The sequence below is a fragment of the Arthrobacter sp. NPDC057013 genome, assembly GCF_042674585.1.
Taxonomy (GTDB): domain Bacteria; phylum Actinomycetota; class Actinomycetes; order Actinomycetales; family Micrococcaceae; genus Arthrobacter.
The window spans coordinates 1-57,671 of record NZ_JBHUSE010000024.1 but is presented as its reverse complement, the minus strand read 5'-3'; the positions used below and the strand labels follow the sequence as shown (position 1 = coordinate 57,671).

Annotated in this window: 45 protein-coding genes and 1 pseudogene (1 of these 46 running past the window's edge); 27 read left to right on the top strand and 19 right to left on the bottom strand. The window is 58.7% G+C overall.

Annotated features, from left to right (window positions below; genetic code table 11):
- From ACFTSA_RS21675 to ACFTSA_RS21640, 8 genes are all read right to left on the bottom strand, one after another.
- Window positions 1-788: the 5' portion of an SDR family NAD(P)-dependent oxidoreductase gene (locus ACFTSA_RS21675; RefSeq protein ID WP_377953955.1), read on the bottom strand. 4 nt of this gene lie to the left of the window's left edge; the window shows 788 of its 792 coding nt (coding positions 1-788); it begins with the start codon at window positions 786-788; its stop codon lies off the left edge, out of view.
- 588 nt (window positions 789-1,376) lie between these two features.
- Complete coding sequence (locus tag ACFTSA_RS21670; RefSeq protein ID WP_377953954.1) at window positions 1,377-2,243, bottom strand: substrate-binding periplasmic protein; 867 nt, start codon at window positions 2,241-2,243, stop codon at window positions 1,377-1,379.
- Between the two features lie 31 nt (window positions 2,244-2,274).
- On the bottom strand, window positions 2,275-2,919 hold the full coding sequence (locus ACFTSA_RS21665) for an amino acid ABC transporter permease (protein ID WP_377953948.1): 645 nt from the start codon (window positions 2,917-2,919) through the stop codon (window positions 2,275-2,277).
- 1 nt (window position 2,920) lies between these two features.
- The gene (locus ACFTSA_RS21660; RefSeq protein WP_377953946.1) at window positions 2,921-3,574 is read right to left on the bottom strand and encodes an amino acid ABC transporter permease; all 654 of its coding nucleotides are present in this window, start codon (window positions 3,572-3,574) and stop codon (window positions 2,921-2,923) included.
- On the bottom strand, window positions 3,571-4,326 hold the full coding sequence (locus tag ACFTSA_RS21655) for an amino acid ABC transporter ATP-binding protein (protein ID WP_377953976.1): 756 nt from the start codon (window positions 4,324-4,326) through the stop codon (window positions 3,571-3,573). The genes ACFTSA_RS21660 and ACFTSA_RS21655 overlap by 4 nt, the downstream gene beginning before the upstream one ends.
- A 674-nt stretch (window positions 4,327-5,000) precedes the next feature.
- The gene (locus tag ACFTSA_RS21650; RefSeq protein WP_377953945.1) at window positions 5,001-6,242 is read right to left on the bottom strand and encodes a glycine betaine/L-proline ABC transporter ATP-binding protein; all 1,242 of its coding nucleotides are present in this window, start codon (window positions 6,240-6,242) and stop codon (window positions 5,001-5,003) included.
- A complete protein-coding gene (locus tag ACFTSA_RS21645) occupies window positions 6,199-8,067 on the bottom strand; it encodes an ABC transporter permease (protein ID WP_377953943.1) in 1,869 nt (622 codons plus the stop codon). The genes ACFTSA_RS21650 and ACFTSA_RS21645 overlap by 44 nt, the downstream gene beginning before the upstream one ends.
- 267 nt (window positions 8,068-8,334) lie before the next feature.
- Window positions 8,335-9,357, bottom strand: coding sequence for a glycine betaine ABC transporter substrate-binding protein (locus ACFTSA_RS21640; RefSeq protein ID WP_377953942.1), 1,023 nt, complete (start codon window positions 9,355-9,357; stop codon window positions 8,335-8,337).
- 565 nt (window positions 9,358-9,922) lie between these two features.
- On the opposite strand from ACFTSA_RS21640, the gene ACFTSA_RS21635 reads away from it, so the two are divergent.
- On the top strand, window positions 9,923-11,590 hold the full coding sequence (locus ACFTSA_RS21635) for a choline dehydrogenase (RefSeq protein ID WP_377953940.1): 1,668 nt from the start codon (window positions 9,923-9,925) through the stop codon (window positions 11,588-11,590).
- A 541-nt stretch (window positions 11,591-12,131) separates the two neighbouring features.
- The gene (locus ACFTSA_RS21630) at window positions 12,132-13,583 is read left to right on the top strand and encodes an aldehyde dehydrogenase family protein (protein ID WP_314191867.1); all 1,452 of its coding nucleotides are present in this window, start codon (window positions 12,132-12,134) and stop codon (window positions 13,581-13,583) included.
- A 587-nt stretch (window positions 13,584-14,170) separates the two neighbouring features.
- On the opposite strand, the gene ACFTSA_RS21625 is transcribed toward ACFTSA_RS21630, so the two are convergent.
- A complete protein-coding gene (locus tag ACFTSA_RS21625; protein ID WP_377953975.1) occupies window positions 14,171-15,193 on the bottom strand; it encodes an IS30 family transposase in 1,023 nt (340 codons plus the stop codon).
- A gap of 1,095 nt (window positions 15,194-16,288) precedes the next feature.
- Here ACFTSA_RS21625 and ACFTSA_RS21620 point away from each other — a divergent pair.
- The 4 genes from ACFTSA_RS21620 to ACFTSA_RS21605 all read left to right on the top strand — a co-directional run bounded on the left by ACFTSA_RS21620 (window position 16,289) and on the right by ACFTSA_RS21605 (window position 20,501).
- Window positions 16,289-16,780: a MaoC/PaaZ C-terminal domain-containing protein gene (locus ACFTSA_RS21620; RefSeq protein WP_377953939.1), complete on the top strand. Its 492-nt coding sequence runs from the start codon at window positions 16,289-16,291 to the stop codon at window positions 16,778-16,780.
- Window positions 16,781-16,878: 98 nt separating this feature from the next.
- A complete protein-coding gene (locus ACFTSA_RS21615) occupies window positions 16,879-17,586 on the top strand; it encodes an NUDIX domain-containing protein (protein ID WP_377953937.1) in 708 nt (235 codons plus the stop codon).
- A gap of 592 nt (window positions 17,587-18,178) precedes the next feature.
- Window positions 18,179-19,069: a citryl-CoA lyase gene (locus ACFTSA_RS21610; RefSeq protein WP_377953936.1), complete on the top strand. Its 891-nt coding sequence runs from the start codon at window positions 18,179-18,181 to the stop codon at window positions 19,067-19,069.
- Window positions 19,070-19,289: 220 nt separating this feature from the next.
- Window positions 19,290-20,501, top strand: a complete 1,212-nt coding sequence (locus tag ACFTSA_RS21605) for an NAD(P)/FAD-dependent oxidoreductase (RefSeq protein ID WP_377953934.1) — start codon at window positions 19,290-19,292, stop codon at window positions 20,499-20,501.
- A 205-nt stretch (window positions 20,502-20,706) separates the two neighbouring features.
- On the opposite strand, the gene ACFTSA_RS21600 is transcribed toward ACFTSA_RS21605, so the two are convergent.
- The gene (locus ACFTSA_RS21600) at window positions 20,707-22,875 is read right to left on the bottom strand and encodes a glycogen debranching N-terminal domain-containing protein (RefSeq protein ID WP_377953932.1); all 2,169 of its coding nucleotides are present in this window, start codon (window positions 22,873-22,875) and stop codon (window positions 20,707-20,709) included.
- A gap of 502 nt (window positions 22,876-23,377) precedes the next feature.
- Here ACFTSA_RS21600 and ACFTSA_RS21595 point away from each other — a divergent pair.
- Window positions 23,378-23,491 (top strand): annotated as a pseudogene (locus ACFTSA_RS21595) (transposase); the annotation flags it as partial.
- A 244-nt stretch (window positions 23,492-23,735) separates the two neighbouring features.
- Here ACFTSA_RS21595 and ACFTSA_RS21590 read toward each other — a convergent pair.
- Window positions 23,736-24,614: a zinc-binding dehydrogenase gene (locus ACFTSA_RS21590; protein ID WP_377953973.1), complete on the bottom strand. Its 879-nt coding sequence runs from the start codon at window positions 24,612-24,614 to the stop codon at window positions 23,736-23,738.
- A 541-nt stretch (window positions 24,615-25,155) separates the two neighbouring features.
- A complete protein-coding gene (locus ACFTSA_RS21585) occupies window positions 25,156-28,047 on the bottom strand; it encodes an FAD-binding and (Fe-S)-binding domain-containing protein (RefSeq protein ID WP_377953930.1) in 2,892 nt (963 codons plus the stop codon).
- A gap of 381 nt (window positions 28,048-28,428) precedes the next feature.
- Here ACFTSA_RS21585 and ACFTSA_RS21580 point away from each other — a divergent pair, with 381 nt between their 5' ends.
- The 10 genes from ACFTSA_RS21580 (at window position 28,429) to ACFTSA_RS21535 (ending at window position 36,963) form a co-directional block, all read left to right on the top strand.
- Complete coding sequence (locus ACFTSA_RS21580; protein ID WP_377953929.1) at window positions 28,429-29,208, top strand: SDR family NAD(P)-dependent oxidoreductase; 780 nt, start codon at window positions 28,429-28,431, stop codon at window positions 29,206-29,208.
- A 116-nt stretch (window positions 29,209-29,324) separates the two neighbouring features.
- Window positions 29,325-30,371, top strand: coding sequence for an NAD(P)H-dependent flavin oxidoreductase (locus tag ACFTSA_RS21575; RefSeq protein ID WP_377953927.1), 1,047 nt, complete (start codon window positions 29,325-29,327; stop codon window positions 30,369-30,371).
- A gap of 109 nt (window positions 30,372-30,480) precedes the next feature.
- Window positions 30,481-32,022 (top strand): class I adenylate-forming enzyme family protein, encoded by a 1,542-nt coding sequence (locus ACFTSA_RS21570; protein WP_377953925.1) that lies wholly within the window; start codon window positions 30,481-30,483, stop codon window positions 32,020-32,022.
- Window positions 32,023-32,104: 82 nt separating this feature from the next.
- Window positions 32,105-33,331, top strand: a complete 1,227-nt coding sequence (locus ACFTSA_RS21565) for an NAD(P)/FAD-dependent oxidoreductase (protein ID WP_377953924.1) — start codon at window positions 32,105-32,107, stop codon at window positions 33,329-33,331.
- A 14-nt stretch (window positions 33,332-33,345) separates the two neighbouring features.
- On the top strand, window positions 33,346-33,873 hold the full coding sequence (locus ACFTSA_RS21560) for a MaoC/PaaZ C-terminal domain-containing protein (RefSeq protein ID WP_377953922.1): 528 nt from the start codon (window positions 33,346-33,348) through the stop codon (window positions 33,871-33,873).
- 61 nt (window positions 33,874-33,934) lie between these two features.
- On the top strand, window positions 33,935-34,861 hold the full coding sequence (locus tag ACFTSA_RS21555) for a polysaccharide deacetylase (protein ID WP_377953920.1): 927 nt from the start codon (window positions 33,935-33,937) through the stop codon (window positions 34,859-34,861).
- Window positions 34,858-35,448: an adenylate kinase gene (locus ACFTSA_RS21550; RefSeq protein ID WP_377953918.1), complete on the top strand. Its 591-nt coding sequence runs from the start codon at window positions 34,858-34,860 to the stop codon at window positions 35,446-35,448. Before ACFTSA_RS21555 ends, ACFTSA_RS21550 begins: the two co-directional genes overlap by 4 nt.
- 385 nt (window positions 35,449-35,833) lie before the next feature.
- Window positions 35,834-35,971 (top strand): hypothetical protein, encoded by a 138-nt coding sequence (locus ACFTSA_RS21545; protein ID WP_377953917.1) that lies wholly within the window; start codon window positions 35,834-35,836, stop codon window positions 35,969-35,971.
- Window positions 35,972-36,013: 42 nt separating this feature from the next.
- Window positions 36,014-36,784, top strand: a complete 771-nt coding sequence (locus ACFTSA_RS21540; protein ID WP_377953972.1) for an IS3 family transposase — start codon at window positions 36,014-36,016, stop codon at window positions 36,782-36,784.
- Window positions 36,784-36,963, top strand: a complete 180-nt coding sequence (locus ACFTSA_RS21535) for an IS3 family transposase (protein WP_377953915.1) — start codon at window positions 36,784-36,786, stop codon at window positions 36,961-36,963. Before ACFTSA_RS21540 ends, ACFTSA_RS21535 begins: the two co-directional genes overlap by 1 nt.
- 39 nt (window positions 36,964-37,002) lie before the next feature.
- On the opposite strand, the gene ACFTSA_RS21530 is transcribed toward ACFTSA_RS21535, so the two are convergent.
- Window positions 37,003-38,676, bottom strand: coding sequence for a PucR family transcriptional regulator (locus tag ACFTSA_RS21530; protein WP_377953913.1), 1,674 nt, complete (start codon window positions 38,674-38,676; stop codon window positions 37,003-37,005).
- A 351-nt stretch (window positions 38,677-39,027) separates the two neighbouring features.
- Here ACFTSA_RS21530 and ACFTSA_RS21525 point away from each other — a divergent pair, with 351 nt between their 5' ends.
- The 5 genes from ACFTSA_RS21525 (at window position 39,028) to ACFTSA_RS21505 (ending at window position 42,692) form a co-directional block, all read left to right on the top strand.
- On the top strand, window positions 39,028-40,230 hold the full coding sequence (locus ACFTSA_RS21525; protein ID WP_377953912.1) for an NAD(P)/FAD-dependent oxidoreductase: 1,203 nt from the start codon (window positions 39,028-39,030) through the stop codon (window positions 40,228-40,230).
- 413 nt (window positions 40,231-40,643) lie between these two features.
- On the top strand, window positions 40,644-41,549 hold the full coding sequence (locus ACFTSA_RS21520) for a nitrilase-related carbon-nitrogen hydrolase (protein ID WP_377953910.1): 906 nt from the start codon (window positions 40,644-40,646) through the stop codon (window positions 41,547-41,549).
- Window positions 41,549-41,998, top strand: a complete 450-nt coding sequence (locus tag ACFTSA_RS21515; protein ID WP_377953909.1) for an acyl-CoA thioesterase — start codon at window positions 41,549-41,551, stop codon at window positions 41,996-41,998. Before ACFTSA_RS21520 ends, ACFTSA_RS21515 begins: the two co-directional genes overlap by 1 nt.
- 65 nt (window positions 41,999-42,063) lie before the next feature.
- Window positions 42,064-42,426, top strand: a complete 363-nt coding sequence (locus ACFTSA_RS21510; RefSeq protein ID WP_377953907.1) for a hypothetical protein — start codon at window positions 42,064-42,066, stop codon at window positions 42,424-42,426.
- Window positions 42,427-42,440: 14 nt separating this feature from the next.
- Window positions 42,441-42,692: a hypothetical protein gene (locus ACFTSA_RS21505; protein ID WP_377922913.1), complete on the top strand. Its 252-nt coding sequence runs from the start codon at window positions 42,441-42,443 to the stop codon at window positions 42,690-42,692.
- Window positions 42,693-42,944: 252 nt separating this feature from the next.
- Here the strand turns inward: ACFTSA_RS21505 and ACFTSA_RS21500 are convergent, their stop codons facing one another.
- The 3 genes from ACFTSA_RS21500 to ACFTSA_RS21490 all read right to left on the bottom strand — a co-directional run bounded on the left by ACFTSA_RS21500 (window position 42,945) and on the right by ACFTSA_RS21490 (window position 46,246).
- On the bottom strand, window positions 42,945-43,220 hold the full coding sequence (locus ACFTSA_RS21500; RefSeq protein ID WP_377953906.1) for an MmcQ/YjbR family DNA-binding protein: 276 nt from the start codon (window positions 43,218-43,220) through the stop codon (window positions 42,945-42,947).
- Between the two features lie 781 nt (window positions 43,221-44,001).
- Complete coding sequence (locus ACFTSA_RS21495) at window positions 44,002-45,498, bottom strand: GMC family oxidoreductase (protein WP_377953904.1); 1,497 nt, start codon at window positions 45,496-45,498, stop codon at window positions 44,002-44,004.
- A 226-nt stretch (window positions 45,499-45,724) separates the two neighbouring features.
- The gene (locus tag ACFTSA_RS21490; RefSeq protein ID WP_377953902.1) at window positions 45,725-46,246 is read right to left on the bottom strand and encodes a hypothetical protein; all 522 of its coding nucleotides are present in this window, start codon (window positions 46,244-46,246) and stop codon (window positions 45,725-45,727) included.
- Window positions 46,247-46,827: 581 nt separating this feature from the next.
- Here ACFTSA_RS21490 and ACFTSA_RS21485 point away from each other — a divergent pair.
- The 4 genes from ACFTSA_RS21485 to pntB all read left to right on the top strand — a co-directional run bounded on the left by ACFTSA_RS21485 (window position 46,828) and on the right by pntB (window position 54,507).
- The gene (locus ACFTSA_RS21485; protein WP_377953901.1) at window positions 46,828-49,119 is read left to right on the top strand and encodes a molybdopterin-dependent oxidoreductase; all 2,292 of its coding nucleotides are present in this window, start codon (window positions 46,828-46,830) and stop codon (window positions 49,117-49,119) included.
- A gap of 304 nt (window positions 49,120-49,423) precedes the next feature.
- Window positions 49,424-50,938, top strand: a complete 1,515-nt coding sequence (locus ACFTSA_RS21480; RefSeq protein WP_377953899.1) for an MFS transporter — start codon at window positions 49,424-49,426, stop codon at window positions 50,936-50,938.
- 531 nt (window positions 50,939-51,469) lie between these two features.
- On the top strand, window positions 51,470-53,032 hold the full coding sequence (locus ACFTSA_RS21475) for a Re/Si-specific NAD(P)(+) transhydrogenase subunit alpha (RefSeq protein ID WP_377953897.1): 1,563 nt from the start codon (window positions 51,470-51,472) through the stop codon (window positions 53,030-53,032).
- Window positions 53,029-54,507, top strand: coding sequence for a Re/Si-specific NAD(P)(+) transhydrogenase subunit beta (gene pntB / locus ACFTSA_RS21470; RefSeq protein ID WP_377953895.1), 1,479 nt, complete (start codon window positions 53,029-53,031; stop codon window positions 54,505-54,507). Before ACFTSA_RS21475 ends, pntB begins: the two co-directional genes overlap by 4 nt.
- Window positions 54,508-54,678: 171 nt before the next feature.
- Here pntB and ACFTSA_RS21465 read toward each other — a convergent pair whose 3' ends face one another.
- The 3 genes from ACFTSA_RS21465 to ACFTSA_RS21455 are packed head-to-tail and all read right to left on the bottom strand — an operon-like array spanning window position 54,679 to window position 56,401.
- Window positions 54,679-54,996, bottom strand: coding sequence for a DMT family transporter (locus tag ACFTSA_RS21465; RefSeq protein ID WP_377953893.1), 318 nt, complete (start codon window positions 54,994-54,996; stop codon window positions 54,679-54,681).
- On the bottom strand, window positions 54,996-55,352 hold the full coding sequence (locus tag ACFTSA_RS21460) for a DMT family transporter (RefSeq protein WP_377953892.1): 357 nt from the start codon (window positions 55,350-55,352) through the stop codon (window positions 54,996-54,998). Before ACFTSA_RS21460 ends, ACFTSA_RS21465 begins: the two co-directional genes overlap by 1 nt.
- Window positions 55,353-55,387: 35 nt before the next feature.
- On the bottom strand, window positions 55,388-56,401 hold the full coding sequence (locus ACFTSA_RS21455) for a LacI family DNA-binding transcriptional regulator (protein ID WP_377953890.1): 1,014 nt from the start codon (window positions 56,399-56,401) through the stop codon (window positions 55,388-55,390).
- Window positions 56,402-56,518: 117 nt separating this feature from the next.
- Here ACFTSA_RS21455 and ACFTSA_RS21450 point away from each other — a divergent pair.
- The coding region (locus ACFTSA_RS21450) for an MFS transporter (protein ID WP_377953888.1) at window positions 56,519-57,671 on the top strand (1,153 nt) is incomplete at its 3' end.

The following is a 57,671-nucleotide window of genomic DNA, read 5'->3' as shown; positions in this document are numbered from 1 at the left end:
AGTTCCCCCAGTGCGCGGCGATTCACGGTTTGCAGGGCGGCCATTTGACCACCGTCAACCGTGACGACAGAGCCAGTCGTGAAGCCGGCGCCGGGGCTAGCCAACCAGACCACCGTGCTGCCGATATGCTGAGGCTTGCCGATGACCTTGAGAGGGTTCAATGGGAATGGCTCCTCACCCGAAACCAAAGACTCAGGCGCGATCGTTGAAGTCGATGTGGAATGGATCCACCCAGGAGCAATAGCGTTGACGGTAATGCCATGGTCAGCAAGGTCTACCGCCATTGCCTTTGCCAGGGCCGAGACGCCGCCTTTACTTACGGTGTACGGGGCGCTGCTCGGCTCAGCGGCAGACGCGCAGATCGATGAGATCAGAATGATGCTGCCGCCGTTACCCGCCGCGGCCATACGCTGCGCCGCCGCCTGACCACTGAAGTAGACGCCCTTAAGATTGACCCCAAGCACTCGGTCCCAATCTTCTTCGGTCATCTCCAGGAAGGGGCTGTAGCTGGAGGTTCCAGCATTGGCGACAAGAATGTCGAGACTACCGAAAGTCGAAACGGCATGGTCACACAAAGCCTGGACTTCTTCGCGCTGTGACACGTCGCAGGCATATGCCGAGACAGAGCCCAGTGCACTTAGTTCCTTCTCGACCTCCCGAAGTGCGCTTTCCGCCCGTTGGGCGATGACTACCTTCGCTCCAGCCTTCAAAAGCTCCTCGGCGATGCCACGCCCAATTCCGCGTCCGGCACCAGTTACCACCGCTACTTTGCCCTCAAGCTGGCTCATTAATTCTGTTCCTTTCGTTCATTTTTCGGCCGTAGTTCAGCTGATCGAGAGAGCTGACATCTTCTACGGAGTTGCCTACACACCAAGGTGATGAGTAGATGGGTCGAGTCGAGTGAACTCAACAAGTTGCAGTAAGTGCAGAGTCCAGCGGTGGCCAGTGACTTCCCTTGTTGCCAAGAAGGAAAATCTTTGTCATGTTGCCTCCTAGACTTTCAATGAAGAAGGCGATCCGGGAAGTCACCTTTCTCACCACTAGTGAATAGCCATGATGTGCGTCCCGAACACTGGGAAAATTCCAGCGAACCGGCGACTCTTTGTGGGAGTCACAAAAGTTAGCCGGTGCCTGACTGCGAGCACCTGGTCCGCGAGGTTCCTGCAGGGGGATGCCCTCGCGGAGGCCGCCAAGCCAACGGGACACCTCCTAAGATGAGATTGATGCCCCATGGAGGACCCGCCTGCTCCTAAGTTCCGGATCTGGCTTCCGGCGCAGAGGACATCAGTGAGAAGTTGGACGCCTGCTCGAGGCAGATGAATTCTCATAGGGAGCAGCCGATTCACCGAGGCGATGAGCCCATGGGTCGAGTCGATTTACTCGACAAGTTGCAGTTGGTCGATGTCAGCAGCGGAAGGCTCAATACCGGCGTCAATGACCATTTTTTTGAGCGTGCCGTCCTTGCGGAGAGTTTCAACGTTCTCCTGAAGTGCGTCCCGGAGCGTTTTGTTCTCAAGGCCGGCGATGAAGCAAACCTGAGCCGGTTGAACACTGACAGGAACGCGCTGGTCGGGTTCGACGACCGCGATTTTCCACTGGCCGCCGTTCTGCTTATTGGTGTACGCCGCTGAACCGTATCCATCGATGAGGGCATCAACGCGGCCAGCCTTGTAGTCCTGGAACATGGCAGTGGAGCTTGGATACAACTTCAGCTGAGATCCGTAGATGCTCTTTAAAGCCTCGTCCCAGTGGAACCCGTCGACGGAGCCGACAGTCCTGCCCTTGAGCGCTTCAAGTGAGCTGGTTCCGTCAGGCGACACAATCGCCATCTGGTTCTTGTAGACGTGGACGAGGCCCACGATCTTGGACCGCTGAACAGTGCAGTCCCAATTCCCAAGCGAGATGTCGGCGCGCCCGTTCTGTACTGAAGGAATGGCAGAGGCGAAGTCGAGCGGCATCGGCTCGAGCTGCAGACATTCCATCTTGGCCGCCGCTGTGAGCACCTCCCCGTCCAGACCTTTGATTTCTTGTCCTTGAAGGATGACGAAGGGAGGGTAGTTGCTTGCCGCAACCTTCAACGCTCCAGGCGCCATCGTTTCGATCCCCGGGTGACGGGGGGTGCACCCATCAGCCCCAACGGCGTGTTCATCGGCAGCGCTACAGCCAGAGAGAGCGAAACCGCTCACTATCGCAGTCGCAGCTGCACAGGCCTGAAGTGCGCGGTTCTTGAGATTTATCGACATTGAAATTTTCCTTTGCTTTCGAGGTGCGAGCTTAGACGTGCTTAGCCAAACGGCGTTCAAGACGTTCAACGGCGAGAGAGGCACTAATAGTGATGACTCCATACATCAGGCCTGCGATGACGAACATGTTGAAGAACTGGAATGTCTGGCTGGAGATCGAGCGTGTTATGGCCATGAGTTCAGGAACAGCGATTGTGAACGCCAGGGTTGTGGCTTGGAACATGAGGACGCAGAAGCTGACAAGCGCTGGGAGCGCGATGCGCATGCCCTGAGGGACGATCACGTCCCGCAGTGTTGTTGCGTACTTCATGCCCAGTGCTTGCGCGGCCTCAAGTTCCCCTTTCGGAACAGCCTGCAGCCCGCCCCGGATGATTTCACTCGTGTAGGCGGATGTTGTTAGGCCAAATGCGATTCCGGCGGCCAGGAATCCTCCGAGGTTGATAGGAAGACCGAAGTAGATGATCTGGAGAACGACTAGCGCGGGAACTCCACGACCAATCTCTACGAGAACCACGGCTGTTGTGCGAATCAGTTTTGACCGGGCCATAGTCGCGACGGCAAAAACCAGACCGCCCGGAATACCAATCACATAGGCGAGCAACGCCAATTGAATTGAGATACATAGGCCTTCTACGAGACGAGGCCAATACTCGAATAGATCATTTAGGATACCCATTTTAGGCTGCCACCTTGCTCCGAAGCCGTTGGTCCATTGTTCTGGCGAGCCAGGCCGAGGGCACGGTGATCATCAAGTAGTATATTCCAGCGACATAGAACGGCACCGGCGAGCTGAGCGTCCCGTAGAGATTTGTGGCGTAGTAGGTAATCTCGAACACCCCGATCGTCGAAATAAGCGACGAGTCTTTGACCAAGCCGATTGCATAATTGGCGGCAGAAGGGATCGCCACCCTTCCTACCTGCGGGCCGATGACGAATCGCAACTTGTCAAAAGTCCTCAGCCCCAGAGCGTCTGAGGCTTCCCATTGATTCTTGCTAATGGCGCGTACAGCGCCCCGGTACACCTCTGCCATGTAGACGCCTGAGACTACGCAGAGCACAATGACAGCTGAGTTAAAGGAGGTGAAAACCCGTCCCAAGGAGGGATCAAACTGAGTCGGTCCGTTGAACACGAGGAAGAGCCAGACGAGCATCGGAATCCCCCGTACGAGCTCGATGAATGCCCTGGTGCCCCAGCGAATCACGTGTATATTGCTCAAACGCATAAAGACAAGCGGAATACCAAGAATTGCACCACCAATGAATCCAATAGCGGTCATCTGCAGCGTTGTACTGATGCCAGCAGCTACTCCGATCCAGATATCTGCATTCACTGGCGTTCCAATACCGCTCGCAGGAACTGCCGGGTGCGTTCATTCTCGGGGCATGTGAAGATCTCGGCAGGATCGCCGGATTCGATGATTCCGCCATCGCCCATGACGAAGAGTTGGTCACTCACATCACGTGCGAACTGCATCTCATGAGTCACTATCGCCATCGTCATGCCCCCGTCTGCGAGTTCACGCATGACTTTCAGGACCTCCAGGCCGACCTCGGGGTCGAGTGCGGAAGTTGGTTCATCGAAGAGCATGACTTTGGGATCAAGGGCAAGAGCCCGAGCAATCGCCGCCCTCTGCTGCTGACCTCCAGAACATCTAGCGGGATACTGGCTGGCTTTGTCTGCGAGTCCCACACGCTTCAGCAGTTCATGGGCACGTTCCTCAGCCTCTTCCTTGCCTCGGCCCAACACGCGTTGCTGAGGAAGCGCTACGTTCTTGAGAATGGTCATATGCGGGAACAGATTGAACGACTGGAACACCATTCCAACGCGTGAACGCAGATCCGAAAGTTCTTTGCCCGTAATCTCCCGTTCTGCATCGATGGCTACGCCTTCGACGTTGATCAGTCCCGAGGTAGGTCTTTCAAGGAGATTGATGCACCTGAGTAACGTACTCTTACCGGCACCGCTTGGGCCGATCAGCGCAGCGACCTGGCCCTCCTGAACTTCCATGGAAACCTTCTTCAGGACAACCTGGTCGCCGAAGCGTTTCTCAACGTCTATTACTTGAATGGCCGGATCCACAATAATGCTCGCCTTCCTGTTTTCTGCCCTGCTTGGGCTAGCCCTCGGACGGTATCCTGGGAACAGTAATTTTGACCATTGGAAAGGTTCAGAAGTAGCGCTTTTGTATTTGATTTTTTCTGATGGACGATATGTCATTCTTATTGGCATCCAATAAAATATTTGCGGCACTCGCGAGGGTAATGAACCGCGCGGAACTGGAGCGCTCACGTGTGCCACGGGTCAATGAGTTGCAGTTACGGGTCGATTAAATGTTTCGGCGATTTAAGCAGTATCCAACGAAACTTCAACTCAAAGCTTTTACTATTTCGAGCAGTCAATGTACCTGCGCGTGTAACGGGGCCATTTGAAATACGGCCACCCCAACCCGACCGGGAGGACCGGGCTGGTATAGTCTGCGCGCCCGAGCCGTCGCAAGATGCCACTCATGGACGCCACAGCCCCTCCCTAGGGTCCATGGAACCGTGCCGTCATTGCCGGGGGTTACTCACTACCAGCCGGCAGGCAGTCTCATCAGCGGAGCTCGCGCCCTCGCCTGCCCAACGCTCGGCCCGTCCCGCCGTGTTGTCTGCACGGGCGGGACGGGCCGGGTCAAATATGGTGCGGGTATAACGAATCGCAGGTAAGGGCGATGCACTGAACCACGCGTATGCTCTCGCAATTACCTGCCAACGTGGCTAAGAGGAGCTTGGAACCGACAGGGCCCGCACAGCCATGGCATTATCTATGACTCCCGTGAACCCACCGGAAGAGGACTCGACCAGCACAGGGCGCCCACTGTCGATGAGCTTTTGCATCACAACTGCCAGAAGCTCGTCCCCGGTCACGGTGGAAGTCCGGAACTGCAAGGAACCCAGCGTTCGGCCTGACTCATCCAATTTGAGGAGGTCCTGCGCGGTAACGACGAAGGGGGCGCGCGCATCGGGACGGACCAGGGCTGGGCCTCCTCCATTCTGAGCAAGGGCCACAAGGGCAGCATCAGCTGCTAATTCCGCGGACATTTCAGGGAGAGCTTGTGCGATGGTCGCAGCACGAACCACCTTGGCGCGCGGAGCCTCCACCGCAAAGCGGCGGACGTAGTCATCAGCAGGATTCAACACAATTTCCTCCGGCGTCCCTACCTGGACTAAAACACCGTCACGCATGATAGCGATGCGATCACCTACTTTGAGCGCCTCAGTCAGATCATGCGTAATAAATACCGACGTCTGGCTGCCCCCACGAGCAAGCCGCAGCAGTTCGTCCTGCAGGTCGGCACGTATTAGCGGATCAAGTGCGCTGAATGGTTCGTCCAGCAGCAGAAGCCGGGGGTTTTGGACAAGGGCGCGGGCAAGGCCCACACGCTGACGCATACCGCCACTTAGCTCACTGGGGTACTTGTGTTCTGTCCCCGACAGGCCGACCAGCTCGACCATTCGCTGCGCCCGTTCTTCCCGCTCCCGGCGGGGAACCCCTGAGATTTCCAGCCCATAAGCGACGTTCTGGAGTACTCGGCGGTGAGGGAGCAACCCGAAATGCTGGAACACCATGGCCCAATCGCGCCTCCGCTGCTCCGACAGCTGGGAATTCGACAGCGTCAGTACATGACTGCCGTCGATGTCGACTCGGCCCGCCGTCGGCTCAATGAGCCTGGTGAGACAGCGAATAAGGGTGGATTTACCGCTGCCCGAGAGCCCCATCACAACGAATGTCTCACAAGGACGCACCTGAAATGAAACGCCGCGTACCGCCGACATGTGACCCGGGACGTACGTCGCGCCGTCGCGGTATTCCTGCAGCGCACGTTTGGGGTTGGGACCGTAGATCTTCCAAAGGTCCTCCACCTCAATCGCCGAACCGGTGTTGGAAGGATCGTTTTCAGGGTTGCCTGCCTGCTCAGTGCGAAGCTGCATTCGCGGGGACAGAAGTTGTTTCGTCATTTGACTTCCTAGCTACTTTGGTCATTGATGCGTGCTGAGCGGACGCGACGAATTGTGCGCCTCCGCTAAAAAGACGGTCCAGAACCACGCCCAGCAAGAACATTGCGCCACCCGCCTCCATCCCGGTGCCCAACAAGGCGCGGTTAACTGCCGTCAGGATGTTGGCGCCGAGACCAGGTGCCCCGATCATGGAACTTACGACGGCCATCGCGAGAGCCAGGAGCAAGGACTGGTTGAGACCCACCATCATCGTCTGAAGTCCCATGGGAATACGGATTTGGCGGAGAATTTGGCCGGGCCTCGCCCCAAAAATCTGCGCCGCCTCGATCACCTCATGGTCGGCTCCCCGGAGGCCCGCGTTGGTAAACCTAATCATCGGTGGTACTGCAGCGATGAAGGTAGCCAGTACCGCGGCGACCTCGCCTACTCCGAGGAGCATGACAGCAGGGATAACCAGCAGATATATCGGCAACGTCTGCATGACATCGAGCACGGGTCGTATGATGGCTGCCGCCCTGTCATTCATCGCCATGAGCACGCCCAGGGGGAAGCCAATCGCGATGACAAGTGCCAGTGCCACGGTCACAACGGACATCGTCAGGACCGTCGATTCCCACATGCCCAAGCAGCCGATGAGTACTACTCCAAGCCCCAGAAACAAGCCCTGCACCTTGCCTGTTATCAAGATGCCGATTGCCGCCGTGGCTGCGACAACCACTACCCAGGGGGTGGCAGCAAAGAGTCTGCCGATCAGATTCAAACCGTATATTTGAATGAAACTACTAAATGAATCCAGCAAGGGCCCCCACGTGGTTGTCGCCCATAGAATTGCTGCCTCCACGGGTTCTCGTAGCCGTACGGGGGTGCCCCAAGGAGGATCCGAGAAGTACTGCCACCGGCCGCGGAAAACCTGGGAGGCGACAACCACCAAGATGAAGAGGAAGAGGCAGATCTGGGCAGAACCGTAAGGGGCGCGGAAGAAACCGCGAAGTCGTTGCCGCCAGCTGGTAGAACTGAGATCCCGCTTGGCCGGGCGGGGAGAGCTCGCCCGATCGATGATCACCGCCAGCAGAACCAGAGCAATTCCTGCCTGCAACGCGTCTCCGAAGGCAAGCCGATTCAGCCCGCTCCAAACGGGTGCTCCTAGTCCGGCCGCGCCGACCATCGACGCCATGGTAGCCATCGCAATGGCGTACATGATCATCTGGTTGCTGCCCGCCCGGATACTGGGTTCGGCCATCGGTAGCTTCACTCCAAAAAGGAGTTGCACTCGGTTTGTTCCGAGGGAGGCTGCCGCCTCAAGGACTTCAGGTGAGACATCGCGGAGGCCGACGCTTGTCATTCTTGCAAGCGGGGGGAGAGCCCAGATTACCGTTACAACCAGTGCGGCAGCATTGCCCGTCCCGAAGAGTGCGATGACAGGCACCAAGTAGGCGAACGCCGGGAATGCCTGCATTGCATCAAGCAGCAGTCGCACAACCGCGCTTGTCCGAGGACCTAACGAACCTACCAATCCGACGAGAGTGCCCAAAACAAACGTTGCTGCGACAGCAACAAGCATGAACGCCATCGTTTCCACGGTGGAATCCCATAGCCCGGTCAGGACGACCCATGTGAACAGAAGCACCGTGAGTCCAGCAAGCTTGAGTCCCCGAAAGTAACCAACGGCAAGCACTATGGCCGCGACGAGAATGGCCGGCGATATGGAACTCAGGGTGTCGTGCAGGCTCTCAAACGACCGTTCCAGGAAGGTAGCGAATGGCTCATAAGCCCAAGGGGAACTATGGGCAAAAGCCTTGAACGCCTTCTCGAAAGTATCGCCCACGGGTATGCGGAGTGCCTCGGGAAAGCGCTGGGGCCCCCAAATCATAACGACAACTGCCACCAGTCCGATCAACGCGAGGAAAGCATAGGAGGTACGGCTGCCCCCCTTTTCGGAACTACTCCGGAGCGACATTACTGTCCCCCTGGTGGCTAACGGAATGTGGATGGGCATGGATAATGAGGGTTGAATCCAGATCCCGTTGGAGGGTATGGGGAGACATTAATCCATGCCGGCCGTGTCGGTCAGCAATGGTTCTGAGATCGTTATTCACGCCCATTTGGTCCAGACGTCGCGGTTTTGCTGCATCCAGTTTTTCACCGCTTCTTGAGGCGACTTTCCGTCGTTAATGACCTGTTCCTGCATTTGCTGCAATTGATCATTGTTCAAGTCGTAGTTCTTGAGGATCTTCATGAGTGTCGGGTGGTTCTTCTCGATTGAGGAGGAGGCCCACTTGTAGATGACAGTTTCTGGCCACTGACAAGCGTAGGTTTTCCCCCAGCATTCCTTCGTGTTGGGCGGGAATTCGACTCGAGTAAGGTCATACTTCTGGGTCATGTAGTTCGGTCGCCACATCAAGCCAAGCCAAGGCTTGCCCTGTTCGTAGGCTCTGGTGAGGTCTGCGTAAAGAGCCGCTTCGGATCCGGCGAATACGATCTCATAATTGAGCTTGAGATTTTCAATGCGCTGGGGGTCACCGTAAGCGAAGGCCCAGGACTCCGCGCCCGACATGAACTGGCCCTTGGATCCCGTCTTCGCCGTTGCGAAGGTTGCAACGCACTTGTTCAACGCTTCCCAGTTAGGCAGCTCGGGGCACGCTGGCTTGATGCCTCGCTTCTCGTCACCCTTGATCACATACGTAGGTACGTACCATCCCTCTTCTCCAGGGTACTTAGCCTTTCCTACTTCAACGATGGCCTTTTCATTGACGTACTTGTCCCACAGTTCAGGTTGTTGCCATTTCCAGAACGCCATTCCTGCTACTGGTTGTCCTTTTGCAGCTGCTGCCATGGTCTCGGTTGCGTTACCCTGGAGAACCTTCGCTTTGCCGCCCAGCTCGTTCACCACCGCGGCCATCAGATTGGCCTGTACGTCCTGTTCTAGATCCCCCAGTGTTGCGAACTGTACTTCGCCTTCTTCCTTCAGCGCGGATGCGACTGCGGAATCGACCGCTGCCGATCCGGGTCCAGCTGCTTCTTGTGGCGTGCAGCCGCTTACGAGTCCAATCGTGCAGAGCCCCGCAGCGACAGCCATCGGCCACCGCTTACTCGCCAAAAAAGAAATCTTGATCATGTTGCCTCCTAGACTTTCGATGGGGAAGGCGATCCTGGAAGTCACCTATCTCACCACCAGTGAAGAGCTTCGATGTGAGTCAAGACACTGGGAGAATTCCAGTGATTCGGTGTTCATTTGTCGGAGTCACGAAATCGTGGCCAGCACCGCACGTCGATTGTTCTGCTGCTCAACGCGATGGTTCCGCTGCGCAGTGAGCAGTTCGCAGCGGCGTTTTGCCTTACTGCGAGAAAGATCGGATACATTCGGGAACCGTGCACAAGGCAATCCTGTACTCATGCCCGACGATCCAGGGTGGCCGAGGGGCTAGGTACCGGAGTTGCACAAGTGGAGATCAGGCTCCCCCAAGCCAACGAAGCGACCAGCCTGTACGTCGCTGCTTGTGTCGTAGACGGAGCATGTGTTCTGTCTTATGCAGCCGCCAAGATCCTTACGAGACCTTCGTAAACCTTCCTAGTGCAGGATGGGGCCTGTCCGTAGGAAGTTTGATGCATGTTCAGAGCCACGCGGAATAAAATCCGCATAGGTGTGCTCGTGGTAGTGCTTCAGCGACAGGAGAAGAGCATTGAAGGATAGAACCTATGACTACATCATCGTCGGTGGAGGGTCTGCGGGATGTGTCTTAGCGAATCGATTGTCTGCTGACGATCGAACCCGCGTCCTCGTGCTTGAGGCAGGACGTCGCCACTCTCGGTTCGACTACCCCGTACGGGTGCCGGCAGCCTTTCTCTTCCTGATGGGCCATCCCCTCTATGACTGGCGTTTCAAGTCCGAGCCAGACCCCATGCTTGCTGGTCGGAGGATCGAACAGTACCGGGGAAAGATCATGGGCGGCTCCAGCTCGATCAATGGAATGTTCTTCCAGCGGGCCAACCCCCTCAGCTTTGAGAAATGGGCTGCCGAATCGGGCAGCGACGAATGGGACTACGCACACGTGCTGCCCTACTTCAAGCGACTTGAGAGGTTCACCGGTTCGGACCCCGATCAAAAGTATCGAGGCTACAACGGCCCCATACCCGTTCACCAGCACGATGTGAAGAACCCCCTCTTCAACGCCCTTTTCGGTGCTGCCAGGGAAGCCGGCTACGAGATCCTCGACAACGTCAACGGCTACCGGCAAGAAGGGTTCGCGCCCTTCGACTCCAACATTGAGAACGGCGAGCGTTACGACGCTGCGCGAACATACTATGCGCCGGTCCGGGACCGGAAAAATCTCGACGTCATCACTGGAGCCCAAGCCACCCGCATCATCTTCGAAGGCAATAGGGCGGTCGGTGTGGAATACGGTTCTCGGAGGGGCGGTCGCAACGAGGTCAGAGGAGCTGAGGTCATTCTCTGCGGCGGCGCCTTCAATTCTCCCCAACTGCTGCAGCTCTCCGGAGTAGGCAACGCAGATGAACTGACCAAGCTCGGCATCGACGTAGTGGAAAATCTCCCAGGCGTGGGTGAGAACCTGCAGGACCACCTTGAAGCATTTGTCATGTACTCATGCACCCAACCCGTATCAAACGCCGGGATCCTGCGGAAACGTACGTACCCCAGCACCGGGCTGAAATGGCTCACCGGACGCAGTGGCCCCGCATCAACAAATCACTTCGAAGCAGGCGGCTTCATACGTTCACAGCCAGATGACCCTATGCCCAACCTCATGCTCACGATGCTTTCCCTGGGGGTAAGGAACGATGGTACTCCCGCTCCCACGCCTCACGCTTATCAGATCAACCTGGGCCCCCAGCAGCCAGAATCACGGGGGCATGTCAAGCTTCGATCGAGCGATCCCTTCCAAGATCCTGTACTTACATTCAACTACCTCTCAACTGAACGGGATCGACAGGATTGGATTGATGGAGTTCGCCTTACGCGGGAGCTTATGAATCAGCCGTCCTTTGCTCCATTCAACGGCGGCGAACTCTCCCCAGGACCTGCCGTAAAGACGGACAAGGAGATTCTCGACTGGGTGGCCAAAGATGCCGAAACAACTTACCATCCCTGCGGGACCGCCAAGATGGGCACCGACGAGGAGTCAGTGGTAGATCCTACAACGCTGCGAGTGCACGGCACTGAGGGCCTCCGCGTTGTTGATGCATCCGTGATGCCATCAATTCCGAACGCCAACCTGTATGCCCCTGTGATGATGATCGCCGAGAAGGCGGCCGACCTTATCCTGGGAAAGGAAACGCTGGCTCCTGAGCAGGTTGACTTCTACCGAGCAGTCAAGGTCAAGGTCCCCTAGAGCGACGCGCCGCCGCCCAGGAAATCGAATATAGCCCCGTTCTACCGCCCGCGACAAGGTGAATGGATGCGCCTGAGTGAGGCAACCCTCTAGGAATAGCCGTCGCCGCATGCTCTCTGTAGCGGAGTGCAGGCCAGATATAAACTGAGAAACAACAGCAGGACCGTGAAGCCGGTGTCTTTTCCCTATGGGGACGAGGCACCGGCTTCAGTCTTGCCTGTCTTCCTGACGTTATTCGGCGACCTGCATATCACGAAGGTCCCCTAGCCAACGGCATGGCCGTGTTCCATCCCGGCGTTTACCACCGATGACGATGACACCGACATCGGTGGTGACAGGGAGACGCCCTAGGCATAGGCCGACAAGATGGAGGCGGCGTTGTAAGTTCATGAACAGAAGTCCGATCCTTTCGTTAGTTTCACAGTTCTTCTGCGGTGCAGGTTGCCAGAAGATGGTCTTGCCAATTAATCCGGGTGGGATGCTAGCTGTGGTCCTCGAGAGCGTTGCCGAGCCCGAACAAACATGATGTGAGGAGTCTTCCTTGACGACGACCGTAGTTCAAAAGAATCAAGGTGGTCTTGCTGCAACCCTTGCGGCGGGACCCGATGACCAGAACGTCTCCGAGGTGATCAATCCGGCGACAGGGCAGGTCTCTGCCCGTTACCGCCGCGCCACCCGTGAAGACGTTGATTCGGCCGTTAAGCGGGCTGAAGCTGCATTCAAGGTGTGGGGCGCCACTCCCCCGGTTGAACGCGCTGAGGCGCTGCTCAAAATTGCTGACGCCATCGAGGAAGAGGCCGAGGAGTTCGCGCGGCTTGAGAGCGAGGACGTGGGCAAACCCATCACCCATGCACGCGGCGACATGCCGTGGATGTGGGATGTAATGCGCTTCTTTGCCGGAGCTGCTCGAGTTTCTTCGGTGCCCGCGGCCGGTGAATACGCGAACGGAAGCACGTCCTGGGTTCGTCGCGAGCCGCTGGGAGTTGTCGGGCTGATCACTCCCTGGAACTATCCGCTCTTGATGGCGATTTGGAAGATAGCCCCGGCTCTTGCCGCTGGGAATACCGTACTGCTGAAGCCGGCCTCGTTGACGCCGGCGACGACGATCAAGTTGGTCGAGGTCGCCAACCGTTTCCTGCCCGAGGGGGTTCTCAACCTCATTATTGGGGACCGGGAGAGTGGGACGGCCATGGTGGAGCATCCAAGCATTCGGAAGATTTCGCTCACTGGAGCGACGTCTACCGGCAAGTTTGTTGCCGCGACTGCCTCAAAGACACTGAAACGGCTCGGTCTGGAGCTTGGTGGCAAGGCACCTGTACTGGTCTTCGCGGATAGCCCCGTCCGTCAGACTGCACGGGACCTTGTAGAGTTCGGGTTCTCGAACAGCGGCCAGTCGTGTACTGCACCGTGCCGAGTCATCGTGGAGGAATCGATCTACGATGAATTCGTCGAGGCCTATTGCGCCGAGGTGAAATCATTGGTCGTCGGTGATCCAGCGGACCCCGAAACAGGGATGGGGCCTTTGATTTCGGAGCACCACATGAATCAGGTGCTCGGTTTCATTGAACGTGCACGGGAGGCGGGCGCGAAGATTCCCGTCGGCGGAAACCGGATCGACCGGCCAGGGTGGTTCGTTGAGCCCACCGTCGTGACAGAGGTGAAGCAGACGGACGAAATTGTCCAGAACGAAGTCTTCGGACCCGTCGTGACCATCCAATCGGCTAAAGACGACGACGAGATGCTCCAGCTCGCGAACGATGTCAATTTTGGGTTGTCAGCGAGCGTATGGACCACAAATCTGAGTCGGACATTGCGCTTTTCACGGGAACTGCAGTTCGGCACCGTCTGGGTCAACCAACACGAATACAACGCCTCCGAGATGCCCTTCGGCGGCTTCGGAGAGTCCGGCATGGGCTACGAACTCACCGCTCACGGAATAGACGAGTACTCCCAGGTAAAGCACGTAATGGTCAAGCCTGACCTGAACGCATAAAAGGCGAAGAGGACTGTTGGGGGACCCACTTCCCTTGGTGGGTCCCCTTTGCCATGCTTGGAAGCCACAAATGCAGCTCGCCCGCTGACCCGAAGAGTTAGCAGCCCTGGATGTTTTGCCGAAATGGGCGGAGTGAAGTGCCAGGGTCTGCCATTCAGGGAGATTCACCATCGACCGTGTTTTCTCGCCTGTACCAAGGAGCGGTGGCTGCTGCCCGGGGCTTGGTTGTCCGCACCTTCAGCATCCACAAGTCGCGGTTAGAATTCGACACACGTTTAGCCCCGTGAGGAGGGCGCGTGGCGAGATTCAGTTGCCACATGCAGGTTCGAAAGATTTTGGATAGTCATTCCGATCAGGCGTCGAAGCACCTCGCTGAAATACTCGATCCTCGCAACGCTTCTCAAAGCGCCAGATAGGGCCGCCCAAAACGAAACTACCCGTTAATGCCTGGCAGCACCATACGTGTAGCCCTTAGACCCCGGGCCCTCCAGCTGCTCTCTGCGCTGGAGGGCCCGGCTTCAGCCGGCGAATGCCGGTCATCAGAATTACTGCAGCTTGAATTCCAGGGGTCGTTGCAACACCCGTGCTTAGCTGGCTATCAGTAAATCACGAAGACGCTCGGCTGGGGTGTGCCAGCCCAGTGTTTTGCGTGGTCGTCCGTTGAGTTCCTGGGCGACGTGTTCGAGGTCCTCGGGACTGTAAGCGTTCAGGTCGGTGCCTTTGGGGAAGTATTGGCGCAGCAGCCCATTGGTGTTCTCGTTGGATCCTCGTTGCCAAGGGCTGGCGGGGTCGCAGAAGTAGACGTCCATGTCGGTGGCGATGCTGAAGGCCTGGTGCTTGGCCATTTCAGCGCCCTGGTCCCAGGTGAGAGATCCGCGCAGGTGCGCCGGCAGGGTCGCCATGGTTTTGATCAGCCCGTCACGGACCGATTCGGCGGTGTGGTCCACCGGCAGATGCACCAGCATCACGTAGCGGGTGGTGCGTTCGACCAGCGTTGCGATTGCCGACTGGTTGTAGGCTCCGGTTATCAGGTCCCCCTCCCAATGGCCCGGGACGGCGCGGTCTTCGATCTCCGCGGGTCGTTCGGAAATGTTGATCATCGGGTCCCGGAAACGACTGATGCGTTCCTCTGGATTCCTGTGCTGTTTGCGGCGTGTTCGGCCGGTGCGCAGGGCCTCTTTGACCTCGCGTTTGAGTCCGCCGCGGGCTTGGAAGTAGAGGGCCTGGTAGATCGTTTCGGGGCTCACGCGCATCTGCTCGTCATCGGGGAATTCCTTGATCAGAAGCTTCGAAATCTGTTGCGGTGACCACCGTGTGAGCAGCTTGTTCTTGACGTAGTCGTGCAGTTCTCCGGGTTCTGCCAGCTTACTGGGCTTGGGCCGGGCCCGGGCAGCGGTGGCGGCCCGATGGGCGCCATAGGGCAGGTAACCGAGTATCGGGTGGCTGTTGCGTTTGATTTCCCGGCTGATGGTTCCCACGGACCGGCCCAGTTCTCTGCCGATCGCCTGCATTGACGTCCCGTTGGAGCGCAGGTCCGCGATCCTCTCCCGCTCCTGCAGGGACAGGTAGCGGGCGCTGACGGGCTGTTCCAGGGCTTCCAGCGCCACCAGAGCGGGTACTGGTTCTACCTTTGCCGGCCGTTCAGGTGCCGCTACCGGGGCTGAGGGTTCCGCAAGAGTAGTTGTCACTTCCTGTTTATACGGCGGATCCACGCCAGGGCCTTCGGCAGTGGCCGTGTCCCTTGGGGCCAGTTGTCGATCCCAAACGTAGGAGCTCTGTTTGCTGGCCCCAACGGTGAGAGCGGCGTCCCTCCGGCTGGCTCCTTCTTGACGCAAGCGCAGGTACTGGGTCTGTTTCTCTGATGGCCGTCGCAGGCAAGTAGAGGCGATGCCGGCACCGATAGCCCAGTTCGAGCAGGTGGAGCGGTTCAGGCCCAACTGCGCCGCTGCTGCACTCACGCTGCCGATTTCGCGGAGCACGCTGAGGAACTCTTCAACCATCGCCGGTGAGTAGCGCTGCGGCGGTCCGGTCTTTACTGACCGGGTGGTCCCTGGCTTCCTGGCCGCCGGTTTGATTCGGCCGGCCCAGGTGTGCGCGGTGCCGATATTCAGCCCCAATTCCTTGGCCGTGGCCACGATGCTGCCGGTCCGATCAAGGAGGGCATAGAACTGCTCCTTCTCGGCCTGGGTGTACTGGCGCTTGCGCCTAATCCCGGCAGCGTTGGCCCACTTCTGGCACGTGCTCCTGTTCAGTCCGAGTTCCTTGGCCGCCTCGGCGACGGTTCCCAGACGCGCCAGGGCGGAAAGAAAATCCTGTCGTTGAGCCCGGCTATGGGACTGCTGATGGCGCTTCACCACAGCCATAGCCAAAGGCGCGGATCGCTCCGTAGAACGAGACTTTTTCTTTAAGGACGAACCTTTTCTCGATGATGCTTCCATTGGTGTTGCAACTCCGGATTGTCGGAGGTGTTGCAACGATCGCTAGAACTCGCCCAGCGCGACTTGGAATCTATCCCCGTTAGGGGGGAAGTTTCGGTAATTATCCAATGTCGGCAAGTCAAAATCGATCCTACAGTTCGATGTCATCACGAACATGTCTCCGGAGCTGCATTGCCCGCACGGCTTGCCCCCACTCCGGTGCTGCTCGAGTCAGAGCCGGCTGGCACATCCCACCAGACAGGTACTCAACGGAAAAAGGAGCAAAAGATGACACCCCCAACGGACAGTCGCCTGACGTCGGCAAACCGATTCCTTGAGGACCTCGACCTCGGTGACTCATGGCTCTCGCAAGGACGCACTATAACCGAGACCGATGTGGTAACGTTCGGGACCTGGTCAGGTGACATGCACCCATTGCATTCCAATGAGGAGTATGCGCGGCGCACCCAATTCGGCGGACGAATCTTCCACGGCCCCGGAGCACTGGCGATCGCCTTCGGGCTGGAAATGGGAATCGGCTGGAAAGAACACTCCGCCATAGCATTCCTGGGCATCCAGGACTGGAAACTCATGGCGCCCGTGAGGATAGGGGACACAATTTCGGTACGGGAAGAGGTAGCGGAGGTCAGGCCCTCCGCAACCAAGACCGATCGCGGAATCGTGAAAACCAAAGTTGAGATACTCAACCAACACGGCGAAGTCTGTCAGGCGGGCCACTGGGTGGTTCTTTTGTACCGGTCCGCGGTGCATACCCCCTGAAGAACCACCCAAGCCCGCCTCGCAGCTACATGTCAGCAGCGCCTGAGCGGACTGAACTGATGCGATTAGCGCCATCACGCGTACAAAAGGAGGCGACGGTGGGGCATATAAGCACGCCAAAAGAGGATGCGTTCAAAAATCCTGAGCCGCGGCTGGCTGTCAGCGTCGTCCTGGTTCGGGACTCGCAAAACGGGCTTGAGGTGTTTGTTCAGCATCGTGCTTCGACAATGGACTTTGCCGCTGGTGTGGTCGCTTTCCCCGGAGGGCGAGTCGACGCTGTCGACTCCTCGTATGGGCAATTGAGCGTCGACCTGTTGGAAGCACATGCTGCAGCTTGGGAGCGTACCGAGGCCTCCTCTGAAGCCGCCGATGCCTGCCATAACGCTGGCCGTCTCATTGCTGCAGCCGTGCGCGAGGTGGCAGAAGAATGCGGCATCTCCGTGGAACCCCTTGCCCTGACGCCTTGGGCAAACTGGATAACCCCAAAGGGCATGCCGAAACGTTTTGATACATACTTCTTTGTGTGCGCGCTGGCGCCCGGCGTTGAGCCGCGGCATGTAACGACCGAGGCATCACACTCGCATTGGGTGTCCGTCCGCCAACTCCTGGAACAGGAAGCCGCCGGCCTGCATAGGCTCCTGCCCCCGACGCTGACGATCCTGGATGAGCTCCTTGAAACTGGTGGAGCAGAGCACATGCACCAAAAGCGTCGAACCATTGAAGCTGTGCAGCTTCGTCCTGACGAGATTGAAGAGTTCTACCGCTTGCGCAGGGCTTTTCGACCAGCGCCGGATCCTGAGGCCTAAGCCAGAAGAAATCTCTGCTGAGCCGCAACGTTGCAGCAGCATGGCAGAGTCTTTCAACGTCTCATATCTAAATTCATCGACAGTCGGGCATGAAAGACTCGTGCTGCCCTGGAGGGGCCCATAGACCTCAAAGCGTCGTCATGGGGATGCAACAACCGGGAGATGCCGTTGGTGCGTTACGGAGCCCCTTGTCGAAAGCCTGGACTGCCCCAAGCCGTCATACGAACGCAAACATGTTATCGCTCGTCCACGGGCGGATGCCGAAGAAGGGGAGTACCGCCAGCCAGCGTCCTGCTCGATGGGCTGCGGTATCCACCGGGCAACTTGACGACCGCGCCTTGGATGAGATACCCGTGCCCTGCTTTGCGTAAGCAGTCATATGGAACTACAGGCTGGTCCAGGTGAGTTCCAGTGCCACAAGGCCACCACGGCTTTAACCCTCTTTCGTCCGGCCTGTATGGCGGATGTAGAGTCCGGCGGCATATCAATGAAACAAGTTGTCTTCTGCGGCTTGTGGGTAATACGAAAAGATCGGCGTAAGGTGGATTTCCCACCAATTTTGCCGGTCAGGTAGGCGTCCTAGTCTTCCTACATGCACCATTTAAATTCAGCGGCTTTCTCAGAAGCCAATGCACCTAGCACTCTTTCCGCCGACCCTTCACAGCAGGTGGATGTGCCGAGATATTGGTCCACTTCGGTGAGCCGGGTAACGGATTCAAAGGTCTATATCCGTGGGTATGATCTTGAAGAGATGATCGGCAATGTCCCGTTCGCGGCCTCGACGTTCTTGTTGCTGCAGGGCCGACTTCCTACACCAGCTGAAGCGGATCTGCTTGACGCGGTTCTGTCGGCCATCATGGACTACTCACTGCAAAAGTCAGGAACTGTTGCAGCCCGCTACGTCGCCTCTGCCAATCCCAACATGGCAGCTGCACTGGCCACCGGAATCCTTGGCGTTGGGAAGAACACCATGGACCCAGCGGACACGGCGCGGTTCTGCATTGATATGTATTCGCGCCTGCAGACCAGCAACAAGACCTCCGACGCTCTGGCTGTTGAGATTGTCGAGGAACTACGGGCAAGGAAGCAGCGGATTCCAGGTCTGGGCCATCCCGTTTTCCGGTACGTTGACCCTCGGGCGCAGAAGCTGCGCCAACGCGCCGTTGACGCAGGCATCTGGGGACCCAGGGCCGAGTTCTTCGAGGAGATTTTCCGCGCATTCACCAGCCTTCCCGGCAAACAGTCGATTGTACTGAATGACATTGGGATGATGGCACTGGTGCTTGTCGAGATGGGGTTTTCGCCGGAAGAAACTACTGGTCTCGCGATCCTGTCTACACTTCCAGGCGTTATCGCCCATGTCTCCGAGGAATTGGGCCAAAAGCGGCCTATCCGCACGGTCCCTGAGGGTACGGCCGAATATGACCTAACAGCAAAGGACTTCAACAACGATTGGAGTAAGGCTGGATGGAAGAGAGAGTAGCAACCCCTGTGTGAGCTGGCCTATCAGCTGGCTTTCTGTTTCTCAGTCCAAGCTCTTCATCATCAGGCCAGAAGAGAGGCTCCTGGCCTTGAACCAAGCCTGGCCGGCAAAGGATCTGATGGTGCAGTCCGCGCGATACCAAAGCCTTGGGACGTGACTATGTCGAAACAAGTGACATTAGTTTCCCACTTTCGCCCCCTTGCTCCGAAAGGATTTAATCTTGACCAGTTCAGTTCTTATCATTGGCGGTGGCCTCATCGGTACATCCAGCGCATACTTTTCCGCACGACTAGGCTTGAACGTCACCTTGCTCGAACAGAAAACAATCGGTTTTGGCGCGTCCAGCCGCAACGCAGGATTCGTTTGGCTCCATTGCCGCAACCCTGGTTGGGCACTCGACATCTCGAAGAAGGGCCGTGCACTCTACGATGAACTCCGTAACGACCTGCCCATCCCCTTCGAATTCCGGGCTGAAGGCGGTCTGATCTATTTCCACGACGAACTCCAGGCGCCCATTTTCAAGGAGTTCGTTGCTGCACGACAGGCCGACGGCCTCGATATGTCGCTGCTGGAGAACAAAGAAGTTCGGGACCTGGTCGGGCCGATCCGTGAAGACGTTGTCGGCGCCAGCTATTGCGCCGAGGACGCCCAGATCAATACAGCCACAGTGGTGGCGGCCCTGGCCGCGGGAGCACGGGCCGAAGGGGCAGACCTCCGCGAAGGCGTAACCGTTTCCAAACTCATCTTCTCCGGAGGACGTGTCATCGGCGTGGAAACGAATGAAGGAAACTTTTTCGCAGACAAGGTAGTCGTTGCATCCGGAGCATGGACCGAAAAGCTGATGCGGGCGAGCAACCTGGAAGTCCCAATCGGGCGCGAACGCCTCCAGGTTATGGCTACCAAACCCCTGCCCATGCAGATCAAGCCGGTCGTCTACGGTCCCACCGCAGCAAAATCATACGGGCTCTTCCGCAACCTACCGAGCTGGGACGATGAGCTTTTCCGCAGCAGGATCGAAGAAGAGTCTGGCTATGAAATGCTCACCCTCGCCGCACAACGGGCGAATGGGGAAATCCTGATTGGTTGTCCGATGGACTACCCTTCGGAAGTAGATCTATTCCCGACACTTGACGGGCTGAAAGCAATCGCCGATGACATTATCGGAGATTTCCCAGGTCTAAGGAAGGTGGGCATAGACCGAGTATGGGCAGGTGTCCTGCCGTTTACATCAGATCTCGTCCCGGTGATTGATGAAATCACGCCCGGCCTCATCATGGCGGCCGGACATGTGTTCGGCAATTCCTCAGGGCCAATGACCGGAAAACTTATCAGCCAACTCCTCACGGGAAGTGAACCTGAGATTGACCTGACGGAGGTTCGCTGGAACCGCGAGCTTGATCCCGTAATTCCTGGGGCAACCGTCCACTGGTAACCTGAACGCCCGGCAGGAGTGGGCGGCACGCCACATGCCGCCACTCCGGTTGGAGTATTTCCCTGCCGCCACTCCGGTTGGAGTATTTCCCTGCAAGGGACGAAATGGGGGCCAGGTGTTGATTCCGTACACCGCTTGTCAACGGCAGTGGAAGGCGACCAGGCGACATATGCGGCGAGATGAACTGGCTGTTGGGTTGGCCTTCCTATGCCTTTCGGCGCATGTTTGCCTGTTCTACGAGTTCTGTCATCCATGGCCGGTGCCCGCGGTGGAACACCACGCCGTCGGGCAGTCCCTGGACGGACGGGACGGAATCGGCAATGTCGATGGTGATTCGGCCGTCGGCCAGGGGCGCGTTGGTGATGTGCAGGTCGCCGTATGACTTTGGAAGTACGGGATCCAGCCAGAACCCTCCGCGGGAAACGTGAGTGTCATACCGCATCAGGCTGGTCACCAACAGGATTGGGGTAGTCGCGGCCCAGGCCTGTGGTGAGCAGGCTGTGGGGTAGGGCACGGGTGCGGCGAGCTCGTCCCGGCTGAAACCGCAGAACAGCTCCGGCAGGCGGCCGTCCGAGTACTCGGCCGCCTCGAGCAGCGCGGTGGAGATTCGCTGGGCTTCTGCTATGAAACCGTAGCGAAGAAGCCCGGCTACTATCAGCGCGTTGTCGTGGGGCCAGACGGAGCCGTTGTGGTAGCTCACGGGGTTGTAGGCCCCCATATCGCTGGCCAGAGTCCTCACTCCCCAGCCGGTGAACATCTCCGGGGACATCAGACGTTCGGCTACCTGTGGGGCTTTATCGTCATCCACGATGCCGAGCCACAGACAGTGGCCCATATTGGAGGCGCATGAATCAACCTGCCGCTTCCCCCCATCGAGGGCGATGGCGTAGTAACCGCGTTCTGGAATCCAGAACTGCTCATTGAACTGTTCTTTCAGTTGCTTCGCCCGCCCGGCGAGCTCGTCACCGAGAGTGGCATCCCCGGCGTCGTAGGCCATCCAGGCGCGGGCTGAGTAAGCGGAGTAGACGTAAGCCTGCACCTCACAGAGTGCGATCGGCGGTTCGGCCAAGGTGCCGTCGGCGAAGTTGATGCCGTCCCACGAGTCCTTCCAGCCCTGGTTGATCAAGCCCGCGGGGTTGAGGCGTTGATATTCGACAAACCCGTCACCATCTTTGTCCCCATAATCCCGGATCCAGTCCAAAGCCCTGTCCGCATGGGGCAACAGGGCGTCGATGGTGTCCTTGGCGAATCCCCAGCGGCTGACCGATCCCAAGATCATGACGAACAGGGGAGTGGCGTCTACGCTGCCGTAGTAGTTGGACTTGCCTCCGAGAGACAAGCCGCTGGATACATCAAGCCTGACCTCGTGCAGGATCTTGCCCGGCTCCTCCTCGCTTATTGGGTCCACTACGGTTCCTTGCCGGTCTGCCAGCGTCTGAAGCGTCCCCAGGGCCAGGGACGGGTCCACGGGTAACGCCATTTCTGAGGCCCATAGCGAGTCGCGACCGAAGAGAGTCATGAACCACGGGGCCCCGGCGGCCACGACCACGCGCTCTGGATGGTTCGGGTCCTCGATGCGGAGGGCGCCCAGATCGTCATAACTGCGCCGCAGTGTGCGTTCGATGGAGCGGTTTCCCATCTGCAGCACCGGAATCTTCGCGACCCATTCCTGCCTGCGCCGGTCCCTTGGGGACATTCCGTCCCCCTCAGCATGGGCGAACGCCGCGAGAGCGGCCCCCTCGGTGCCGGCTCGCTCAGTGTCGGGTACGACAGTGAGAACCGTGCTCCACTGCCCGTGCGGCGGAACGGACACCTCGTACGTCAGAGCTTCGGGCGAGACGACGGCTCCGGGGGCCTGAATCACGACGCCCTTCCGGACCTCTTGCCAGGTTGCCCCGATGGTCAGCGTGTCACCGGCTGCCCGGCGTGTTTGGTGCCAGCGTCCCTGGATGCGTGCTTCTTTGACCTCGAAGAGGTCCGCGAAATCCGCCTCAATGCTCAGTGCCATTTCGCATTGGGCGGGCTTCAGGGAGTGGTTGCGAACGGTAATCTGCTCCTGGATGCCGACCCCCACCTCGCGCAGCCGCTGCACGATCAGCGGCGTGTCCGCATACCCCTCTGATTGCGGAACGCGGCCGACAAACAGTGCCCGGTACGGCTCCCTCGTCTCAGCAGCCAGTGACTCCAGCGGCTTGCCGTTAATCGTCAGGCTCCACCCGGACAGGACGCGGGTGTCGTGAACAAAGACGCCATGCGGAAGTTCGGCGTGTATGTCTCCATTCGGCGCTGAAATACAGAAGGACGATCCCTCCACCAGTGTGACCGTCCCGGCCCCCAATGCACCGGCCGCAGTGTCAACATTCCACCCAGCCATCCATGCCCCCTTTAGAAGCCAATGCCGGCCTGGTCTGGTTCGATAGGAACGCGCTGCGGCCGATCGCTGCCGACTACTCGACGGTACTCCTGCTTGTTTCAGGATGCCAGATGCATCATTGCTTAGAACGCCTTCCGCTGTGGGATCCGGGCGGGCCGGCCTACTCCGGTACGGTCACGGGACGTACGAATACGCAACGAAGCCGGGGACTCACTCCCTGCTTGACTGGGAAGGCCCTGCGCCAGCCAGCGCTGACACCCTCACCGTACGGGGCCTACCTACATCGCCCTCTGGGGCAGGCCTGCCTGACCGTGACACTGGGAATACCGGTGAATCCGTGGTTGGCCTGACAGGCCGGGCGTTGCCTGACGGGGAGGACTGCTCATGAGCGGAACCATGGATCCCATGGCGACTGATGTGGATCAGCAAGAGTTCCTGGCCCAGGCCAGGGAGCAGGGCATCGACCTCGTCGGTCCGGAAGGGCTGTTGAACCGGTTTCACGAAGAGCGTCCTGGAGACCGATCTGGAAGCGGAAATCGACGAACACCTCGGATACGAAAAGCACGACGTGTCCGGGCGTGGGAGCGGGAATTCCCGCAACGGCACCCACACGAAGACGGTGCTGACCGAAGTTCATGTGCGTGGAATCGATTTCGTCAACCCGCCCTCCTGGGAATGCAATGACGCCGGCAGCAAAATCCATGGTTGAGACCCTGTGCTGAACGAACACTTCAAGTCCTGCGGGTGCATCCCGGAGCAGAACGACGCTAACGGCAAGACGCGGGTCAACTAACGCTTCTGGCTGTGCCGCAGGTACCCGTGGCACTTGTCCCTCTTCTGGCAGATTGACGGCATGGATCTCATGGTCTCAGCACAACTCTGCCTTGCACGGCCCCGGACTCGAGGAGTTCATGGGCGACTGGAGCTGACTGAAGAGGCAAGATCTCCTGTATTTCGGCACGAACAAGATTGCGTTGTAGGAACTGCAGGCAATCTTCCAGCTCAGCACGGCTGCATGCTTTGGAACCCACAAGTCGTATCTCTCGTTGGATTAACGCTCCCGGCAAGATGGCGACTGTCTTGTTTTCTAAGTTCCCCACGACGGCGACGCTGCCACCACGTCGGACCGACCGGAGACTGCTGTCCAGGGTCGCGTATGCAGTCATGTCAAGGACGATGTCCGGTTGGAGGTTTCGTTGTCGGACTTCCTTGTCGAACACTCCTCCCTCAGCAACGACAACCTCGTCGGCATACAGCCGCAGCTTATCGACTTTTCGCGCACTGGAAGTAACCCCTACAACCTCGGCCCCCATGCTTCGGGCCAACTGGAGAGCATGTATTCCGATGCCCCCGCTGGCCCCTGTAACCAGCACGCGCTGGCCTGGCTTTACACCTGCGAGCATCAGCGCGTGATATCCCGTGCCAATGGCACACGCAGCAATGGCGGCAGCGTCGAAGGAAACTTCATCGGGAATATGCGCAAGGCTGAGTTCATCGATAACGCAGTATTCGGCGTAGCCTCCGTCCAGGCCTTCTCCGTAGAGGACCCCCTGCGTGCAGAGAACTTCCCGTCCACCCAGGCAGTGCCGGCAAGTGTGGCAGGACGTGCGCTGTGTGGAGGCAACCCGGTCTCCAAGCCGGAATTCCGACAAGCCCGGACCAGTGCCGGCAACAGTGCCGGCTATCTCATGTCCTATCACCGGCCCCAGGACCCGATCGACCTTGCCGCTTCTTCTCATGATGTCCTGGCCGCAAACACCGCAGGCTTCTACTTTCACGAGGACTTGGCCCCACCCTGGGACCGGGACATCTCGAGTACGTATTTGGAGTACGTCACTGGCACCAAATGCTTCGAGAGGGAAGGCAAGCATAGTCTGCGGGATCACTTGACTATCCACTGTTTAGCGTGGCCCTAGCTTGTGCCGCTGGATGCGTGCGCCAGTACTTCCGCGATTCCTCCTCATTTCCGCTTCCGATGGGAGTCTCCGAACTGATGAGTGTCTGAAAAGGCTGATGGGGTACCGAGTGCTTTAGGACTTGGGCCGGACATCCTGCCCATGACACTAGAACTGTAGGTCCGGATTGGCGTCGCCGGCATTGGAGATTCAACGAGATTCCGCTTCCCAGGTTGAAGATTCCTATAGGCATCTCCCCCGGGTCTCCGTGGGCCACTGAACACGGTGGTTCCGGGTCCTCCAACTTGAAATAGCAGCTGGAGGACCCGGGGTACTTGGGGCCGCAGATGATTGCGATTACTGGACGAGTTGGGAGCTGCGGGACCTATTGCTGTTCACGGGCAAGTCTCGGATCGATGATCTCAGCGAGATGGCGAGATGCCTGGTCCGTATGGTTTTCCAGAATTTGCCGGACCTGCATGTGGCAACTGAATCCGTCCGTCAGGATGGGCGTCCCGTCCAGCGTTTCCCGTAGTGCAGGCGCCAGCGACTGCTCAGCAACTGCCATACTGACGTCAAAGTGCTGGTGTTCGAAGCCGAAGTTCCCAGCAACACCGCAGCAGCCGGTGGCCTGAGTGATAGTGGTTACTCCTAAAGCAGCCAGCGCAGAGGTCTGTGACGCTGATCCAAAAGTGGCGTATTCGTGGCAATGAGTCTGGACGGTGACTGCCGAGGGCACGGTTTGGGGACGCCAGCCTGCGCTTGCTTGCTCCAAGACCGCGCCCGCGAAGTTCTGAATACGACTTGCGACGCGGCGCGCGGATTCGGTTGGCACGAGCTCGGGCAGGTCTTTTCTCAGTGCTGCTGCACAGCTGGGCTCGATGACGACAATTGGGCGGTCTGTCCCGTCATCGAGGGCGGCGGCAGTCTTTGCAAGGAGCTTCCGGGCTGTATCCAATTGTCCTGTTGAGATCCAGGTCAAACCGCAGCATTGGTCGGCGCTGCACTCAACAGATTTCTGGGCGTCTTCCAGGACCCGTTTCGCTGCACCCGCGACTGCCGGCCGGAATCCGCGAGTGAAACTGTCCACGAATAGCACAGTGTCGGCCTCAGCCGGCCTGCTGTCCCCCAGTTCTCTTTGTAGCTGTCTCCGCGACGCGAAGTCAGGCATCTTGCGTTTCGCTGTGATTCCTGCGGCACGGGCGATTACCCCAGCAAGAGGGCTGCGAAGGGTCATGTTGATCAATGGGGCTATGCGGCCGGTGACCTTCAGCCACGTTGGCAGCCAACCCAGACTGTAATGCGACAAAGGACGCAGGCGCCTCTGGTAGAAGTGGTGGAAGAACTCGGATTTATACGAAGCCATGTCGACTCCTGCAGGACAGTCACTTGAACATGCCTTGCAGGAAAGGCAAAGGTCCAAGGACTCTCGGACGTCTTTCGATTTCCACCCCTCCTCCGCCGTTCTGGACCCCATGACCATTTCCTGCAAGACGCGTGCACGGGCCCTGGTTGAGTCTTTTTCGTCCCGAGTGGCCCGGTAGCTTGGACACATAACTCCCGCTCCAGCCGTGGTACGGCATCGTCCAACACCGATGCAGGATTGAACGGCGTCCGGAAAGCCTTCTCTGCCTTTCGTCGTCGGCTCGAGGGCAAAGGAAGTCCGGAAACCGCGTGCAGGGGCGCCAGCGAGGGCGAGGTCTGCCATGACCGGGACTGGCTTGGTGATGATTCCGGGGTTTAGGAGCTCCTGAGGATCCCAGATGGCCTTGTAGTGAGCGAAGGCTGTGATGGCTGCAGGGCTATACATAATCGGAAGGAGTTCGGAACGGGCCCTGCCATCCCCATGCTCACCGGAAAGCGATCCGCCGTGGCGGCTAACGAGAGCAGCCGCCTCCTGGAGGAAGCGTTGCATGATCTCACGCCCCGACTCGCTTCGTGGGTCAAAGGTTACTCGTACATGAGTGCAGCCGGCCCCGAAGTGCCCGTACATCACGCCGCGAAGTTGATGTTTTTCCAGCAGGGCAATGAAGTCCGAAAGATAAGCCGCAAGATTCTCCGGAGAAACGGCTGCGTCCTCCCATCCGGCCCACGACTGCTCCCCGTCCGCCAGCCGGGATGAGAGACCCGCCCCGTCTTCCCTTACACGCCAGAGGTTCGCGCGTTCGACCGGGTCCGGTACGGCCAATCCTTCCAGGAGATTTCCGCGCTCAGCCAAGCTTTGCAGAAGATTGTCCGCCTGCAGACGAACATCTTCAGGGTTTTCACCATCCAGGTCGACATAAAGGTATGCATTGCCCTTTGGAAGAGCCCCGACTGCCGCGTCCCCCCGGCGATGGCGGACTGTCTGGACGATTGCATCATCGATACCTTCAACGGCTGCAGGATTAAACCGCAGGATCTCGGGCACATCCGACGCTGCGGCAACGACGTCGGGATAACCCAGACAAACCAGAAGCGCCGAAGGTGCAACCTTTGCCAACTTGACGGTGGCAGACACGATGACGGCGCAGGTACCTTCGCTGCCGGCCAGCGCCTTAGCCGTATCGAACCCGTTCTCAGGAAGGAGGTTCGCCAACTGGTATCCGGAAACCTGCCGTGCAAGTCGACCGAACTCAGTCCTGAAAACGGCCAGGTTGGAGTCAGCAAGATGCTTTAGTGCTTCCTGGATTCGTGCGGCCTCCGCCGTCGATTCCGCGTCCGAGGGATCGACTGCCCGGACTCCGCCTGCTTCAGCAGTCACCAAGTGTCCCGATGCCGTGACCAGGTCCACTGAAACGATATGGTCGGCGGTTCTGCCGTCCCTGACAGAGTGGTTGCCGCAGGCATCGTTGCCTATCGCCCCCGCCACAGTGACGCGCCCCATAGATGAAGGGTCAGGAGCGAAGGTATACGTACCACTTGTTGCTGCTTGAATTTCCTTTTGCAGGGTAGTCAGGATGATCCCCGGCTCGACCGTGACGGTCTGCGACTCCAGGTCCAGTTGCAGCAGGCGGTTCATGTAACGGGAAAAATCCAGCACGAGGCCGCTTCCGATGGCGTTGCCGGCCATGCTGGTCCCGCCACCCCGGCTCGTCACGGGGCATCCGTGGCGCCGGCAAATTTGAATAATCGACCTGACGTCGTGGCTGCTGCGGGGAAAGGCGACCGCCAGTGGCCGGACACGGTAGTTGGAGGCATCAAACGAGTACTCGGTCCGTCGCCGACTACTGCTGTCCACCTCTATGCCAGTGTCTTTAAGATCACGAACAAGCGCTTCGGTGATGTCTGAGCTCATGGTGCTGAAACTTTCCGTAAAGGTGGCCTGTCGGGCCTATCTAAGACTGGTGGCGGCTCTGCCCTGTCGACGAGGTGTTACCTTCGCCATCGAATATTGTTCTGAGATCGTAGGGTGGTCTCAGGGGAAGCAGCCGCCATAATTTCTTCGAGAGAAAGAACGGAACTTTGGTCCTTTTCCAAGGGCCCCTGTTTTGCTGCCTCAACTCTCCACCTAGATCTGGGGTACAAACCCTATCGTGCCCTACCGGTACGGGACTGGGCAGATCATCGCAGTGTGTGGAGCCTCTGCGACACTACCTGTAGCTTCCACGAAGAGAACGGCCCGATGCCGTGAAGTTGCCAGTTTCGCCACAGGATTTATCCCCGTAATTTGAATGGCATGGGAAGCAAAAGCGTATTAATCACAGGGTCCGGATCGGGTATCGGTCGAGGCATTGCCAAGGCATTTGTCGAAGCAGGATATGAGGTCTTCGCCAGCGATATCTCCGAGGAACGCCTCGCAGAGACTCGAAACGAACTCGGTTCTCCGGAGTCACTGCACACAAGGGTTGCAGATGTCAGCGACTACCAGTCGGTATCCGCACTCGTAGACGAGGTCGTGGACAAGGCCGGGAAGCTGGACGTCTTCGTCAACAGCGCAGGGGTATTCGACGGATACGCCGACGTGCTTGAAACGACCCCGGAGCTATGGGCCAAGATCATCGGGGTCAACCTGACCGGGGCCTTCTACGGAGCCCGCGCCGCGGCACAGGTAATGACCAAGCAGAACTCCGGTCGCATCATCACTATCGGGTCAGTTGCAGGCCAGCGGGGTGCGGCCGACGGAATCTCGTATGTCGCTTCCAAGGCTGGCCTGGAAGGCCTGACCCGGCGGCTGGCCATTGATGTTGCCCCACATGGTGTGACCGCAAACGTCGTCGCTCCCGGCGTCATCAAAACCAACCTCCGTGCGACCTCTGAGGAAATCCTGGGAGACCTTGTCTCAACCCAGCAACGCGGCATTGGAGTATCGCCCGAGATCATGGACTTCCTCATCCCTGCAAAACGGTCAGGTGAACCATCAGAAGTCGCGAGTGTCGTCCTCTTCCTCGCTTCCGATGCCGCCAGCTATGTCAACGGTCAGACCATTCAAGTCGATGGCGGCTGGAACGCCACCTAAATCTGCCGGGCTGTATGGCGGGCTAACAAACAAACAACCAAGGGCCCCAAGTGGGGACAACATGAAACAGCCGGAGCAAGGCAGAAGCTGAAATCCGGGACGTGAAAGGTGTATCAGTGATCAGGACAGCATTGACCGAGGCCCTCGGTCTCCAATACCCCATCTGCTCCGCAGGCATGGCCCGGGTGGCGCAGGCCGAGCTTGTAACCGCCGTTAGCAACGCCGGGGGCCTGGGTTGCCTCGGTGGCGTCAGCTTCATGCCGGATAACCTCCGGGCCGAAATCAAGAAGATCGAAGCTGGCACCGACAAACCCTATGCGGTCAACCTGCTGCTTCCGGATTCCCTTACCACCGAGGATGAAGCCCAGTGGGCACCGGTGCGCGAGCTGTGGCAGTCACTGTCCGGAGCCGACCAGGAAAAATTGGCCGGCGTGGAAGCTCTCCTAACCCCTGGCGCCGTGGCAGATCAAGTCCAGATCGTCCTGGACGCAGCACCTGCCGCCGTTGTCCTGACCTTCGCCACGCCTGACTGGTTCATCAAGGAATGCAAGGATCGTGGGATAACTGTCTTTTCCCTTGTCGGTTCCGTGGGCAAAGCGAAGGAAGCCAGCGATGCCGGTGTTGACTTCATCGTCGCCCAGGGCACCGAGGCCGGGGGCCACACTGGCTACGCATCAACCATGACCCTCGTGCCAGCCGTAGCGGATGTTGTAAAGCAGCCCGTCCTGGCTGCCGGCGGCATCGCCGACGGGCGAGGACTGGCAGCTTCCCTCGCCTTGGGCGCAGCAGGTGTTTGGGTTGGTACCCGATTCATCGCAAGCCCGGAGGCATACGGCCATGACAACTTCAAGAACCGCGTAGTCGAAGGCACTTTCAAGGACAGCACCATCACCTACTCCTACAGCGGTAAGCGCATGCGCGCTTTCGAAAACAAATGGACGTCGGAGTGGACGGCGGCCGATAAGAAGCCCGCAGGCTTCCCCGGCCAGTACGCGGTCGCGGGTACCCGGGTCGAGACCGGGTACCAGGACGGTGACATGGATTTCGGCATGATGCCCGTCGGCCAGACAATGCAGCTGGTTCACGAGATTCTTCCCGCCGGCCAGATCGTGGAGAACATGGCCTCGGACGCTGAGAAGATCCTCAAAGGACTCGGGGTCTGACTAGCCGATCGCTGGGCCCAAGGACTGGCAGGCAACCCGTCTTAGTGACTGCCAGCAGGCTCAACGGGCCTACAGCGTGTTCAACTATCAAATTCAAGGTGGAGCGGATATGAACAACTCGTCAACCGAGCAAATGGGGTGTGTATCCGCCTTCGAGAAAGTCGCTGGCCGCAACCCCGGCCAAACGGCGATTATCGATGGCGATAGGACCATCAGCTATGGGGATATGCAGGCGTCCATCGAGCGCCGCGCCGGGATTCTGCTCAAAGCCGGGCTCAAACCGGGTTACCGGGTAGCCCTCATTGCTGAAAGCTCCGCCGACTATCTGGTAACCGCTTTGGCTGTATGGCGTAGCGGCGGCGTCCTTGTGACCGTCTACCCCTCTTCGGGGTCCGGTGATCTGGAGTACGCCATTGATACGAGTGACCCGGCACTGATCGTTACTTCGGAAAGCGTCGACCGCGCATTGGTCACTCCAGCAGCACGTAACGCGCCCATTGTCGATATTGCTGACTTTCGGGTTACCGAGGTACGGCATAACGCGTCGCCCAACCCCGAAGGTCTTCGCGAACCCCTCGCCATGATCTGCTTCTCGTCGGGCACCACTAGCAGGCCGAAAGCGATTATGCTCTCAGCAACCGTCATCCACAATTGCGCGGATACCTACGGTGAGGTTTGGCACCTTGGCCCCGAAGACACAGCCATCATTTGTCTACCAATGGCCTGGCTGTACGGGCTCGCCAGCACCTCATTGGCCGTCCTGCTACGCGGCGGGACCGTGGTCGTGGTCCGCAGGGCCCGTCCGGAGATGATCGCGCCAGCCATCGAGAAACACCGTGCGACGTTCCTGGCTGGCGTCACTGCAACCTTCGGGAAACTGGCACAATTCGCAGAACAGAACAACAGCGGCCATCCTGCCTTCCCTTCACTGCGACTTTGCATTTCAGGTGGAGAGCCCCGAAATGAGGCCGCTTTCAGCCGCTGGCAGGCACAGACCGGGCTGCCCGTCCTGGACGCCTACTGCGCCTCTGAATGTCTACCACTGGTGACGTATGACCCCATCTCCACCCCAACCCCCAGACAGGGCTCCGCTGGCAAGTTGGTGCCACGCTCGAAGCTGAAGGTTTTGGACGCCGAAGGGCATGAAGTCCCGGCAGGCCAAATTGGGGAAGCCTACTCCTCCGGCCCTGGACTAATGCTCGGATACTGGCGTGACGAGGAGCAAACGCAAGCCGCTATAACCGAAGATGGCTGGTACCGCACCAAAGATCTTGTGAGAGTAGACGAGGATGGCTTCGTTTACGTGGTTGGCCGTCTATCGGATGTCATTATCCGAGGCGGCACAAATATCTCTCCTGCGGAAGTCGAGCGGGTCCTGCAGCAGCACCCGTCCGTTGCTGAAGCTGCCGTGGTGGGCATCGCGGATGACATCTACGGCCAGCGTGTGGTGGCTGCCATTGTCCCCCAAGTGGGTTCGACCCTTGACGACGACGAGCTTAAGGCGTTCACCGCAGCGCGGTTGTCGTCTTATAAGGTCCCCAGCCAATTCATCGCGGTCGACGCCCTTCCAGTAAATCTGACAACCGGAAAAGTCAGCCGGCGTGACGTGGCAGCGCTTTTGTCGGCCGAAGCAAGCCAAAGCAGCTCATAACGGCGGAACTGCACCCGCCACCAAGACTATGCGCAGCGCTCTCAGACATGCTGCCAAAGAAAACGAGTTAGGACAGGACGAAATGAACCTCGACAAGGCCGGAGTTGTGGTCGTAGGCGGCGGGATTGTGGGCGTAACAACCGCCTATTACCTGGCCACTAAGGGCCACAAGGTTGTGCTCCTCGAACAGCGGGAACTTGGCCACGGAGCTTCTGGGCGTAACCTGGGATTCCTGCACATGCAGAATCGTCACGGCGACTACGCTGTGCAGCTGACGCGTGCCGGCAGGGCCCTTTATGATGACTTCGCCGACATCCTCGGGCCAACCTTCGAATACAGAAGCAACGGCGCGATGACGTTTTTCTACACGGACGACCAGCGGCGGGTCTACAAGGAATTTGTTGAAGCGCGCATTGCTGACGGATTCAAGGCCGAGCTGCTCGACGACCAAGCTGCTCACGAAGCTGCACCCATCCTGCCCCCCGACGTCATTGGAGCGACCTTCAGCCCTGAGGACGGCCAGATTCGAACGCCAAAGTTTGTTCGTGCACTGGCGCAGGAGTGCCGCCGGCTTGGAGTTCGCATCCACGAAAACACGCCCGTCGTTGGGCTGCTGCGGCGTAATTCGAAAGTCGTAGGTGTGAGGACAGTCGGAGGCGACGTCTCTGCGGACAAAGTCGTCTGGGCTGGGGGCATTTGGTCAACGATGCTTGAAGCGGAAGGCGTCAGCGTACCGATAAAGCCTCACAGACTCGGGGCTGTGCTGCTCGCACCCGTTGAAGAGAAACTCGACAAGATCCTCAATGGTCCGCTGGCGGCCAAACAGTATGCCCATATCCGCAACCTGCCCAGCTACAAGGACGAGTATTTCACGTCGCCTTCCGAGGATCAGAGCCACGCACTTGAACATATGGAATGCGTGGCCAAGACGGAAGACGGCAACTTGTTCATAGGTTGCCCAATGGATTATCCGGACCAGCTTGATGACCGGATGCCCGCTGCCGGTCTCAAGCTAGCAATCGACTCATTGCTTCGCACCTTCCCCAATTACAGGACTCTCGGAATCGAGAGCGCATGGGCTGGACTGGTCCCGGCAACGGCTGATTCCCTCCCAATCGTTGATGAAGTGGAGGAGCTTCCTGGGCTGGTCCTCGCCACGGGCCATGTTTATGGCAATCTCGCGGGACCGATCACAGGACGCCTTGTGGCCGAGCTAATTTCGGGCGAACAGACCACCCTCTCCCTCGACGAGCTGTCACTCTACCGACCGTCCCTCGCCGCCCCGGTCGACGGGGTCATCAGGTACTGAGCCTGCCAGTTCAAATGCACAGCATCCAACAAAATACTTTAGAAGTGGGGAACACTTTGACTGCCAACCTCCTAGGCACGGCCAACTCCTCGGCCGTGCTGTATCTCGACGACCTTGACCTCGGTCATAAATGGACCTCCGCCGGCCGCACCGTCACCGAGTACGACGTGGTGACTTTCGGCACGTGGTCGGGCGACATGCATCCGCTGCATACAAATGAAGAGTATGCCAAAACCACTGAATTCGGGACCCGGCTTTTCCACGGCCCTGGAGCACTGTCCCTTGCATTCGGGCTCGAGATGGCCTTGGGATGGAAGAATGGGTCCGCTATCGCGTTCCTGGGGATCGACAATTGGAGAATGTCCGCCCCAATACGCATTGGTGACACTATCACCGTTGATGAAGAGGTCACTAACATCCGACCCTCCAGCACCAAGCCGGACCGCGGCGTGGTAACGACCCGGGTTCGAATTCTTAACCAGAACGGAGTTGTCTGCCAGGAAGGAGACTGGGTCGTCCTCCTTTCCCGCCGGCCAATCTAGAGGGCCAAAGTCGGTCTAATCACCTACCTCGTCATACTTAGCCCAAAGAAAGCTGATTGTTGTGCCACTCCAACTACCAGAAGGTAAACGGCTCGCCGTTTCCCTAAGCCCGGATTTTGACGCCCAAAGTGTCTGGTTGGGAACGTTTCGCTCTACTTCTCAGACCCAGCTGTCACGTGGTGAATTCGGTGCTGTCGTTGGCGCTCCACGGCTCTTAGAGGTGTTCCGCCGGTACGGGATTACAACGACGTGGTGTGTACCTACACACACGATGCAAACGTTTCCCGACTCTGTAGCGGCGGTCGTAGAGTCTGGACATGAAATCGGTGCTCACGGTGTTTATCACGAGTACGTGCCTAAATTGGAGCGGGACGAGGAGCGGCGCCTGCTGGAACTGCAAATCGAGCAGCACGAACAGTTTATTGGAAAGCGTCCGCGAGGCTATCGCTCCCCCGCCCTGGATGTCACAGACAATACACTTGAGCTGCTGGAAGAGTTCGGCTTTGATTGGGATTCATCTTTGATGGGTCGGGATTTCGAACCGTACCGTCCCCGAATGGTCGTGGATGTTAGCCTCGAAAAGGGTAACCGGTTCGGACGGGAAAGCAACGTCGTCGAGTTTCCGGTTTCCTGGTTTCTTGACGACTTCCCCGAGTTGGAGTCCTTCAAGGGCAGCCCAATGATGCAGAGCAATGAGGCGGTGCTCGCGCGTTGGATCGACAGTTTCAACTTCGCCTATGAACGTTGCCCGGGCGGCGCGATGACGTGGACTCTGCACCCGCAGACGATCGGAAGGGCGCACAACGTCCTAATGCTTGAAAAGTTTCTCGACCACATCACTGCCTTCGACGGCGTTTGGTTTCCGACTCTTTCCGAGCTCTTCGACAGCTGGAATGACGATAACCAGGGGCAGGCTAACCGAGATGCGGCCCCGTTGACTCAAAACGTCCGTCATGCCCCCCTTCATCTCGAAAGGACCACCCCATGATCAGAATGCTCCTGATCGGCCCCCCGGGGGCCGGAAAAGGTACCCAGGCTAGCCGCATCACTGAAAAGCACGGAATCGTCGCCATCTCGACCGGAGACATCTTTCGGCAGAACGTGAAGAACCGAACTCCCTTGGGTCAAGCCGCGGAGTCTTACATTAATGCAGGTAAGTTCGTCCCGGATCAAATCACGAACGACATGGTCCGGGATCGTCTGGAACAGTCGGACGCGCGGGACGGTTTCTTGCTGGACGGGTACCCTCGCACCGCAGCGCAGGTAGCCTTCCTGGATGAGATCCTGGCTGATAAGGGTCACCAACTTGATGTAGTACTGCAAATCGTCGTTGACCCGGAGGAATTGGTTCACCGACTGCTCAAGCGGGCCGTCAGCGAAAACCGCACTGACGATACGGCCGAAGTTATCCGAGAGCGAATGGCGCTCTATTTCGAACAAACAACCTCCGTGACCGCGCTGTACGGCCAACGCGGCCTCCTTACCGAAGTCGAAGGCATCGGCGACGTCTCCGATGTTGCCCAACGGGTTTCAACTGCCCTGGATGTGAAATTAGGGGCGTCTTTGCCGCTCTAGGTCTGGTCGAAACGGAGCAGCACCATGGCGGTGGCTACATCCCGCCGCCATATCAAGCGAGGGGCCGGTCCTCACGAGGACCGGCCCCTCGTGCAGTTAAGAGCCCACGAGGTACTTATGAACTGCTCCCCGGAAGTTGGACTGAGAAATTCAGTTCTGACTCCCGGGGAGTAGTTTTTTGAGGTCAAGTAGTTCATTGTCTGAAGTCCAGGGTGAGGCAGCTGTAGCGTGGTTTGAGAAAGGCCTTGCAGATACGGCGACAGCAAATCTGTTGGGCGTGGCCCGTGGCCGGTCAAGGATCTGTATCGGCGGTGGAGGATTCGTGGTCAAGGAGCGCTGGTGACCAAGCCGAAAAACAGTCGTACTCTTTTAGTTCAAGCTCGCGTTGGTCGAACGGTTCCTCGCAGGCGAGACTGCCCCTAACCTTGCAGCAGAGGCTGACCTGTCTTCTCCTGTGTTAGTGAAAACGCGGGTGCGTGCGTATCGTCGCGAGGGCGCGGAGGCCTTGCGCCCGAAGCCTTAAAGGCAGGCCCCGGAAGCCCAACGCCCCACCACCGGCGGAGACATCCGAGCTGGAGCTATTGCGCCGGGAAAACGAACGGTTGCGGGCAGAAGTGGCCTATCTGGGAAAAATACGGGCCTTGAGGGCTCAAAAACAACGGTCAAGGTCCAGGCCCTCATCGCCCTCAAGGCTGACTTCTCGCTGCCGGTCCTGCTGCAGGTCTCAGGTCTTGCCCGGTCGACATTCTTCTATCACCAGACCCGCCTGCAAGCTCCAGACCCGCAAGAGACACTCAAGACCGCCATCACGGACATCTTCACCACGAACCATGGCCGGTACGGGCACCGCCGCATCCACACGGAACTGCTCAAGCAGCGCTGGGTGGTCGCGAAGAAATCCGTGCTGAAGCTGATGCGGTCACTCGGTCTGCTCTGCAAAGTCCGGCGGAGGAAACGCTACAACTCCTACCAGGGCGAGCAAGGTACGGCTGCGCCGAACCTGCTGAACCGGGAGTTCGACGCCACCGCCCCGAACCAGAAGTGGGTGACCGACGTGACTGAATTCAACGTCGGCGACCGGAAGCTCTACTTCTCACCCGTTATGAACCTCTTCGACCGCCAGATCATCTCCCGCACCGTGGGCACGTCCCCGAACCTGGAACCGACCAACACCTCACTGCGCCAGGCCCTGAACTATCTGCAGCCCGGTCAGCAACCGCTCGTGCATTCAGGCCAGGGTTCCAGTACCGCCACTCCTCCTGGCGCACCCTTCTCCAGAACGCCGGCGCAGTCCAATCAATGTCCCGCAAGGGCAACTGCTACGACAATGCGGTGATGGAGAACTTCTTCGGCCACCTCAAAGAAGGACTCTTCCACCACGTCCGGTTCCTTAGCACTGACGCACTGGAAACGGCGCTCCCTGAGTACATCAGCTGGTACAACACCGACCGGATCTCGACAAAGCTCAAGGGCCTGAGCCCGGTGCAATACCGTGCCCAGGCCCTCGCGGCTTAGGACCTTATTTGGCCAGTCCAACTTTCGGGGACCAGTTCATTACCGGGCAGGGGGCTTTACAACCCCGCCTCTTTGTGCCGGCGGTCTGGCGTAAGGCAGCACATCCGTAGCCTCGACGTCAGCCGCCTTACGATTTCCCACCGTTTCACCTGAGGACTTTGGCCGCGCCTGTTGGAGGCGACCGAGCTCCAGAGCAGTTAATGCCAGGAAGACTGAAGAAACCGCGCCCGGCTCTCTCAAGTTGATCGCAAGAATCTCTTCAGCCTTTGCTAATCGGTAGCGCAGTGAATTGTGGTGGATTTCCAGCGACTCTGCGGCCGCGTTGATATTCTGGGCATGCTCAAAATAGGTTTGAAGACCTTCTATAAGCAGATCTCGCCCCTCCAGTGGTTTCATAAACTCCTGGGCCCACATGATCATTTTGTCAAAGCCAACATCCGCAAAGAGCCGCGTTGCATAGTTAAAGTCCTCGTAGGCCATGATTTTCGGGCCCCGGGAGTTCCTGCGAAGTGTTCTGACAGCTAGCTGGGCATCTTGGTAAGAATCCAGAATCTCCCCAAGGGCACGCACTTTTCGCCCGATACCAATATGGGCGTTCGGAAGTTTGTTGCCTTCGGCAATCACGATTCTACGCAGGGTTTGAACGCCGCACTGGGCGGTCACGATGACGGCTTTATCCTTCGTGGTCATCAGATACGCGACTGACTGCGATTCCAATGCCATGCCTAATAGCTCGGAAACGTCGTCGATGTGAGACAGCGGCCGCGATGCAACGGAAGAACGAATGGGACGAAAAACTATCGTTCGCAACTCTTCAGCAAAGGACAGGCCAAATGCGGAGATCCGCCCTGCCAGCTCAGGATTGTTTGGCTCCCGGCGTAAGGCAAGAGCCTCCTCAAGTACTGCTGTCCGTATAGCCCGCTCCTGCCGTCTTGCAGCCACGGCCATTCGTTGACTGGCTTCCACGAGCGTTGCTGCTACGTGAGTGGCCGACGTTGAGTAGATGTCAGGAAAGTTTTCCCGCCTCGTCGTCACGACCAGCCAACCAAAATGAGACTCATCTGGGCCGGGAGCGGAAATTCTCGCCGCCACCCCGCGCCACCCGTCAACGTCCACCATCTGGGAGTCAGCTTCGGTTCGGGCGATCTCGCCGAACAGGAGGGACATAGGGATTGGTCCTGTCGCATGTACCGTAAGGCCGAACCGATCTACCAGGACTGCCGTGGCATTGCACACATGCGCAAGTCGGGCTAAGAGCGCCGGTATTGGCTCAGGCTCCGTCATGGCCTGACTGAGTGCCCGCTGCAGCGAGGCCAGTCTTCTTGAAACTGATTCCTCCGGTACCTGCATCGATCGTGCGATGGAGACGATCACGTCGGCAACGTTCAAACGGGCATCAACGGCGACAATAAGGTGACTGCCAGCAACAGCTTGAACACCCTCCGCCGCGACTGCGGCCGTTGAAGATACAAAGAGCACACGTCCTGGTCCTTTAAGTTGACCGAGGAACTCCTTCAAATCGGCATAGTTTTCCAGGCGAGGGCAAACCACGACAACGCCGGTATCGTCGGGAAGATCTTCTGGCTTCAGCAGGACCGTAGCGCCACTCACCTGCCTGGACAGTTGAGAATCATCGCCCGTCAGTAACGCGGCGGTCACGCCCAAATCTGCTAGCACCGTTCCCAGCGGCACGGAAGTCGAATCTTTATTCATTGGGGAACTCTCTCGGAACAAGGGCGGTAGGGACGACGCCCTCCTGCCGTCGCTTTCGCCCAGACTAAACGAGGAACGCAACCCTACCATTGGAGGAATTCTAAGCCCGATGGCGAAAGTTTGGAGGAGTGCCAATTACAGCCCTCTCCATAGCCTTCTAACGTCACGTGCAGAACATTATTTGGATCAATTGGGCAATCTAAACGGAACCTACCGCCCTGAAGGGCTGTAACCCAGTCAGAAGGAGCAGGTCGCTCCGGATTATGCGGGTGAGTCCGTGCTTTTGGCCCCGGCGATCTGGAAGACTAAGGAAGGGCTTAAAGAAGCTCTGCCAGCAGGAAGGAACGTGCTATGGGCGCTGACACCCTCGCGACCGGTGACATCGTGGTCGTAGGAGCAGGAATGGTAGGCCTGTGCACGGCGTGGGAGCTGCGCAAGAGGGGCTTCGATGTTGTCGTCGTGGAACAGCGATTCCCCACATATGGCGCATCCGGGAGAAACTCTGGCTCGTTGTGGCTGCAGACTCGCCGTACCGGTACTGAGCTGGCACTCGCCAAGGCGGGTAAAGAAAAGTATCAGGAATTTTTGGGCGAGCTCGGTGACGTGTTCGACTATCGCAATCAGGGCGGGCTGTTCTTCTTCGAAACCGACGAACAAGGCAGAGTCCTGGAGGACTATGTTCTAAACCGGCGGGAGGCTGGCTTGGACATACACATGATTAGCCGGGACGAGGCGCTGAAACACTCCTCCATCCTTCCAGACAGTGCAGCGGGCGCTGCATTTTGTGCAGACGACGTACAGATCGACGGTGTTCAGTTCGTCAATTCCCTGGCCTCTGCCTGCGTGCGGGCTGGCATCCGAATGTTCGAAAATACGTCAGTACTTTCTACCATCCGCCAAGGGGAAACAGTCATCGGTGTACGCACGGTCAGAGGCGAAATCCACGCCCCGGGTGTGGTGTGGGCAACCGGCGCCTGGTCTACCAACCTCCGGGCCGAGGGTATAGAGGTTCCCATCGAGACCGCCCGAGTGGGCCAGTTACTGACCCAACCCGTAGACTCACAAGCAAACGCGATCATGCGTGGCCCCCGGGGTGTCTACGGGTGTGGGGCACTCACGGACCTTGCTACTTACGATGCTGCAATTTTTGCTCCCCCAGTCGCTTCGACCGTTAGCTATGACGACTCCATCGCCCAGAATCGCGGCGGTTCGATATTTATAGGCAACAGCTTTGACGGTCGGGGCTCGCTCAACCCGCACATCAGCATCAATGCAACAAACGCCATGGTCTCGACGACGTTGGACAGGTATCAAGGACTCGCCGATTACGGAGTAACCGGTCTCTGGGCCGGATTGGGGAGTGAGACCTCCGACCACCTGCCCATTGTTGATCGCGCCGACGGCGCCTACATAAACGTTGGACACGCCTGGGGCATAGCGAGCGCCCCTATATGCGGTCAGGTGATGGCTGAGGTCATCGCCGGTGAAACGAGCAGCTTCGCCAGCGCTCTGAAATTGAACAGGCCCACGCTCGCCGCCGCTACCGATGCCTAGTCCCCTTTTTCATACGTCAGCCGGCCAGGAGGGTCCTCCCCTGCCGGCATTGCTGCATCGCATCGCGTTCGCCGGCCCTCTTTGCAGCACACGTTGCAGAAAAGCTCCCTCGCTGCTGGATTAGCTAGGCTACAGTCGTCCAATGTGCGCCACGACTGAGGAGTCCGGCTTTTGGCGTCGAAACCAAAGTCCGGCCAGGCTTTTGAGAATCCTCCCAATGTTCAGCCCCCTGGCCCTCCAGTACCGTCAGAGTCACAAGCCGGCCCGGCCACCAAGGGAGCGGACTCACCAACCACGTTCAACCTTGATCGTTCATCTGCAACATCAATTGCCATCACCCGCTGTGACCGGTGAGGACGCAAGTGAGGAGAAGAATCGCCGTCCAGGCGGCCGATTCTAGACAGGAGTTTCTTATGACCAAGGCGTCATTGAAGGTAGCCACCATTCAGTTCGAACTTCGACAGGAGAAGAGCCTCCACGAGTACTTGGAGCACATGGAGACACTTGTGAAGCACGCCGCGGAACAAGGCGCCGAAGTTGTGCTTTTCCCTGAGCTTGCCAGCACTGGACTTCTTGCTGCAATTGACGATCACGCGGTCACAACTGCCTCCATCGCCTCCGATTATTGGAAAGTCCTGCCGCTATTTACAGAGGACATCGTTGCGGGCGTAGTCAGGATGGCCCGGGAGAACAACATTGTCGTTGCAGGCGGAAGCCATAACCGCGTCGCAGATGATGGATCGCTGAGGAACACCGCGTTCATCGCACACCCAGATGGACGGGTCGAATCCCAAGACAAGATCCACCTGACACCCCAAGAGCACTCCCTGGGCGCCAGAGGGGGCGACGAACTGCTCGTAACAAAGATCGGACCCTTCACTGTGGGGCTCTTGATCTGCGCCGACATCCAATTCCCCGAACTAACACGCTACCTCGTCCATAAGGGGGTAGACCTGATCCTGTGCCCGTCCCTCACCTGGAACCGACGAGGGGTACACCGAGTTCGCACCGGATGCCAGGCACGGGCTATAGAAAACCAGCTGTACGTCGTAATGTCCCCGCTTTTCGGTACCAGCGGACTTCCGACTGATTCGCCCATGTACGCGGTGGGTAAAGCACTAGTATCCGGACCGGTGGACAGGACTGTGGGGATCAACGACGGGATCCTGGCAACGACGGAATCAGCTGAAGAACAAGTGCTGATTGTTGACCTTGATCACGACCTACTGCTCGCCTCGAGGGCGAATCCAGAAGCTCCCGGCCTCGCACTCCGCAGATTGGATCTCTACGCGAAGCTTCAGGCGGAAATGGGAGCATAATGCCTCTTTATCAGCACCGTGTCAGAAATCATGAAGTTGATTCGCAGGGGTTTTTGTTCAATAGCCGCTACCTTGAAGTCGCTGACGTAGCGATGACGGAGTTCTTCCGCAGCATTGGCTGGCCGTACCCCAAGCTTGTAGCCGAAGGCACTGATCCGTCCGTAGTCAATGCAGTTCTTTCATTCAAGGCCCCCGCCTATTTCGACGAAACCCTCGACATTGATGTCGAATGCCACAAGGTCGGAACCTCGAGCTTCGTCCTGAACGTTCGAATTAGCCGTGACGACACGGAGCTAGCAGATGTTGAACTCACATATGTCAACGTCGATCCCACGAAAGCGAGATCACGACAACTGCCGGAAGCCGTTGCCCTGGCGCTTCGTGCTGCCTTGAAGGGCAATCCGCAGCAAGGTCGCACCGGGTTCCTGCCCCAAAGCCAGCACGCCTAGTCTCTCCACCACGGAGAGCTTCTTACCACGAGACCACACCGCCAATTCAACACCTAGGAGACCCTGTGTCGGTAACTTTGAGCTACAATCCAGCATTCGACCCGAACAACGTCAAAGACTTCGGCCCTGCGAAAATCGAGCACAGAACAGCCGCCTCGCAGCTGACGCAGCTAGGTACCTACTTCATGATCTTCGACGGGACAGAGTTCAGCGACCCCTGGACGGTACAGTACGAAGAAACCATATACGTGATTGAAGGGCAGGCCCGCCTTCTCGTCATCGATGGTGAAAACGAAGAGTCTTTGATCGGCGACCGAGACGAGCTAATCGTTCTGCCCAAAGGAACCACCGTCCGGTACGGAGCCGTCCCAGGAACCCGTCTCCTCCTGTCCATTGCGCCGGTTAACTGGCGAAATGCGGGCGCCTAGGCTGTGGTGGGATCATGAAAGTCCTAACCCGTGAAGCCCTGCCCAAAGGTGGGACAAAAAGCGCGATAGAAGGTACGTCGTGGGTAAGCCTCGAACCGGGACAGGTCGTGACCCTCGAGAAGGGCAACCATCGCATCACCGGTAGCATCGACGCCTTGACGGAGGATGGGCATATCCTCTGGATCATCTCTTCGACGGGGGAAAGGCGCCTGTTTCATATCGACGACGGTTACGCCCTCTTCACTGCACTGCCCAAGTCTTCTTAGGCAGCACGAGACGTGCACTGTCATTTAGGATTCTGCCTACTTTAGGGGCAGTACCTGGGCAGGGCGGCATCGGCCGTTTTTTGGCGCAACTCTGCAATTCCAAGACATGTTCAAGCGCCCAGTCGTCCACGTATAGTGCCAGAATTATTCGGCCATCGTCTGATTCTCAATGTCTTGGTGGCCGCCGTGGTTAGTAGGAGGAGACGATGCTGGTTACATCCTTCGCCTGTCCGGACCAGCGGCCGCACAGGATCACGCGTGCTGCCCGAATGCTTCGGGGTCGACCGGCCGCTGGTTCTTCGGCAGGTTTTCCACGACCAGCAAATAGGACTCGGTGACGAGGTCGTCTACGAACAGCGGGTCGAGGTCGCCATCCGGGTGCAGAGTGATCCGGTGCTTTTTGTTCGTGTGGTACCCCGGAGTGATGTCCTCGTACGCCGTCCGCAAGGCCAGCCCGTCAGAAGGGGCGGATTTGAGAATGACGATCGGTTCCCCGAGGACTCCGGCCTGGAGCATGAAGACCTTCACGCGCACCTATACACGTCCCAGCCATCCCCAAAGGGGTGTTAGTTCCGCTCCCGGGAGCTCTTGGGTCCGGGCAGCGGCGCGTTGCTGCAACTTCTTGCGGTCCAAACGGGTGGCAACCTTCTCGAATTCTTGAACAAACGATTCGCGATTGAGCCCGGCCGTCGCAATCCCTTTGGCAACAAACGGACCCGGTCAAGCACAGAACTGCAGGACCGTGCCTACTAATCAAGCCGTGGGATTTTCGGTTGGCTATGGCCACCCCAGAACAGCCAAGTCGGCCACGTCGCCGCCTGATCGCCGACGCACCAATGCCTGGAACCTAAACTTGGTGGTTCGCTTCAAGGCGGTTCCTGGGCCGCAGTGAGACTCGCAAATCTGCCAGTTGCGAAACGCAACGCTACGGCGCCTGACTGTCTGGACCTGGCTCTCCAGGCGCGGCTGCTGCTGCCTTCCGGCGCTCGGGTTTAGCGGCATAACTACGGTGCCCTCACCGCAGCCCCCACGGTATTGGCCATCTGACGAAGAGCCCTTAGACATGTTGGCCGCGTCACAGCCTTTCGAATCAAGGGGCAGAACTACCGCACGTCACGATGCAAGGGAGAGAGCAGAGAAGGCGCCGAGACGCGACGGCGCCCCCGGGTACTGCCAATTGGCTCAACTCGTGCTCGCTCAAGCAACTGTCCAGCAACGGCTTGCGCGGAAAGCATACAGAGAGCATGGAAGGGTGCGTCGGAATTGACGCGCTCTTCCGAGCCCATCTGAAGTCGGTACATGAACCAGGCTACGGCTGGTTGTCTTCCTTTATAAGGTCAGCAGCCTTGGCACCAACCATGACTACAGTCATATTGGGGTTAACGCGCACGAGTTCGGGAAAGACAGACGCGTCAGCAATCCGGAGGCCTGAGAGTCCGCGTACACGCAGGCGCGGGTCTACAACAGCTTCCGGGTCGTCCGCGGCCCCCATTTTGCAGGTAACGCTCGGGTGGTACACCGTGTTTGAGTAGCGGCGCACATAGGCGCCTATTTCTTCGTCGGACTGTACTTCCGGGCCTGGGGCAACCTCCTTAACCACCCAACCCTTCAAGGCTTCGCTTTCCACAATCCTGCGGCCCAGGCGAACCCCTTCCACCAGCACCTTCTCGTCCCTGCCGTCCGGATCCGTGAAGTACTTTGGGTCCACAAGCGGCTTATCCGTTGGATCCGAAGAAGCCAACCGGACGGTTCCCTTGCTCGCCGGCCGGGCGGTATTGGGTGCAAAACAGAACGCCCGTTCGGGCTTGGGCAGCTCGTCGAAAGGTTCGGTGTGGAGCCAGTAGGTGAAGTGCCCGAAGGTAGCCTGAAGGCTGTAATCACCTTCGTTGAAAACGTCCGCATAAACCCCGAGATCCAGTCCATTGATGCTCTGACCAGGGTCCTTCGTCGACTCCCAAATGACCGGGGTTTCGATGTGGTCGGCGAGGTTGGAGCCAACAGCAGGAAGGTCTTTCACCACCTCGATCCCGTGTTCGCGGAGGTGCTCAGCTGGGCCGACGCCCGAAAGCATCAACAGCTTTGGCGTATCGATGGCGCCGGAAGAAACTATAATCTCGCGTTTCGCACGGAACACGCCCTTGTCCGTCTGGACAGCCACGGCCCGCTCACCTTCGAAAACAATACGGTGAGCCATGGTTTCAAGCTGCAGATGAAGATTGGAAGCCAGATCTGAGAGAGGAAAGAGATAGGCGACAGCAGTCGAAACGCGAACCCCATTGTCCTCGTTCAAGAGGACCCAGGAAATTCCCTCACGATAGTCACCTTTTGTGTTATCGATGGTTTCCAGCCCCTGCTCATTGGCAGCAGCCAGGAATGCCTGTGAAAGCTCGGCTTCCTTGGTAACAGCGTGAACACGCATGTCCTTGAAAACCTGGTCGAAGTACGGTGCAACGCTTTGGCTATCCCACCCGGTGGCCCCAAGGGCACTCCACCTATCCATGTCCGTGTCGGGGGCACGCAGGGCCCAGCAGTCGTTATGTGCGCTGCACCCGCCCAGCATCTTCGCCCGGCTCATGCGGAGCCGGGAATTGCCCCGTTCCTGTTTGACGATTGGGTAGTCATAGTCATACTTGGGGTCACCGACAAGGCCCAGCGACTCCTTAAGCATCAGGACTTTCTTGTCGTCTTCGTAAGCTGGACCTCCCTCAATCACACAGACGCTGATGGCCGGGTCGTCGGCGAGTTTGCGTGCTATAAGCGATCCGGCTGTTCCGCCCCCAACGATGACGTAGTCGAATTCGTGCATGTTGTCCTCCATAAGCCACTACCTTTCAAGATGCGCGCCAAAGTGCTACGGCAGCTGGAGCTCCCGGGGAATGCGTCGGGAGCTTACGTAGCAAGGCCTAGGCCGGAGTCCGAGCTCTAAGATCGGCAAGCTGAACTCACCCTATGAGATGAGACACAATGCCAGTACTGGAACATGCACGGCGCTGCCACTTCCGTCTCGGATACTTTCCAGTCGTCCTGGGTGTTCAAGCGCAAGCCAGCAGCAGGTACACGAATGACCGTCTGGATGTCCTCTGATGTTCGGGAACGCACGACCGCTGGGATACTTTTGAACGTTCTTCTGCCCGGGCGAGCACACCCGCGTCCGAACAGTAGCCATTGCCACTTCTTTTAAGGCATAACAGTCCCACCAGGCGGTTCCGATCATCGGTAACGGCCAGCCGGCGTCGCCCCTTCAACTGCAATAGGCTTGTTGCCGCGCTAAGAAGGGAATCTGGCTTGGTGGTCCGGCCGATGAGCGTACCGCACTTGCTTGCGGGAGTATCTCCATCAACAGTTAGCGGAACATCCGCCCGTTCGATCGTTGTGACGAGGCGGTGCTCTGCGTCAACGACCAATGCCATGTGAATGTGGTCGTCCTCAAATTCGGATCGGACCTGGCTGACAGTGGTGCGAAGCCCGAGCGTCTTGGGCATTGTCACCATGGCGTCCCTGACCAGCATTGGCCCTTCCGGCTTTTCGATTTGCGTTTTTTCTAGCGCCTGCATGAATATAACCCTCCTGCAACTGATGCCCTCGATACCAGAATTACTCCAGACGCTGGGTATCTGTCCTCGCCTCCTGCCAGAAATTGCGAGGTAGGCGTTGAAAAACACGCTGTACGGCGCGCCAACCTGCGCACCCCGCGTGTCCGGACGAAGCCAACGAGAGCAGGCACATTCCGTGACTTGCGTGGCGAGTTCCGCTGCCGCAAGGACCCCGCACACGCTAAGAATGCCATTAACTAGCCAGGTCAGTATGGTTAATACACCGGTGACGGACTACGACACCGGTGCAATGTCCACCAGCAGATGTCCCGCACCCCCGTTCCATCCGCACTTAACCACAAACTCTTAAGCGCGAAGTGAACTACCTCCACCCCTCCCCGGGAGTCTCCGATGGTAGTTCTTGGAGTTCCAACGATCACAGCATGGCGGTATCGGCCCTTCTCCAATTCTTGCATCAACGGCCACGACCTAACGTTGGTGCAAATCTACCGAACCGCCTGATCAGCGTTCCTGGCACGGACGTGCTAGAGCAACAGCCAACCAGCGGCAGTCACTAGGACAGCACCCAAGGAAACGGAACCATGCGCACGCATTTGACACACTGGGGAGCCTTTGAAGCCGAGAGCGACGGAAAGGCTTTGCGGTCTGTCAGGCCCTGGTCCCAGGATCCAGACCCGCGCGACCTTTTGGACAACGTAGCCTCTGCACAACACCATCCGACTCGTGTATTGCGCCCGGCAGTTCGTGCCGGGTGGTTGGAGCATGGGCCGGGAACCGGCTCCGGCCGAGGAAATGAACCCTTTGTAGAGGTTTCATGGGACCGGGCAATTGAGCTGGTCAGTGCAGAACTGGGACGCGTCTACTCAGAAAAAGGCCCTTCGGCTGTTTACGGATGTTCATATGGGTGGGCCAGTGCCGGCCGGTTTCACCATGCGCAAAGTCAAATCCACAGATTCCTCAACTCTCTGGGAGGATATGTTGCCGGCGTAACGGACTACAGCTACGGCGCCTCTGGGGTGCTTCTGCCACACATCATCGGAGTCACCCCCGATCAGGTCATGGCGCGTGCAACGTCGTGGGAAGTCGTAAGCGACAAAACAGAGCTTTTCATCGCCTTCGGTGGACTTTCCGAGAAGAACAGCGGAATTGGCCCTGGCGGAATTGGGCGTCATGTCGCCAGAGACGGGATCCGGAAAGCAGTGGCCCGAGGGTGTCGATTCATTGATGTGACGCCCATCGCGGACGATACGTATAAAGAAGCGGACGCAGAGTGGATTGCGCCGCTGCCCGGTAGCGACGCGGCCCTAATGCTGGCACTCGCGTATGTGCTGGATGCTGAAAACCTTGCTGACCGCGATTTCCTTTCTCGGTACTGTGTCGGTCTGGACAAGTTCCTGCCGTACCTCCGGGGTGAGGTTGACGGCGTTCCAAAGGACGCACTATGGGCTGAGAAGCTCACGACCATCCCTGCGACTCGAATTGTCCAATTGGCGCGCGAAATGGCTGCCTCACGGACCATGATTAATCTCAGTTGGTCTATGCAGCGGCAGCAGCACGGTGAGCAGCCCATTTGGCTTGGGGTCACGCTCGCCGCGATGCTTGGCCAGATAGGACTGCCTGGCGGAGGTTTCCAGCACGGTTATGGTTCTTCCGCAGATGTAGGACTGCCCTTGCGAGTCTCCAGCGCGCCGTCATTCCCGCAAGGTCGCAACCCTGAGACTTCATATATTCCGGTGGCAAGAATATCGGACATGCTGCTCGAGCCAGGCACCCAGATCGACTTCAACGGCCAGCGAATCACCTTACCGAAGATCGAGCTGATCTACTGGGCCGGCGGTAACCCGTTCCACCATCATCAGGATTTGGCCCGATTCCGGGAGGCCTGGGCCCAACCAGCAACTGTTATCGTGAATGAACAGTTCTGGACCAGCACGGCAAGGCACGCTGACATAGTGCTTCCAGCAACAATGTCAATCGAGCGGAATGATTATGGAGCCGGCCGTAACGACCCCTCATTTTTTCCGATGCATGCACTCACGGCACCTCCAGGCAGCGCACGGGACGACTACGACATTTTCGCCGCCATAGCAGACAAACTCGGACGGGCAGAAACGTTTACGGAGAACCGGGACACGATGGGCTGGCTCCGCCACCTGTACGGGGGATGGAGAACCAAGCTTGGCGAACGGGGCGTCGATGTCGTTGATTTCGACACCTTTTGGGAAGCAGAAAAGATTGAGATTCCGATCATTGAACCGCGCCAGGTTCTGTTCTCTGACTTCCGGCACGATCCGGAGATGCACCCGCTCGCCACGCCTAGCGGCAAGATCGAAATCTTTTCCTCGACTATAGCCGGCTTCGGTTATGCCGATTGCCCAGGACACCCCGTGTGGATCGAACCTGACGAATGGCTCGGCTCGACCGGCCCCTACCCATTGCACCTAATCGCTAACCAGCCAAAGACAAAACTTCACAGCCAACTCGACATCGGCGCCACCAGTCAGAAATCCAAAATCCAGGGACGAGAACCAATTCGGATGAACCCTGATGATGCCGCCGCGCGTAGCCTTGAAGACGGACAGGTTGTACTGGTGCGGAATGACCGCGGAAGTTGCTTGGCCGGCCTTGCGATCAGCGCTTCCCTACGACCGGGCGTCGTTCAGCTTTCAGCCGGGGCCTGGTACGACCCTGCACCGAATGACCCTTCCTTCTGCCGGCACGGGAACCCCAACGTGCTCACAGCAGACAGACCATCCTCAAGCCTTTCACAGGCTACGACAGCACAGCACGCGCTCGTCGAGGTCGAAGCTTGGTCGGGTGAAGTCCCCGATCTCACGGTGACAGTTCCACCCGAACTGATCCGAGAGGTATAGCATTTTCAGCGGATACACAAGGCATCACCGCCTCCGGCCCCCTGGACTTGCATTCTCTTCGTGGCTGGGGGCATCCACGCCCAAACTTGTGGCCATTACGCCCCTCAGGGGGAAACAAGGATGAGATCCATTCGACGCCCTGGCCAGGATTGGGGGCTATACAAGTTTGCAGGTGTTTCGCTGGCTAATGTCTTATGGATCGTCCTGAATATAACTGCTTGAGTGTGACTAGGGATGCAAGACGGCGGCCTTAGGGTCGACCGCGATTTCACCTAGCATCAGCGAATCGGAATGAAGGATACCAATGTCCACTGGAGACCAAGGATTTAGGAGCGCCACTGGCGTCCATCTTGGCAAGCGGCGTCTGAAAGTAAGCGACATCCGCATTGTCAACAAGGCCGCCCTGAGGCGCGCTGTCGCCGGAACAGTCGTCGGAAACATTATTGAATGGTATGAGTTCGGAGTATTTGCCTACCTCATAACCGTAATGGGCCCCGTCTTCCTGCCGCAGGCCGACCCTACAGTCCAGGCTCTGTACCTATACGGGACATTTGCAGTTACGTTCGTTGCCCGACCCCTGGGCGGCGTATTCTTCGGATGGCTGGGAGACAGGATCGGGCGGCGGAAGGTCCTCACGTTCACGTTGCTCCTGATGTCCGTCGCCACCTTTGCTACCGGCCTGCTCCCGGGCTACGCCGTCATCGGGCTATGGGCCCCGGCGCTCCTCGTGTTCCTGAAACTGCTGCAAGGGTTCTCGGCCAGCGGAGAATACACCGGTGGTGCGACTTTCCTGAGCGAATACGCCCCGGATAGGCGACGAGGTTTCTATGTTGGATTCATGGGCTCCAGTTACCTCGGATTCGCCTTTGGAGCCGGTTTGGTAGCTGTACTACAGCTGAGCCTTGGTCAGGACGCGATGCAGTCCTTCGGCTGGCGTATTCCGTTTCTCATCGCTGGGCCGCTTGCCGTCATAGCTCTTTATTTCCGCTATCGGATCGAAGAGTCACCTACCTTCAGTGCCGTCTTGAAAGAGCGGGCTGAGGAATCCCGGAAAACCGGTGAGTTGGCAAAAAACCCGGGTATCGTGCAGGTCATTCGGACCCACGGGCGCTTCATTCTGCCGGGAATGGGCGTTGCAGCTGCCGGCAACGTCATTGCCTACACCCTGACGTCGTTCACTCCCACGTATCTGAACCAGACGCTCGGGTTCCAAGGATCCCTCGGCACTCTTGTGATCTTTCCCCTGTTCGTCCTCGCAGCCTTTGCAACCCAGTTCTTTGCCTCGCTCTCGGACAAGATAGGCAGGAAGCGGATCTTGTACACCGGCGCCATCCTCGGCGTCGTGCTTCCGATTCCGGCGTTCATGATGATGGGGTCCGGCGAGGTCTGGGGCGCACAGCTCGGGACACTCTTCATCATGATCTGCGCGACTCTCTTTTCGTCAAGCTACGCTTCTTCGCTGCCCGAGCAGTTCCCGACTCCGTCGCGTTCGAGTGCCCTCGGGCTCGCATACAACGTCGGAAATGCTGCCTTTGGCGGCACAGCTCCACTGGTTGTTGCGGCGCTTATCGGAGTCACAGGGAACAAGATGGTGCCCGCTTACTACCTGATGGGCGCTGCCGTTCTGGGACTAATTTCCGTCTTTTTCCTCAAAGAAACAAGTAGGAAACCACTAAACGGGTCCATGCCCAATGTGGAAACAAAGGAAGAGGCTCAACACCTCGTTGATACCCAGGACACCAACAACCTCCTCAACCCCGCGGAAATGCCTCTTACCCTAGTTGCTCATTCAGGCACCGGGCGTGGAACGCGCAGTTAACCGCTCAGAGCGGCCCTTGGGTATCGAGCGGGCCGACCTGCCGGGGGACGTATTTAAAAATGACTGCATCTGCAGTAGCAATGACCTCAATGTCGACATGAACTAAATCGAGGGTGCCGGGACCCCACTCCAGGAGCACCAATGCCGCCACTCTCGCAGCTGGGTGCCGCGGCAACCCACAACGTAGGGACTGCTAGCCCAGTGGACCTTACTGGTTATGTATACAAGGAATCCTTTTCTACAAAACATTCGCGATTTCTGGGGTTAAACAAAACCGAAATGCAGCGCAGTCGACCAAAGGTATCGGGAAGACGGCCTATCAATGAGCAGGAAGGCCGCCGCAACCCCGAACTCAACAGGGGCGGGCACATTTGAATCAATGACGATCAGCAAATTCTGGCCGGATTCACGCCGACGTCGTCGAGAATTCCGCGCTAGGCAGTGTTTGCTGTCGGGCGCGCAGGACAAAGAGTAAATGCAGTTGTGACCGCAGCGGAAGCCGCAGCGTGATGAATAAGAGAGAGAGCAAACGTGACAAGAATTGGCATCGTGGCCGAGTTGGGTCATGAGAAGAGGGTGGCGGCGACGCCCGCAACCGTTAGTCAAATAATTCAGTTGGGCTACGAAGTCGTCGTCGAAAAGGGCGCCGGCGAAGCAGCGTCTTTCCTTGATGAGGCATACGTTGCTGCTGGCGCCTTGATTGTTGGCGCAGACGACGCCTGGGGCAGTGCGATCGTGCTGCGGATAAATCCGCCCAGTGAGGAAGAGATCGCCCGGTTGGCGGATGGTGCAACTCTGATTGGAATGCTCGCGCCTGGCCTCAGGCCGGATCTCGTGGAGGCTTTGGCAGCGCGTCCGATCACCGCGCTGGCGCTCGATGCTGTTCCGCGTATCTCCCGGGCGCAGTCAATGGACGTCCTGAGCTCGATGGCAAACATTGCCGGCTACCGGGCTGTGATCGAGGCGGCGCACGAATTCGGCAGGTTTTTCACCGGGCAGGTCACTGCGGCGGGCAAGGTCCCGCCGGCGAAAGTCCTCGTGGCGGGAGCTGGCGTCGCCGGGTTGGCCGCCATCGGGGCAGCAAGCAGCCTAGGAGCCATTGTTCGTTCCACGGATCCGCGGCCCGAGGTCGCAGATCAGGTGAAGTCCATCGGCGGGACCTACCTCAAGGTTGAGGTAGAAGAGGAAATGAAGTCTTCCGATGGGTACGCCAAAGCAACCTCGGAGGCATACAACCGGCGCGCCGCCGAAATCTACTCAGAGCAAGCGCGTGATGTCGACATCATCATCACCACGGCCTTGATCCCCGGCCGGCCAGCACCGAAACTGCTCACGGCCGACGACGTCGCCGCGATGAAGCCGGGCAGTGTCATCGTGGATATGGCCGCTGGGCAGGGCGGAAACGTTGAAGGCTCCGTGGCCGGGGAACGTATCGTCACGGAAAACGGCGTGATCATACTCGGCTACACCGATCTCCCTTCCCGGCTGCCGGCCCAGGCCTCGCAGCTGTACGGGACCAACCTGCTAAACCTCCTCAAGCTGCTCACAAAGGACAAAGACGGTCAGCTGAGGCTCGACTTCGACGACGTTGTGCAGCGATCAGTGACAGTAGTACGCGAGGGAGAAAAAACCTGGCCACCGCCCCCCGTCCAGGTCTCGGCGGCACCCGTTGCGCAAGCGGAAGCCACTCGCGCCGGTGCGCGCTCCGCCGACAAAGCGGAAAAGAAGGCGGGGCTGGGCGCTGGCGGCAAAGCCGGTCTTATCGCCGCAGGAATCGCTGTCCTCTTTGGCATCAACGCTGTTGCTCCGGCACCGCTGCCGCAGCACTTCACGGTGCTGCTTTTGTCCATCGTGGTCGGATTCTACGTCATCGGCAAAGTCCACCACGCCCTACACACACCGCTGATGTCCGTCACCAACGCAATTTCCGGAATTATCGTCGTCGGTGCGTTGCTGCAAATCACTTCAGAAAGCCTCATCGTGCAGGCCCTGTCCGCTGTCGCCGTCCTGCTTGCCAGCATCAACATTTTCGGCGGCTTCGGCGTCACCCGGCGCATGCTCGCCATGTTCTCGGCCGGGAAGGCACGTTCATGAGCGCCGCCACGCACGCAGCAGCAGCAACGCTTACAAGGAGCTCTACCGTGACTGACACCGTCTCCGGTCCGTTGACCGCCGACTCCATCGCGGGGGCGGCCTACATCGTTGCGGCCCTGCTGTTCATCCTCAGCCTTGCCGGGCTGAGCAAGCACGAGAAAGCCCGCGCCGGGGTCGTCTACGGCATCACCGGCATGGTCATCGCCCTCGCCGCCACCATCTGGCTGACACTCCAGGACGCCTGGGGCACCGGCCACGCCCTCACCGGGCTGGGACTGCTCGTCGCCGCAGTCGCCATCGGCGGGGCCATCGGACTCTGGCGCGCCCGGGTGGTCGAAATGACCGGCATGCCCGAGCTCATCGCCCTGCTTCACAGTTTCGTTGGCCTCGCCGCCGTGCTCGTCGGGTGGAACGGTCACCTCGAAGCCCCTGCGTTGTCTTCGGACCTGATGGCGATCCACCACGCAGAGGTCTTCATCGGCGTGTTCATCGGCGCGGTGACCTTCACCGGCTCGATCGTCGCGTTCCTGAAACTCTCCGCACGGATGAAATCCTCACCGCTGATGCTGCCGGGCAAAAACGCGATCAACCTCGGCGCCCTCGCCGCGTTCATCGCCCTGACGGTCTGGTACGTCAACGACTCCCAGCTCTGGCTCCTCATCGTCGTCACCGTCCTTGCCCTGGGGCTGGGCTGGCACCTGGTGGCCTCCATCGGCGGCGGCGACATGCCCGTGGTTGTGTCCATGCTCAACAGCTACTCAGGTTGGGCCGCAGCCGCGGCGGGCTTCCTGCTGAACAACGACCTGCTCATCATCACCGGCGCCCTGGTGGGTTCCTCGGGCGCGTACCTGTCGTACATCATGTGCAAGGCCATGAACCGGTCCTTCATCTCCGTGATCGCCGGCGGGTTCGGCATCGCCGCCCCCGCCAGCAAAGGGGAAACGGACCAGGGCGAGCACCGCGAGATCACGGCCGAGGCGACAGCGGAAATGCTCACCAACGCGTCCAGCGTTGTCATCACCCCCGGCTACGGAATGGCCGTCGCCCAAGCCCAGTACCCCGTGGCCGAACTCGCCCACCAGCTCCGTGAGAAGGGTGTGAACGTCCGGTTCGGCATCCACCCGGTCGCCGGGCGCCTTCCAGGGCACATGAACGTCCTCCTTGCCGAAGCCAAAGTCCCGTACGACATCGTCCTGGAAATGGACGAAATCAACGACGACCTCGGGGACACCTCCGTGGTCCTGGTCATCGGGGCCAACGACACCGTCAACCCCGCCGCCGCCGAAGACCCCGGCAGCCCCATCGCCGGGATGCCCGTCCTCAAAGTCTGGGAAGCCGAGAACGTCATCGTGTTCAAACGCTCCATGGCCGCCGGCTACGCCGGCGTCCAAAACCCCCTGTTCTTCCGGGACAACTCCCAAATGTTGTTTGGCGACGCCAAACAACGAGTCGAGGACATCCTCCGGGCGTTCTAAAGGGAAGCTGCGAATCCCAGCCGAATCTGTTAGCTATGGCGGCTGCCGGAGTATCTCCTCCGGTAGTCGCCTTAGCGTATTTAACAAGGCGAGGCGTCGGTATCGAGTGTCTCAGGGCCGTTGTGTCGTGACGATCCCTGACTGCTTACTGGATGGCGTGCGGGGGTCTTGTTAGTGGGTTGCGCCGAGTTCGACGAGCAGGACGCCACCGATTACGAGGATTATTCCAAGGCCCATTAGCCAGGTGAGCGGTTCGTTGAACAGGAACTTGGAGATGATGGCTGTGAGAGCGACCCCTGCTGCTGCCCAGATACCGTAGGACACGCCCAGGGGAAGGCCATTAGCTAAGGTGAGGGTGAGCATCATGAAGGCGACGAGGTAGCCGGCGGCAACCCCGCCATACCAGCGTCTATTGTCGACAGCGAGGCGAAGGCTAACAGTGCCGGCGACTTCAAAGATGATTGCGCCGGCGAGGAACACGTAGGCCATTACGCAGACTCGGCTTTCTTGTGTCCGGCTTGCACTCCGAGTTCGACGCATAGGACCCCGGCGACGATGACCACGATGCCGACACCCATGAGGAGGGTGAGCGGCTCATTGAAGATGGCGAGCGAGCCGATTGCGGTCAGTGCGACGCCGCTTGCTCCCCAGATGCCGTAGGCGACACCTAGCGCCATGCCGGCGCGGAGCACTGCGGCAAGCAGGGCGAATGCCCCGAGGTAGCCAGCGGCTACGATGACGTACAGGGCAGGATGTTCGAGCGCACCCTTGAGCGACAGTGTTGCAGTCACTTCTGCCAGGATGGCGGCAGCCAGAAGCAGCCACCCTTTGGTGGTCCTGTTCATTAGATGGTTCCTTTAGGGTGAGGGTGCTGGGCGATCTATGCAGAATGACGTTTACGAAGAGTGGGGACGATTGTTCGACGCTCTGCAGCCAAGGGGCTGCTCTGAGCTTGGATCGCCAGCGAGACGGCCAGAGCACCCAGTTCTTCGTAGGGCTGCCGGATCGTGGTTAGTGGAGGATCGGTGAGCTTGGCCGATTCCTCATCGTCGTAGCCGACCACGGCCACGTCGTCCGGCACCGTTAACCCTGCCCTGCGCAGGGACCGCAAGGCAGGACCTGCCATCCGGTCGTACTCGCAGAACATCCCGTCAAATCGCACGCCGGCAGCGAGCAGGTCGTCGAGCTCCTTGAAGGTGAACGGCGGGTCGCCTGCCGGGTTCTCACACTTGAGGATCAGTTGTTCATCGACTTCGATGCCCGCGGATTCATGGGCGTCTCTGTAACCTTGAATTCGTTGATCTACGAAGTCAGCCTTCCATGTGTTGCCGACGTACGCGACCCTTTGCAGGCCTTGGGAGAGCAGGTGTTCGGTTGCCATTCGGCCACCTGCTCGATTGTCTACCGACACGGTTGGAAGAATCGGCTGAGTCACCGTGTCGTCTACGGAGACGACCGGAAGGCGAAGCGCCCAGGCGGCCTCCAGCACCTCGCGGCTCGCGCCGTATCCGAGGACTATCACTCCATCTGTGGGCACGTTACTGAGGGCCAAAATGGTCCCTGCAGGGCCGTCCCGCCGCTCGCCCACCGGATGAACAAGGAGGTGGTAGCCGTGCTCTTCTGCGGCGTTGTACGCACTACGCACCACCGGCTCCCACCAGCCCCATTCGAAGTCAGGAATGATGACACTTAGAGCCCGGTAGTCGCCGGATCGCAATGCGCGGGCTGCTAGGGAGGGCCGATAACCCAGTTCATCGGCGATCTTGCGGATACGCTCCCGCGTTGCGGGACTAACATCCCGGTGTGGTTCTGCCGCCAGGGCCCGCGAGACGGTGGCTACGCCGACTCCAGCCCGTTTTGAAACGTCCGCGAGCGTGATCCTATTACGCGTCATCCGGCACCTCCTGCAGCAAGCGTTGACAGTTTGGGAACTGAGGGTTTACCTTAGCAACATCCCTTCCGGTAACGATACCGGTAACGTTTCAGTAGGACAAGCCAAGGATGTCTTCCCATGACTGCACTCCCTCCCGAGTCGGAATCTCCGCTCGTGACCACCTTTCAGGGGGCGGCGTTTGCCGCTCCTAAGCCGCTTCCGCGCGTCGGGCCCCTGTTCATCGGCGTGTATGCGCTGGCGATGTTCGGTATCTGGATGGCGATCAACCTCCCGGCCACCGTGACGGTGGCGCTGCGAATCGGCGAGATTGACCCCGCAAACAAGACCACGACGTATTCCATGGTCGCCGGCATTGGGACGCTGGTCGCGGTACTGGCCAATCCCTTCTTCGGCCGGCTCAGTGACCGCACCAGGAGCAGGTTCGGCCGCCGTCGCCCGTGGATCGTAGTCGGCCTCGCCGGTACAACCGTCGGAGCCGCGGTTATCGGCCTGAGCGACTCAATACCGATGTTGATCCTCGGATGGATTCTCATGCAGGCTTTTATCAACGCCGCAATCGCAGCGACGCTCGCCATCGTTGCGGACCGGATCCCCGAATCCCAGCACGGCCTCGTCGGGGCACTCTCCGGCACGGCCTCCGCCGCGTCCACCGTGGTGGGAATCTTTTTCATCCAGGCGTTTCCCACGAGCATCCTCGCGCAAATCGGGCTCCCGGTAGCCATCGCGATCGTCTTCGGGCTCGCCCTGGTTGCCCTGATGAAGGACGACAAGCCGGCCGCAGGCGAACGTACGCCGTTAACCCCCAAGGAGTTCGCCGGCAGCTTTTATATCAACCCGCGCAAATCCCCGGACTTCGCCTGGTTCCTGCTCGCATTCCTGCTAATCAATCTCGGCTTCGGCGTCATGGCAACATACGCGGTGTACTACCTGCAGGACCAGATCAAGATTGCCGAGGCTGACCTGCCAGGGACTCTCTTCGTCACCTTCCTGCTCAGCGGCCTCGTCGCGCTAGTCGTTGCCCCCTTGGCCGGCTGGATCAGCGACAAGACCGGGCGGCGCAAACCACTCTTTGTCCTCGCTGCTGTCCTCACGGCCACCGGGATGGGCGTGATCGTTCTCGCACAGGACGCCACGATGTTCATCATTGGGCAGACGCTGGGAGCTGGTCTTGCCGCCGGCATCCTTTTCGGCATCTATATCGCCTTCGCAGTAGCAACACTCAAAGACACATCCACGGTCGGGAGGGACCTCGGCATTGTGAACATCGCCT

Bases quoted from the DNA above. Each gene is read 5' to 3' on its own strand.
- ACFTSA_RS21600 (WP_377953932.1), bottom strand. From the start codon at position 22,875: ATGGCTGGGTGGAATGTTGACACTGCGGCCGGTGCATTGGGGGCCGGG.
- ACFTSA_RS21525 (WP_377953912.1), top strand. From the start codon at position 39,028: ATGGGCGCTGACACCCTCGCGACCGGTGACATCGTGGTCGTAGGAGCA.
- ACFTSA_RS21460 (WP_377953892.1), bottom strand. From the start codon at position 55,352: ATGAACAGGACCACCAAAGGGTGGCTGCTTCTGGCTGCCGCCATCCTG.
- ACFTSA_RS21585 (WP_377953930.1), bottom strand. From the start codon at position 28,047: ATGAGCTCAGACATCACCGAAGCGCTTGTTCGTGATCTTAAAGACACT.
- ACFTSA_RS21590 (WP_377953973.1), bottom strand. From the start codon at position 24,614: ATGAGAAGAAGCGGCAAGGTCGATCGGGTCCTGGGGCCGGTGATAGGA.
- ACFTSA_RS21665 (WP_377953948.1), bottom strand. From the start codon at position 2,919: ATGGGTATCCTAAATGATCTATTCGAGTATTGGCCTCGTCTCGTAGAA.
- ACFTSA_RS21515 (WP_377953909.1), top strand. From the start codon at position 41,549: ATGCCTCTTTATCAGCACCGTGTCAGAAATCATGAAGTTGATTCGCAG.
- ACFTSA_RS21480 (WP_377953899.1), top strand. From the start codon at position 49,424: ATGTCCACTGGAGACCAAGGATTTAGGAGCGCCACTGGCGTCCATCTT.
- ACFTSA_RS21580 (WP_377953929.1), top strand. From the start codon at position 28,429: ATGGGAAGCAAAAGCGTATTAATCACAGGGTCCGGATCGGGTATCGGT.
- ACFTSA_RS21565 (WP_377953924.1), top strand. From the start codon at position 32,105: ATGAACCTCGACAAGGCCGGAGTTGTGGTCGTAGGCGGCGGGATTGTG.
- ACFTSA_RS21535 (WP_377953915.1), top strand. From the start codon at position 36,784: ATGGAGAACTTCTTCGGCCACCTCAAAGAAGGACTCTTCCACCACGTC.
- ACFTSA_RS21520 (WP_377953910.1), top strand. From the start codon at position 40,644: ATGACCAAGGCGTCATTGAAGGTAGCCACCATTCAGTTCGAACTTCGA.
- ACFTSA_RS21485 (WP_377953901.1), top strand. From the start codon at position 46,828: ATGCGCACGCATTTGACACACTGGGGAGCCTTTGAAGCCGAGAGCGAC.
- ACFTSA_RS21465 (WP_377953893.1), bottom strand. From the start codon at position 54,996: ATGGCCTACGTGTTCCTCGCCGGCGCAATCATCTTTGAAGTCGCCGGC.
- pntB (WP_377953895.1), top strand. From the start codon at position 53,029: ATGAGCGCCGCCACGCACGCAGCAGCAGCAACGCTTACAAGGAGCTCT.
- ACFTSA_RS21505 (WP_377922913.1), top strand. From the start codon at position 42,441: ATGAAAGTCCTAACCCGTGAAGCCCTGCCCAAAGGTGGGACAAAAAGC.
- ACFTSA_RS21560 (WP_377953922.1), top strand. From the start codon at position 33,346: ATGCACAGCATCCAACAAAATACTTTAGAAGTGGGGAACACTTTGACT.
- ACFTSA_RS21650 (WP_377953945.1), bottom strand. From the start codon at position 6,242: ATGACGAAACAACTTCTGTCCCCGCGAATGCAGCTTCGCACTGAGCAG.
- ACFTSA_RS21490 (WP_377953902.1), bottom strand. From the start codon at position 46,246: ATGCAGGCGCTAGAAAAAACGCAAATCGAAAAGCCGGAAGGGCCAATG.
- ACFTSA_RS21640 (WP_377953942.1), bottom strand. From the start codon at position 9,357: ATGATCAAGATTTCTTTTTTGGCGAGTAAGCGGTGGCCGATGGCTGTC.
- ACFTSA_RS21610 (WP_377953936.1), top strand. From the start codon at position 18,179: ATGCACCATTTAAATTCAGCGGCTTTCTCAGAAGCCAATGCACCTAGC.
- ACFTSA_RS21530 (WP_377953913.1), bottom strand. From the start codon at position 38,676: ATGAATAAAGATTCGACTTCCGTGCCGCTGGGAACGGTGCTAGCAGAT.
- ACFTSA_RS21620 (WP_377953939.1), top strand. From the start codon at position 16,289: ATGACACCCCCAACGGACAGTCGCCTGACGTCGGCAAACCGATTCCTT.
- ACFTSA_RS21550 (WP_377953918.1), top strand. From the start codon at position 34,858: ATGATCAGAATGCTCCTGATCGGCCCCCCGGGGGCCGGAAAAGGTACC.
- ACFTSA_RS21570 (WP_377953925.1), top strand. From the start codon at position 30,481: ATGAACAACTCGTCAACCGAGCAAATGGGGTGTGTATCCGCCTTCGAG.
- ACFTSA_RS21455 (WP_377953890.1), bottom strand. From the start codon at position 56,401: ATGACGCGTAATAGGATCACGCTCGCGGACGTTTCAAAACGGGCTGGA.
- ACFTSA_RS21495 (WP_377953904.1), bottom strand. From the start codon at position 45,498: ATGCACGAATTCGACTACGTCATCGTTGGGGGCGGAACAGCCGGATCG.
- ACFTSA_RS21670 (WP_377953954.1), bottom strand. From the start codon at position 2,243: ATGTCGATAAATCTCAAGAACCGCGCACTTCAGGCCTGTGCAGCTGCG.